Genomic DNA, 57671 nt, shown 5'->3' with positions numbered 1-57671 from the left:
AGGTCATTGGCCAAGTAGCGCACAGCACTTTCCAAGGCCGCCTTGGCCACGCCCATCACGTTGTAAAATGGCGTCACGCGGTTTGACCCTTGATAGGTCAGCGTCAACAATGTGCCACCCTCAGGCATCAATTCCGATGCGCGGCGGGCGACATCAATGAACGAGTAGCAAGAGATTTCCAAGGAATTAGAGAAATTCGCACGGCTTGTGTCGGAAAACCGCCCCGTCAATTCGGACTTATCCGAAAAAGCGATGGCATGAACCACGAAATCAAGTGTGCCCCATTTCTCTTTGAGTGACGCAAATGCCGCCTCCATCGAGGCATCATCGGTCACATCAACATCAATCAAAATGTCCGACCCAACGGATGCGGCAAGCGGTTCGACCCGCTTGCCAAAGGCTTCGCCCTGATAGCTAAAGGCAAGCTCTGCACCCTCATCTGCCATGGCCTTGGCAATGCCCCATGCGATAGAGCGATCATTCGCGACCCCCATAATCAGGCCCCGCTTACCCTTCATCAAATCCGCCATAATCCCCTACCCCCGATAGCGCGACAACAGCATCGAGCCATTGGTGCCGCCAAAGCCAAATGAATTGGTCATCACCGTATCCAGATTTGCCGCCTCAACAAGTGTGGTGGCAATCTCACTGGGGTGCAAATTGGGATCAAGGGTTTCCACATTGATCGAAGGCGCAATGAAATCTTGGTCCAACATCAGCAAGCAATAGATCGCTTCCTGCGCACCGGTGGCCCCTTGGCTGTGGCCCGTCATGGATTTAGTCGAGGAAATTGGCGGGGTCTGACCTTCGCCAAAGACGCGGCGCACCGCCTGAACCTCGCCCACATCCCCCACGGGTGTGGATGTGCCATGCGCATTGATATAGCTGACCTTGCGCCCCTCAGGCAGGGATTGCAGCGCAAGACGCATCGCGCGCTCTCCCCCCTCGCCCGATGGGGCAACCATGTCATGCCCATCCGATGTTGCGGCAAATCCCGTGACCTCGGCATAGATTTTGGCCCCGCGCGCCAGCGCGTGATCGAGGCTTTCCAACACAACGATGCCGCCGCCCCCTGCAATCACGAAACCATCACGGTCTGCATCAAAGGCGCGGCTCGCTTTTGTGGGTGTGTCATTATATTTTGAGGACATCGCCCCCATGGCGTCAAAGAGACAAGACAAGGTCCAATCCAATTCTTCCGCGCCACCTGCAAACATCACATCTTGCTTGCCCATCATGATTTGTTCAGCCGCGACCCCGATGCAATGCAAACTGGTCGAACAGGCCGAGGTGATCGAATAGTTGATCCCCTTGATCTGATAAGCGGTCGAAAGATTTGCCGAGATGGTAGAGGACATACATTTGGGCACGGCAAACGGCCCAATGCGCTTGGTTGCGCCCGAATTCAGCACTGTTTGATGCGCAGCCAACATGGCACTGGTGGATGGCCCGCCTGAGCCTGCGATCAGACCTGTGCGTTCATTCACAACTTCGGCCTCAGACAGGCCTGCATCAGCAATGGCTTGCGCCATCGCGATATGCGCATAAGCGGCGCCCGGCCCCATAAAGCGCAAAGCGCGTTTATCGACATGTTCGGTCACATCAATTTTCAACGTGCCCGAGACATGGCTGCGAAACCCGCGCTCGGCCATGTCAGGGTTGAATTCAACCCCAGACTGCCCCGCTGTCAAAGCTGCGGAAACCTCTTGGGCATTATTCCCGATGGGTGAGACAATGCCCAATCCCGTAACGACAACGCGGCGCATTCAAAGCTCCTTCTTGCGTATTCGAACCGCTTCCAATCAGCTTTCTGAAAGGGCGACTTTCATATCTTTGACTTGGTAAATCACCTCACCATCGGCCTCAACCCGACCATCGGCGACACCCATTGTCAGACGCCGCGTTTGCACGGCTTTGGTGAAATCTACATGATAGGTCAGCATTTTGCGATCAGGGCGCACCATACCCGTCAGTTTTACCTCACCCACGCCAAGCGCATATCCGCGCCCCTGCCATCCGCGCCAACCAAGGTTGAAGCCCGTCAATTGCCACAGGCCATCAAGACCAAGGCAGCCCGGCATGATTGGGTTATTGGGAAAATGGCAGTCGAAAAACCAAAGATCTGGCTTGATGTCGAATTCCGCAACCACATGGCCCTTGCCATGTGCGCCGCCATCTTCGGAAATATCGGTGATGCGATCCATCATCAGCATCGGCGGCTCGGGCAATTGCGCGTTGCCAGGCCCAAACAATTCGCCGCGCGCGCATTTCAATAAATCATCTCTGTCAAAGCGTGTCGGATATTGCGACATATGCTCTGCCTCCCCTGCTTATTTTTGCCGAGCACCCACGAGGGGCGGCCTGTCCGATCGTGTTTATTCGACTTACCATTGCGTTTGCACCCCATGCAAGGGCAGCGCGCAGCAAAGGTAACGATTTTGCGACAGCTTGCCTAAGGTTTTTTCCTGCCACTTGACGCCCAACTGCGTCAATTTCGACAAACGAATTGAAAAACCTACACCTTAGGGCATATATTACAACCAGAACTGGCAGGACATTGACCAATGATGACACCCGAAGCCCTAGAGCGCAGCACAAACTGGCTTTCACAGGCGGCGCTCCGCCCGACCCGTCAGCGCCTTTCGCTTGCGACTTTGCTGGTGGGGGATGGTCATCATCGCCATGTGACGGCTGAAGGCTTGCACGCAGCAACGCAAGCTGCGGGTGATCCAGTTTCCCTTGCGACCGTCTACAACACCTTGCGTGCGTTTTGCGATGCAGGGCTGATGCGCGAGGTTATCGTGGATGGCGCGCGCAGTTATTTCGACACCCGCATGGATGACCATCCGCATTTCTTCATGGAAGAAACAGGTCAGCTTGAAGATGCGCCTGCGGGCCAGTTAAAGTTCACGGCCCTGCCCGATTTGCCCGAGGGTTATGAGATATCCAAATTGGATGTCGTGATCCGTCTGCGCAAAACCCCAGCACAAGCGGCGGAGTAATCCCCCGCCGCCCTGAGGCACGCTGTCATGCTTTGCCCGAGAGTTTGACCCACGCATCATATTGCGACAGGAACAATTCGCCTGACAATTCATCCAGAAAATGGCTGCGCTTGAGGCGGTCGGTGACAGGCCCCTTCACTTCGGACATATGCAGCCGCACGCCCATGTCACTGAGGCGCGTATTTAACGCCTCAAGGGTTTCTAGCGCGGACATATCAATCTCGTTCACCGCAGAACACATCAGCACCACATCCTTGATCGGGCAATCCTCGACCACGCGATCCAGCACCAAATCCTCAAGGAAGCGGGCATTGGCGAAATACAGCGACTCGTCAATCCGAATGGTCAAAAGGCTATCCGCCGTCTCAACCTTGTGGCGGTTGATATTGCGAAAATGCTGCGTTCCCGGAACAAGGCCCACCTCGGCAACATGGGGGCGCGAGGTTTTGTAAAGGTGCAACAAGATTGACAAAATCACCCCTGCCGAAACCCCCGTCTCAACGCCAAAGCCCAAGGTCAACACAATGGTTGCAGCCACCGCCGCAAAATCGGCAAAGGAATAGCCCCATGTTTTTTTCAAAATTGACAAATCGACAAGGCTCAGCACCGCGACAATGATCGTGGCCGCAAGCGTGGCTTTGGGGAGGAAAAACACCAATGGCGTCAATGCCACGGCGGCAATGGCCAACCCCACCGCCGTATAAGCCCCTGCCGCTGGTGTCTCAGCCCCTGCATCAAAATTGACCACTGAACGGGCAAAACCACCCGTCACAGGATAGCCCCCCGTAAAGGCCGCGCCCAAATTGGCCGCACCAAGGCCGATCAATTCTTGGTCGGGATTGATGCGCTGCCGCTTTTTGGCGGCAAGGGTCTGTGCGACCGAAATCGATTCAACAAACCCAATAATCGAGATCAACAGCGCGGGCACAAACAATTGCCCCAACAGTGTTGGCGACAGATCAGGCAGGGTCAAGGGCGGCAGGCTTTGGGGCACATCCCCCACAATCGCAACGCCGTGATCCGCCAAACCAAAGGCCCAAGTGGCAAGCGTTGTCACAACGACGGCCGCAACAGGCCCCGCTTTTTGCGCAATATCAGCCATGCGCGGCGCCATTCCCATGGCCAAAAGCCGCGGCTTTAGGCCCTTGCGCACCCAAAACAGAAATGCGGTTGCCGACACACCAATCACCAAAGTGATCGGATTGATCTGGCCAAGATGCTCGACCAAGGAAATGACCATCTCAACCAATGTATGGCCACTGGCCTGCACCCCGATGATATGTTTGAACTGGCTTGCCGCAATCAAGATACCAGAGGCGGTGATAAACCCTGCAATCACGGGATGGCTGAGGAAATTGGCCAAGAAGCCAAGGCGGAAAATGCCCAAAAACAGCAGCATTGCGCCCGATAACATCGCAAGGCTTAAGGCCGCCATGGCATAGCCCATTGTGCCCGCCTCGGCGACCTGTCCAACGGCAGCAGCGGTCATCAAGGACACAACCGCCACAGGCCCCACCGCCAAAGCGCGGCTTGTGCCGAAAATAGCATAAAGAATGATGGGCGCGATCGAGGCATAAATCCCCGCCTCAGGCGGCAAGCCCGCCAAAAGCGCATAAGCCAGCGATTGCGGGATCAGCATGATCGTTACAATCACTGCTGCAATCATATCATTGGAAAAGGCGTGGGAATTATATGTCCGTCCCCAATCAAGGACGGGGAGGTAACCGGAGAGCTTCTTCATGGGACAATTGCCTGTCGTCTAGCGGTAGGGTTTTGGCACGCGGCACGCTAGGTGTCGTGGCAGTTTAGCGGTCAGAGCCAGACGCGGCCCTGACCAATTTCAGCCTCAGCTTGCGCTGATCTTTTCAGGTTTCACCATCCATTCGCGGCCCTTTAGCATACCTTTCCAATAGAAAGGCGGCAGGAAGCTTTCCTTCAGCCACCATGCAAGGCGCGAGGGTTTTGTGCCGTCAATCAACAGTTTCGGGAAGGAGGGCAGCAGCGCCCCACCATACCCAAATTCGGCCAAAACGATTTTGCCACGCTCAACCGTCAAGGGGCAGGAGCCATAGCCATTATATTGGGCGGTGGCGCTGCGGCCATTGATGTCATCGACCACGTTTTGCGCGACCACAGGGGCCTGCATCCGCGCCGCCGCGGCGGTTTTTGCATTTGGCGCGTTCATCACATCGCCCAATGACCAGATATTGTCATAGGTTTTATGACGCAGCGTGGCTTGATCCACATCGACCCATCCCGCCGCGTCAGCCAAAGGCGAGACGCGAATGAAATCGGGTGCGATCTGCGGCGGAACGACATGGATCATGTCGAATTCCACCTCAACCTCAGTGGGCGTGGTGTCGGGCTTGGCCACAGTGAACCACGCCTTTTTCGCCTCCCCATCAATCGCCTTGAGATTGCGAAAGAAGTTCAGATTGACGCCGTATTTTTGCACATAGCCCTCAAGCGCGGGGACGTAATCCTTGACCCCGAACAAAACCCCACCTGCATTCATGAAATCAATCGAGATGTCCTTGAGCACGCCCGCGCGCGTCCAATGATCCCCAGAGAGATACATCGCTTTTTGTGGCGCGCCTGCGCATTTGATGGGCATGGGGGGCTGCGTAAAGATTGCGCGCCCCTCCTTCATGTTCTTGACGAGGTTCCATGTGTAAGGCGCTAAATCATAACGATAATTTGAGGTCACGCCATTCTTACCAAGCGTGGCTTCCAAGCCCTCAACCCGATCCCATACCAGTTTCAAACCAGGTGCCACGATCAGGCGCTTGTATTTAACCACCCGACAGCCATCAAGGATCACGGCATCATCTTTTGGTTCAAAGGCCGCAACGGCGGATTTGATCCATGTGACCCCGCGTGGGATCAAGCTGCCCATGGTTTTGGCAGTGTCAGAGGCCTCAAAGATGCCCCCGCCCACCATTGTCCAACCGGGTTGATAGTAATGGATATCTGCGGGATCAATCACAGCAATATCAAGCGATGACTTGCGCGATTTGAGAGAGGCCGCAACAGCAAGCCCTGCCGCCCCCCCGCCTACGATGACGATGTCATAACTTGCATCCGCGCGATCTGTTGGAGCTTTGCCGCCGTTGGCAATGCGGCGCACAACGCCCCCCATATCATAGCCCGCCGCCTTGGTGGCCGCCAAAATATCGGCAACGGACATTTGATTGGCTTGCGATAGTGACCACAAAGTGGCCGAGCGCGTGCCCGTGCGGCAATAGGCCAAAATGGGACGCGGCAATTCCTGCATTGCCGCGCCAAAATCTGCTGCATCTTGGTCAGACACTTTGCCCGACACAATCGGCAGATTGCGGATTTCAAGACCTGCCTTTTTCGCGGCCGCCTCGATTTCCAAAAAATTCGGCTGATCCGCCTCCTCGCCATCAGGGCGGTTGCAGATCAAAGCGCGGAAGCCCTGATCTGCCAATTTCTGGACCTCATCTGGCGTGATTTGCGGTGCAACTGAAATCTCAGCATTTATGGTCTTGATTTCCATTGTCGTACTTCCTGGCAATAAACGGAGACTGATAATTTACGATAGCAAGAGACTCAAAGTAAGTTCAAAGGCACCTTGAGCATTGGACGACCATCCTTGTCTGTCGGGATGTCACCTGCACGCATATTCACCTGCAATGAGGGAATAATCAATTTCGGCATATCAAGCTGCGCGTCACGCTCGGTGCGGAACTTGATAAATTCCTCGCGTGTCTTGCCCTCGCCTACGTGGATGTTGTGCTTTTTCTCATCACCCACTGTGGTTTCCCACTCGATATTGCGGCCATTGGGGCCATAATCATGGCACATAAAGAGACGCATCTCATCGGGCAGAGCCAAAACTTTCTGAATGCTGTCATAGAGCGTGCCTGCGTCCCCGCCTGGGAAATCAGCCCGCGCAGAGCCGCCATCAGGCATGAACAGCGTGTCGCCCACAAAGGCCGCATTCCCAACCACATGGGTCATACAAGCGGGTGTGTGGCCAGGGGTGTAGATTGCAAAGGCACGCAGCCCCCCGATCTCGTAGACATCGCCATCCTTAAAGAGCGCGTCAAACTGGCTGCCATCGCGTTGGAATTCAGTGCCTTCGTTGAACACTTTGCCGAAGGTTTCCTGAACGGTGATGATATTTTCACCAATACCGATTTTCCCACCAAGCTTTTCTTGGATATAAGGTGCTGCCGACAGGTGATCAGCATGAACATGGGTCTCAATCAGCCATTCAACTTTGAGGCCCTTTTCCTTGACATAAGAGATAATCGCATCGGCGTTTTCATAGGAAATCTTGCCCGCCGCATAGTCGATATCCATAACGCTATCGACAATCGCGCAGGAATTGGAATTCGGATCTTTGACCACATAGGAAATTGTATTGGTCGCAGGATCAAAGAACGGCTCGACCTCGGGCTGAACATTCATATTTACGGGGAAGGTGGTCATTTTCTTGCTCCTTAAAGACGATCGTTTCAGTCAGGCGCGTTTCACATTTGAATTCAGTTCGGCATTTTGACGCGCCGCTATGATGGCGCGGGCCACGAAAATACCGACAAGCATTGCGGCGACAAAGGCCAAGACATCGAGGCGGCCAGTGCCGATTGCGGGCAAGGCCCCGCCAGGGCAAAAGCCTGCAATACCCCAACCCACCCCAAACAAGGCTGAGCCACCCAAGAGGCGCGCGTCTAATTTGGTCGCGGTTGGTAGGGCAAATTTACCCTCAAAAATAGGGCCAGAAGGGCGCGGCAGAACCAAGCGATACCCGATAAAGGTGACAAGCAAAGCACCGCCCATCACAAAGGCAAGGCTTGGATCCCAGCTGCCCGCAATGTCAAAGAAATTGATCACTTTTGCAGGGTTAGACATGCCTGACAGAGAGATGCCGAGGCCGAAAATCAGGCCGATGATATATGTTGAAATATAGCGCATCAGATCAGCCTCCGATCACGTGGCGGATCACGAAAACAGTGATCGCGGTGGTTGCCATGAATGTCAAAGTTGCGGAGATTGACCGCTTGGACAGGCGCGCCATGCCGCAAACGCCGTGGCCCGATGTGCAGCCAGAGCCAAAGGTGACGCCAAGCCCCACGATAAAGCCACCGATAAAGAGCATCGGCATCGAGGCGGGCACGCTGATTTCGGGCATCTCGCCGCGCAAAAAGAAATGTGCCGCAGGGCCGGTGATCATGCCCAACATCAAGGCCGCGCGCCAAGAAAAGTCGCTGCGGCTGGCAGGTGCCAAAACGCCCGTCAAAATGCCGGTGGCCCCCATTACGCGACCCAAGGTCAGCATCAACAGAACGGCCGAGAGGCCGATCAAAATACCGCCGGTGGCGGAAAGAAGTGGTGTAAATTCGGTTTCCATCTTACGTCCATATGTCTGCGCGTAAAATCAAGGCCTGAGAGATTCGCCCTTATTTTATGCGTGATTAAACTGGTTACGTTGTTCGCTGGAAATCTATCTACAAAATACCACCCGCGGTGACAGTGATGTAGTCACATAAGCCAAAATTTTTTTGGGTTACGAATAGCAACCCGCGCCTAATGCTCGGAACGCGCCAGTTTTTCGATGTCGCCACGCGCCTCAATTTTGATCTGCCCCCGTGACAGGCTGATCCAACCGCGGCGCTGAAATTCGGCCAGTTGACGGGAAATGACCTCGCGCGCGGTGCCAAGTTCGGCTGCCATTTGCTGATGGGTGGCTTGGATCAGGTCATCCTTGGCCAAATCCAAAATTCGCTGTGCAAGGCGGATGTCCACGCGGCGAAATGCAATTTCTTCGATCACATGGAACAAATCGGTCATGCGCCGCGAATAGGCGGAAAACACGAAAGTGCGGAAACTTTCGGATTGGCTGATTAGATCATCAAAAACGCTGCGCGGGATCGCAACCGCCTCAACCGCCGTTTCGGCGATACCTTCGGCCGAGTAATCCTCATAGGCCAAAAGACAGGCCGAGGTCATCACACAGCTTTCCCCCGCATTGACCCTATAGAGAACCACCTCGCGCCCTGTCTCGGATGTTTGCTGCACGCGCACTGTGCCCTCAAGCAATAAAAGCAAGTTTTCAGGCCGCTTTCCTGGCCCGAAAATGACCGTGCCTTCGCGAATGGAAATCGTGGTCGCGCGCGCGGTCAGCACATCGCGCACCCGCGGCTCTAAACGCGAAAGACCTGTAAAGCGGTTAATCCAAGAGGCGCCTGCTGGCATCACATTCATCGCGCATCGTCCTTTTGTTTGCGCCTACCATAAGTGGAACCACCTGCGGATCAAAGCGAAATCGCGGATTACAAACATCGGCTAACAGACACTGGTCATAGGCGCAAAAATCAGCACATACTGCGCGTCATGGTGACAGCATCCACGCAAAAAACCCGCCCTCTGGGCAACAACGCCAAGCGCCCTCGGCGCAATTTGACGGCTTTGGCCTTGGTGGTTATGGTTTCGCTTGCCCTCAGCGTGGCCGCCCTGCCCCAGATTGAAAAGCGTTTGATGGGCGGTCGCCTGCGTCAGGATGAGGCCACAATGCGCCTTGTGACCGAGGTCATCCGTGGCGCGCTGTCGCGCACCGAAGCGCTGCCCGCATTGATCGCAGAGCGCCCCATTTTGCGCGACATTTTGCGCGACCCTGACAATACGGGGCTTTTGCCCTTCGCCAATGAGCAGCTGCGCCAAACCGCGCTGTCGCTCGATATTTCAGATATCTATGTGATGGATACGTTCGGCACGACCATTGCCGCATCAAATTATCGGTTGGATCGCTCATTCATTGGGCAAAATTTCCGCTTTCGCCCCTATTTCACCGATGCCCTTGATAATGGGATTGGACGCTATCACGCGCTCGGCACAACATCGGGGCAGCGCGGCTATTACTTTGCCGCGCCAATTTTTGACGGCACGCGGATCTTGGGTGTTGTGGCGGTGAAGATCACGCTTGACCGCTTTGAGGCGGCGTGGCGCGACAGTGACTCGCGCATCTTCGTGACGGATCAACATGGGGTGATTTTCATGGCGGATCGGTCGGATTGGCTGTTCCGCACGCTTGGCCCCTTGAGCGAAGCCGCGCTTGAGGAAATCCAAAGCACCCGCCAATATCCGATCACCTTGCTTACCCCCCTCAGCCTGCGGCGCGAGGCCGTGAGCCTGTCTGATTTTCGCAGCAACGCTCTGACCCGCATGGTCATTACAACATCGGAGCAAGGGCCAGAGCAGCGCCAAGCCTTTTTGGCGCAGCAATCCTTGATTGCCTCGGCTGGATGGCGGGTGAATATCCTGACGCCCTCAGGTTCGGCCCGCGCCGAGGCCTTGGGGCTTTTGGCGATTTTATGGCTGGTGATCCTGATTGCGGGACTATCTGCGGCCATTCTGTTACAGCGCCGCGCACAGTTGCTCGAACGCATCGCAGCCCAGCGCGAATTGGCCGAAACCCTTGAGGCGCGGGTGCAGGAGCGCACCCGTGACTTAAACAGTGCCAACACCCAATTGCGCCAAGAGGTTGAGGAACGCACCCGCACAGAAGACCGCCTTCGCCAAACCCAAGCCGAATTGGTGCAGGCGGGCAAATTGGCGGCTTTGGGGCAAATGTCGGCGGCCCTTAGCCATGAATTCAACCAACCCCTTGCTGCGGTGAAATCCTATGCGGAAAATGCCGCGACCTTTTTGGACCGGGGCCGCGGGGATGAGGCGCGCGAGAACATCACCCGTATCTCGCATATGGCGGATCGGATGGCGTCTATCTCGAAACATCTGCGCAATTTCGCACGCCGCCCGCAAGATCAGCTGCGCGATATTCCATTGCGCGCGGTGATCCGTGACGCGCTTGATTTGCTCGATCCAAGGCTGCGGCGTGCAAAGGTAGATTTGATCCTAGACTTGCCGCTCGAGGACGATGAGATCATGGTTGTGGGTGGGCGCGTGCGGCTGCAACAGGTCTTGGTGAATCTGCTGTCAAATGCGCTGGATGCCATGGCAGATGTCAGCGCCCCGATTTTGCACCTTTCTGTGACCGATGAGGCAGACGATATGATTGCCCTGCGGCTGCGCGATCAGGGGCATGGCCTGTCGCAAGATGCGCAAGCGCAATTGTTTGACCCATTTTTTACCACCAAAGAGGTCGGACAGGGTCTTGGGCTTGGCCTATCAATTTCCTACAATATCATCCGTGACTTCGGCGGCCGCATTGAGGCGCGAAACCACCCAGAGGGGGGCGCGGAGTTCAGTTTGCATCTGCGCAAAGCCGCGCCAGAAACGCCATCGGTGCCAAGGGAAATGAAAAAAGCATGACCGAAACGCAGACCATCAAGAACGGCATGATCTACTTTGTGGATGACGAGGAAGACCTGCGGGTTGCTGCAAAGCAAACGCTGCACTTGGCGGATCTTGATGTGATCTGCTTTGAAAAGGGTGAAGAGGCGCTTGCCCATATCGCACGCGATGGCGATGCGATCCTGATTACCGATATTCGTATGGCAGGCATGGACGGTATCACCCTGATGAACCGCGCCTTAGAGATTGACCCAGAATTTCCTGTGATCCTTGTGACGGGGCATGGCGATATCGAATTGGCGGTCAAATCCATGCAGCAAGGCGCCTATGATTTTCACGAAAAACCCTATGACCCAAAGCGTCTGGTCGATAGCGCGCGGCGCGCCTTGGAAAAGCGGCGTTTGACGATTGAGAACCGCGCTTTGCGCCGCGAGGTGGGGCAGCGCGACCCTGTCGAGGCGCGCCTGACAGGGCGGGCCAAGAATATGGTGCAGTTGCGCGCGGCGCTGCGGGCCATCGCCGCGACCGAAGCCGATGTTCTGATCGAAGGTGAAACAGGCACGGGCAAGGAGGTGGCGGCCCGCGCCATCCATCGCATGTCCCCCCGCCAAAGCGGGCCCTTCGTTCATATCAACTGCGCCGCACTGCCCGCAGCCCTCATTGAAAGCGAATTGTTCGGCCATGAGGCGGGTGCCTTTGCGGGTGCCATGCGACCCCGCTACGGAAAGTTTGAGCATGGGCGCGGCGGCACGGTCTTTTTGGATGAGATCGACAGCCTTCCCCTTGAACTGCAAGCCAAGCTTTTGACCGCGATCCAGAACCGCGTCATCACGCGCCTTGGGTCAAATGAACCGATTGATTTGGATCTGCGGTTCATTGCGGCCTCTAAGGTTGATCTGGCACAGGCGGCCGAGATTGGCACGTTTCGCGCAGATCTTCTCTATCGGTTGAATGTCACAAGCCTGCGGATGCCCCCCCTTTCAGATCGGCGCGAGGATATTCCGCGCCTCTTTATGGATCTCGTAGGGCAAGCAGCAGCACGCTATAAAATCAAACCCCCGCAGGTTCCTGGCGCGGTTTTAGACGCACTTGTTGCGCGGGATTGGCCTGGCAATGTGCGCGAATTGCGCAATATGGCGGATCGTTTTGTTTTGGGGTTGGATTTGGGTTTGGCGACACCCGATGCCGCCGCGCCCGAACAGGGGCTCGCTGTGCAAATGGCGCAATATGAGCGCAGTCTTATTGCGGCGGCCTTGGTGCGCTATGGCGGCAGCCTCAAGGCCACCTATGAGGGATTGGGGCTAAGCCGCAAAGCCCTGTATGAAAAGATGCAGAAACACGGGCTTGATAAAGGGGATTTCACCGAATAGCCCCGCGCGCTTGCCCTGCACTCTCTTGTGTCGATTTCGACACATGGATTTTGCGGCAATGGGTCAGCTTTGACCAATTGGCCGAGATTCCTTTGCAATCGCATAATTTGTTAGCGCCAACTTAGTTGCTTTGATGGGATTTAGACTAGTTTGTGGACGTGACGGGCTGACCCCGTTGCAGACCAAGGAGGGAGCCTTGGCTGCAAAACCTGCATCCAGATCAAGCCCAATAGAGGGGCGCATGCTGGCGCAGGATGACCCTAGGGAGAGATTTGAACATGAAACTCACCAAAATGACCGCATTCGCGATGACCACTGCACTTTGCGCAACTGCCGCGTTTGCAGATGGCCATATGGATCGCACTGGCTGGCCTGAAAGCTTTACTGTTGGCACCGCATCCCAAGGCGGCACCTATTTCGCTTATGGTTCTGGCTGGGCAAACCTTGTAGCAGAAGAATTGGGCATGACAGGCGGCGGCGAAGTCACCGGCGGCCCAATGCAGAACATGGCGCTTGTGCACACAGGCGAAGTCGCCTTCGGCATGACCACAATGGGCCCTGCGGCGGAATCGTTGGCAGGCACCAATCCAATCGCACCTGGTCTGCAAATGACCAATGCCTGTGCGATGTTCCCAATGTATCAGACGCCATTCTCGGTGACGGCGTTGTCCTCCTCGGGCATCACAAGCATTGATGAAATCCCAGATGGCGCGCGCATCGGCTTTGGCCCTGCGGGTTCGACCTCTGACACCTACTTCCCTCGCATGATGGAAGAGTTGGGCGTCAACTTTGAGCGCCGTAACGGCGGTTGGTCGGATCTCGGTGGCCAGTTGCAGGATGGTCTGCTGGACGTGATCGCCTTTGCCGCAGGTGTTCCTGTGCCCGCGGTCAGCCAGCTTGAAGTGCAGACGGACATCAACATCATCGAATTCACCGAAGAAGAGCAGGCCCAAATCATGGCGGCCTTCCCTGTGTCTGAATTCAACATCTCTGCAGATGCCTATACCACACTTGAAGCACCTGCGCGTTCCGTTTCCATGTGGAACTTCTCCATTGCTAACTGTGATCTGCCAGAGAGCTTTGTGTATGCGGTTGTGGATGTAGTAATGTCCGACAATCAGCGCATGGTAGATATTCACAAAGCAGCACGTTCTACCCTGCCTGAAAACTGGGACAAGAACGGCGTTCTGATGTGGCACCCAGGCGCGGCACGTTGGTTTAACGAAAACGCGGGCGCGACCATCGCGGCTGATCAGATTTTCGGCGGCTAATGCTGTAATCTATCAGGCGCGCGGGGGCCTCAAACCCTTCGCGCGCCTTTTCTTTTGCCCTTATCGGCAGAGCGGAAGCAAAAATCATGACCAACACCTCACAGACCAAAGCCAGCGATCTTGACGCGATCGCGGAGACAGGCCCCGTCATCGCCGAAGGCGTAGATCAGGAACCTGTTGAGAATAACCGCCGCCTGTTTACAGGCCCTCGTATGATTGCCGTGGCTATCCTTGCAACGCTCTATGCAGGGTTTCACATGGCCGCATTGAACGGGATTTCTATCTCGGCTTGGACAGGCATAGATTTGCCGCTTTTGCCGCAATTCCCGCTTGAGACTTGGAATTTCCGAATTGTCCACATCGCAGGCGCGCTTGTTTTGGGCTTTGTGCTTTATGCGTCCTACACTTGGAAAGAAGACGCAGAAACCCCCAAAGACACGGCCCTCTTGTCTAAGGCGGGCTATGCTTTGTTCATTCCCGCCGCCTTAGCGTTATGGTCTGCGCTATCCTTTGGGCGGTTGATCGACTCCGGCACATTGCCAGAGATGGGGGGGCTTGTGTCATGGGCCGCCTTCCCCGGAACCGAGATTTATGAAACCGAGATTTGGAATTTTGGTGTGCCCCTCTTGGTGGCGACCTTTGGCGCCATCATCTTGGGATGGTTTGAACGCAAACCACGCGATAGCTTTGCGACCAGCGACTTGGTGCTTGCGCTTTGCGCAATTGTGGTCGCGGCCTATCTTGTGCCGATTTTCTCAACCGCGGCCCGCAATTCAGTTGGCACGCCCTTTGTGCCAATCGGTGTGGCTTTTGCCGCGACAGCAGGCACAGCGATGATCATGGAATTGACACGCCGCGTGGCAGGTCTGGCCTTGGTGATCATCACAGGCGTGTTCCTTGTTTACACCTTCACCGCGCATTTGCTGCCCGGCATCTTGGCCGTGCGCAACCCCTATACGTGGCAACGCTTCTTCGGCCATCTCTATTCGGATGCAGGCATCCTTGGGCCAACAACGGCGGTGTCCTCAACCTATATCATCCTCTTCATCATCTTTGCGGCTTTCCTTCAGGCCTCGAAAGTGGGTGATTATTTCGTGAATTTCGCCTTTGCTGCAGCAGGGCGCGCCCGTGGTGGCCCCGCCAAAGTGGCCATTTTCGCAAGCGGCCTGATGGGTATGATCAACGGCACCTCCGCGGGGAACGTTGTGGCGACAGGATCGCTGACCATCCCCTTGATGAAAAAGGTGGGCTATCACAAGAAAACCGCAGGCGCGGTCGAAGCGGCCGCCTCAACAGGCGGTCAGATCATGCCCCCCATCATGGGCGCAGGCGCTTTCATCATGGCCGAGATCACAGGGATCCCCTACCAGGATATCGCAATCGCCGCGATCATTCCCGCGATCCTCTACTTCGTCTCGGTTTATTTCATGGTCGATCTTGAGGCCGCGAAATTGGGTATGCGCGGCATGCGTGAGGATGAGTTGCCAAAATTGAAACTGCTTTTGAAGCAGGTCTATCTGTTCTTACCCATCCTGATCCTGATCTATGCCCTGTTCCAAGGCTATTCCGTCATCCGTGCGGGCACCTTGGCCACGCTCAGTGCCGCTGTCATTTCATGGATGCCCGTGTTGATGGTGCGCTTCTTCCCACAAAGCCTGCCTGCCGCCTCGGTCGCGGGTATGGGGCCACGGGAGATTCTCAAGGCGTTTGAATTGGCTGGCATCATGGCCATCCAGATCATCGCGGTTTGTGCCTGTGCGGGTGTTATCGTGGGTGTGATCAGCCTGACAGGTGTTGGTGCGCGCTTCTCGTCCCTCCTGTTGGATTTGGCGGGTGTGAGCCAAGTTCTGGCACTATTCTTTGCGATGTGTATCGCGATCCTTCTGGGGATGGGCATGCCCACCACAGCCGCCTATGCGGTTGCGGCCTCGGTGGTCGCACCGGGCTTGGTTGAGCTTGGCATTCCGCAGCTGACCGCGCATTTCTTCGTGTTCTATTTCGCGGTTGTCTCGGCCATTACACCGCCTGTGGCGCTGGCCTCTTATGCGGCCGCGGGGATATCGGGGGCGAATGCAATGGAGACATCGGTGGCCTCGTTCAAAATCGGGATTGCCGCCTTCATCGTGCCTTTCATGTTCTTCTACAATTCGGCCTTGCTGATGGATGGCACCACGCTTGAAATCCTGCGCGCAGGGGCAACCGCCATTTTCGGCGTGTTCCTGTTGTCCTCAGGGGTGCAAGGGTGGTTCATGGGTGCGCGCAACCCGTGGTTCTTACGCGCCATTCTTATTGCGGCCGCGCTGTTCATGATTGAAGGCGGGCTGCTGACCGATCTGATTGGCCTTGGTGGCGCAGTTGGGGTCTATCTGATCCAAAAACTGTTCCACCCAAAGGCGGATGCACAGATCGATGTCAAAGGCCTAGATTGATCCGACAAAGCGGCCCCCTTGTGGGGCCGCTTTTCATTTAGGTCTTTGTTAAATCTTCGCGCGCGACATTGATCCGGGTCTTTTGCCCCATCAGGTCAATCAAAACCCAAACGCGCTGATCTTCATCCAAGCTTTCGACTGTCGCAACAAATTGCGAGAACGGGCCCTTTTGCAAGATCACCTGATCTTGCGAGGCCAAATCACTGGCTGCTGTTAAAACCCCCGCATCATCGCACCGCGCCTGCAATCCCGCAACCAAATCATGGGGCACGCGGCTTGGCTGCCCTGCGAACGAAACAATGCGCGCCACCCCATAGGTGGAGTTGATCTTGCGCCACGCCCCTTGCCCCGTATCTAGCGCCACAAAGAGATAGCCTGGGAAAAGCGGGCGGGACTTGGACATAAACCGCGCACCAACGCGGGATGTGACACTCAGCATCGGTAGGAAAGTTTCAAACCCTTGGCGGTTCAAATTGCGCAAGGCAATGCTGTGCGAATTGGGTTTGAATTGCACCAAATACCATTCATTAGCTTTATCTGGCATGAGGCTCTTCCAATTTCTTAAGCGAATCCAATCAACTTTAGCCACAGACGCGATAGTCTGCGGCCGCGTCAATTACACCTTCGGATTTGAGTTCCACTCCCACGCCCAAATGCTCCAAGTTCAAAATTCAGAGAAAATTCTGTTATTGGATCGAGATTTGTTACGCGGTTATCAACACGTGTCACTTGAGCACGCATCAATACACACTCGGTTTGGTAATCAAGTGACAGTCCGTAGCGCCGTACAGTGTCGTCCTCTCTCGCGTAGAGGGCAGAGATGTCGCCTCCCCAATCGAGGGAGTGCCCCACCATAAAGCGCAGGTCGTCATATTTGTTGCTGTCGCGGTCATAAACCCAGCTCAGGGAAGAGTTCCAATCGATATCATTGTCAAAGCGAATAGAACCCTCCGTGTAAGACCGCTCGCTCTCGTATCTGTCGCTGGTCAAGCCAAGACTTGCATCGATCTGTGGTGTGATTTCGGCAGTCAGTCCTATTCCCCACCGACGCACTTCGTCGGGGCTGCCGATGGCCTCATCGCTATCAACCCTGTGGTAATTTCCATTTAGGGTCAGAAAGTCAAAATTCTGCGATGCTGTGACGCGGTCAGATATTCTTTCAAACTCTGGGTTGAACTGGCTGATGACCGAGAACTGAAAATCGCCGCCATTTTTGCCAAAGCGTGTCGCGTATAACTCACCCTCTCTCAGGGCTGAATTATCCGTCGACAGTATAAAATCTCTCTCCGCTGAGCCACCAATGTAGTAACCAGACGCCGTCTCGAAGCGATACGTCAGGTCAATATCGCTCGCAGTCACGTCATGTTGCGCTGATTGGCTTCGGTTTACGCGGCGAAACCGACCCAGAGAAGAGTAGTTAAAGGGATCTATCTCATCAATAGAACCGTCAATTGACGGCATTGTCACATCACCTGCAGCAAAAGATACGAAGCCAATTGATGGTGTGATTGAGTGCCTTGAACCAGAAGCCGTATCAAATTGGAACGGCCAACTCAGCCGCGTAGACACGACGCCACTTGAGGATGACTGACTGTCAGGATTTGTAGCGTCGTCATGAATGCCATACTCATCAAGGAATATGGACGCGTCACTGTCTACACGCAGCACTTCGCCAGCCTGCCAAGTATCGTTCCACCGCAGATTGGCGGTCAGTCGATTTATATCTCTTTGGCGTGAATTCGTGGGGCCAAATTCATTATAATTCGCCTGTGCCCCAAAATTTAACGTAAAATTCCCGGGCACTCCGTCAAAGCTTTCAAACAAAGTCCATTGAGAGTTAAGGACCCTGTTTGGCGCACCATATGCGTAATTAGGATCGCGCAATGCGGAGAAGCCAGTGTAGTCAAACGCGATTAACTCATCGCTATCCCGACGAGAAAACCTCAAGAAGTTGTTAAGTCGATCTTCGTCGAAGACAACGTCGTCATTGCCGAATGTGGTAATACGGTCGGCGAAGAAGTCATATGTCCCAATATATGCGCGGTCGCTCGACGACTGGCTCTGGAACAACACATTAAAGCCATTGTCCAATTCAAAGCGTCCATTTGAAAACAAAAAAGCCCGAAGGTTATCGCTGGTGAGGTTGTCCTGGCTCAGGGCACCGTGCATTTCGATGTAGCCGTTACTGAATGCCTGACGATAACGCCCACGCAGCGTTCGCAGGAGATAGTTGCCGGCATCGCGCCCTCCGTCCACCGTAACAGTCGGCGTGACGGTGATGTCCGCACTGTCGCCCAGCATATAAAAATATGGCAATCCAATTCTGGCACCTAGCCGTGAGTTCACGGAATAAGTTGGCGCCAATAAACCGTTCGCTCGTTCCACAGTTGGGTCGGGTGTCCGTAGCCACGGAGTATAAAGCACTGGATAGCCGGCAATACGCAATTGTGCGTCGTCGTACGTTATCGTACGAGCCTCTTGGTCATGGACGGCGCGCCTTGCCCGCAACTCCCAAAGTGGCGTAGCATTTTCTGAACAGACCTCACACGCCGACGCGCGCACGTATTCCAGCACTGTATTGCGCCCATCACGGCGCACCAATTGGTCAGACGCAATCTGCATATTTTGGTCGATCAACTGACGAGCTGAAGTGATGACACCGTCTCGTAAATCAGCAGACATGTCCGCGAAATCACCGTAAATTGTCTGCTGGCCGGCGTTATCGATTAGTAGCAGCGGGCCGTCAACAACTACGCGATTGGATACCACGTCGTATGCGACGCTCGGCGCGCGGAGTTCCAAACCATCGAAGAAAATTTGAACATTACCAGTGGCATGGTAAAACTGACGATCTTGATCGAAGTAAAGATCGTCTGCAATCATCGAAGAAACTAAGGCAGGCTCGTCTTTCGTGACCTGTGCAGCACCATAAGAAGCGCTGACAAGCAACGCCCCAACCAAACCCATGGATGCGCTAAAATCTTTAAAAGTTTTTTTGAGGCGCCCTGCCGACAAATTACAATGCCCCGTCTGGAAATAATGTTGATTCTGCATGCTTACAGGGCCAAGCAATGAAGTGAAAGATCGATATTCTTAAAATTCATTACACTATATGTTTGCTCCACGTCTGACTTGAGAGTGCCTTCGTTCTTAGAGACTGCGATTGATATCTGATGTCGTTTTGTATACCCACAAGCACTACACAAATCGATTACAACCCTCTGCGCACCGCCTAAACAAAATCAGTCCATTAACATTAAGATGCGCGATTTAGAGATCTTTTCGAGAACGAAAAATGATAGTTACAGCATCGTACGAGGTGTAATCATAACTTCAGTTATTTGAAGAAAATCACATGCCCAGTGATCTAAAATAGTCGACTGTCGCAATGAGACCATCCTCTAGCTCAACTTCAGGCGACCACTTTAGATGCTCTCTAGCAATGCTAATGTCAGGTTTTCTCTTAATCGGATCATCTACGGGCAGAGGCATGGTCTTCAAACGCGACTTTGATCGCGTCAAGTCAATTATTTGTTCTGCGAGATCATGAACCGACAACTCTGCAGGATTACCGATATTTACAGGCCCAGAGAAGTCACGGCTGATTTCCATCGTTTTGACTAAACCATCGACCAAATCACTTACGTAGCAAAACGAGCGTGTTTGCGTCCCATCACCATAAATAGTAATGTCTTCTCCCTTGAGTGCTTGCACAATAAAGTTTGAAACAACTCGTCCGTCATCTACCGCCATTCGCGGTCCGTATGTATTAAAAATACGCACCACTTTTGCATCCACATTGTGTTGACGACGGTAGTCAAAGAAAAGAGTTTCAGCCGCTCTTTTTCCCTCATCATAGCAAGCTCTTGGACCGATCGGGTTTACGTTACCCCAATATGTCTCATCCTGCGGATGGCGCTCTGGGGACCCGTAGACTTCACTCGTCGACGCCTGCACAACAGGACACTTGAGGCGCTTTGCAAGTCCTAGGATGTTTATAGCACCCAAAACTGATGTCTTGATCGTTTGTACTGGATCTTTTTGATAACTAACCGGCGATGCGGGGCAGGCCAAGTTAAACACGGCGTCAACTTCAACATACAAAGGAAAAGTCACATCATGGCGCATCATTTCAAATTTCGGGTTTGAAAGATGATGGGCAATGTTTGCTCGACTACCGGTAACCATGTTGTCAACACACAAAACAGAGTGACCCTCGTCCAACAATCTATCAATAAGATGAGAACCCACAAACCCTGCGCCGCCAGTTACGAGATAAGTTGTCATGTCATCATACCTTTTGTAAACGCAGTGATAAGCTACAATTCGAGGCACAAATGTCAGCAAACAGCGCAGATTACAACTACACAGTCATTACAACCTGCAAGGGGCGACTACATCACCTAAAAATCACCTTGCCTTATCTAACTTCGGACCCAAAAGCAGAGGTCATAGTTGTGGACTATGACTGCCCACAAAAGACGCACGAATGGGTGAAACAGACTTTTGGAACCAGAGTCAAAGTAGTCCATTTTGAGAACAGACCGAAATTCAATATATCAATCGCACGAAACGCAGGCGCAAAGATCGCCACTCAAGATATACTGATCTTCGTAGATGCCGACGTTATTCCAATTCGACAAGCTATCGATGAAATGGCTAAAAAAGTAAACAGGAAAACCTATGTCACAATAACCACAGCGACGAAAAACACTACACCAGCTAACAAACAAACTACAGGGACGGTGGCAATGCATCGATCAAGCTACCTACAAGTCAATGGATACGACGATGTGTTTGACAGTTGGGGAGGAGAAGATTCTGATATCTACAACAAGCTAAATGAGATTGGGATTTCGAACGCCACAGTAGAAGGCAAAAACTTTTCGACAATAAATCACGATGATAGTGATCGTTTGAAATTTCACACAGAAAAAAAACTATCTGAAATAGCTAAAAAAACACGCATACTAGTAAAAATACTTGCAACAGCACGACAGGAAAAAATAAATTTAAAAAAATATCAAAAGATTGAAATATATTCAAGATTAAAATATAATAAAAACATTTTTAATAACATCCAAATTAAGTTAAATGATGGTTCCGTTAAAATATCTTGTAGACGCCGTTATATCATGATCGGCCCAATGCATGTGAAAGTAACAGAATGCTAAAAGTTTCCCTAATAAATGTGTCAAAAGGTTATACTGAAAACTTAATATTTCAAGCATTAAAACTACTGATTGATGTGGAAATAACAGATCCAAAAAATGCAGAGTTAATAATAAAAGGTCCATACAGAGAAAAGAACAAGTTTAAAAGATTAAAAAACAAACTAATTTCTAAGAAAGCAATTGTTCTATTTGACAGCGCAGAGAACACCCGGCACCTCGACACCCGCGCGGACTTTTATATAACACACGACCTAGGCGTAACCAGTGAACAACATATTCGTGTGCCCCATTGGTACAACGTCATTGACTGGCGAAATCAAGGCTTACCAATACTTGGCGAAACAAAACGGTTTGGACGCCCAATTTCAATCGATGAACTCACAAATCCGAGAAGCTATGACCAGTTTCAAAGCAGAGAGAATAGGGCAATAATTTTCGCAAGCCACCTAAGAGAACCAAGAAAAACCCTACTGGACGAAGTAGGAAAATATTTACCAATTGATGGTTATGGAATAGCTTTTGACACCACGATTAGAGACCATAATGAAAGTGGTTTTTTCAAAAATAACATTCTAAAAAAATATCGGTACAATGTTTGCCCTGAAAATTCGCTTGGACCGGGTTACTACACTGAAAAAGTGGTTGAAGCTTACGCAGCCGGGTGCATTCCAATTTATTGGTGCGATCAAAATTGCAGTATTGATTTTAACAAAAATTCATTCATCAATTCATATGACTATGTCAATATCCGCGGATATGATTTAAGTATCCTCAACAAAAAACAAAGACTGAAAAGTATGTATATACAACCGCTCATTATAGATACACCTAAGCTAGATTCAATCTTTAAATTCCTAGAGAAGCTAATAATGGCATGTAAAAATCAACACCGCACTAAATTTTCCGATCCGAAGGCATAATTCTATCCTTTGCCATTACAAATAATCTTTTATATTTTTTTCTCAAAAATTCAGCATATAATGCCTGCATTATATATCTGAATATCTTAAATCTTGATGAGCTATTGTCCTCAACAAAATATTTAAAAAACAATTTCATAGAAGTTCTGCAGCGCCCTTTAAAATGATAAAGAACAACACCTGATGGCACAGAAAATAAGTTTGGGTGATCTCTATTTGGTGAGAAATTATATTTTTTAGCATCAAATACTTTGATTATTAAATCATTTACTTTATAAAGACCACCACCTATATATTCAGACTTGCTGTCAAGAAGATCAGAAATAACAAGTTGATCGCAAAACCAACTAGCATGGTCCATGTGTTTTTCATTTATTAAATCCTCTTGCAATTGGTAAAATATTTTACCTGCATTGATCCTGGAATTATCTACAAAGAAAATCCCACTATTGTACGGCATTCTTTTATCCGGTCTAAGGGTAACGCCAATATCAAAACTTCCATCGAAAACTGCCTCAACACCGGGAGATATTAATAAAAAATCCGGGTCACAAACGACGAAATGCGGGTCCTCAAATTCATATTTACTAAAGAAAAAATTAAATTTCCTTATTACTTCTAATGTTAATTTATTTACATCGGGATCGGGAACATTAATATTCCTGAGAAAAGGACTATCAGAATGTTCATTTGAAATAAAAAAAGCCGTACCCAAGCTGGAAAAATTTTGGAATGAACGAGCAAGCAAGTCTGCCTGCTGCGGACCAGAGATAATTTGATTGATGTCAGAATTTGACGAAGAGTTTGATGGCTTAAAAAAGCATGTAACAAGGTTAATTTTTCTATGATATGCTTCCATTTTTACCTCATTTAATAATTAGTTTTTGCGCCCTTACTTCACTTATTACAAAAGAGGCAAAAAATAATATTGTGATATAAAATAAAAATAAAATAACTTGCCTAAAATATAATTTTTACTATGGTAAGCCTAAGCCCGCAAACATGATCTCTGGACACCTTAACATTGTCAATCCATGCAAATAGGTAATTTTCTTATGAAGAAAATAATTTTTTTTCACACAAAACAAATAACGTATCGAGGGGTTGATGTGGCAATTTTTGATTACGCGCACTATAATGAAGAAATATTGAATAATAAATCATACATAATAGCCCCTTCGCGCGATGATCATGATCTAAGGGTTGTGAGAAAGTATTTGTCAAGATTTAAATTATTTTTCTACGACGACGAAATCAGTTTCCAAAAAATACTCCGTGACAATAGGGCGGACTATTTCTACGCCATTAAAAGCGGCCACGATGATGGGCTCAGGGCCGCACAGGCGCAAAATTTAGTGCATGCAGTATTTCCGGGTTTTGAGGCGCACGGGGATAAATTCGCATGCATTTCAAACTGGCTTGCCAACACTTCTCCTGATATTCAATTTCCGGCAGTGCCTCACATTATAAATACACCCAAAGCATCTGGGGACTTTCGTAAATTTTTCCAAATTCCGGACACCGCAACAGTATACGGCTCCATGGGTGGGGAAGCGTCGTTCGACGTACCGTTTGCCGCCAAAGAAATCATCAGAATAGCCGAAAGCAGTTCTGATAAATTCTTCCTTTTTCTTGGAACAAAAATAAAGTTTCTTAATCCCATTTGGAAATTGCGCCTCTTTATTCAAGTATTGCGCGGAAGACTTATTTTCATTAGTCCACGAATTAATAAAAGCTTCAAAGTTAGATTTATAAACACTTGCAACGCAATGATCAGCGCACGTCGTCTAGGCGAATCTTTTGGCCTCGCGATAGGTGAATTTAGCGCATTAGGAAAGCCAATAATATTATTTTCTCATTCATCAGTGCGTGACCGAGCTCATATTGAACAACTGGGAGCCGACGGTAACTACTATACGGATTCTGCGAGTTTGCGCCAGTTGCTGCAAACGTGCGTGCTAGACCTGAAAACAAGTACCAAATATAAAAGAAAGTATAGTCCAGAACGAGTTATGGCGATGTTTGATTCTGTGTTTTTAAAAAATGATAATTAATACCGCAGAAATTACAAAAATTCAAAAAAAACCTTGCGATTGATCAATTTTTTTTGCATCCTCCGTTGACGGTTTTCGTTTTCCTGTGCAAGATTAATAATGCGTACATTACTTTGGTTTAAATCTTACTTTTTAGGCATCCCAAGGCAGTTTAAAAGGTTCATACAAATTGCATTAGACACAATTTGCATTTACTTTTCCTTTTGGCTTTTGATGGCGCTTAGGCTTGATGGCATTTCAACGAAACTAACTGCCGGATTGTTAATCATAGCAACTGTCGTGTGGGTTTTGACCCTGGCTACGCAAGCAATTTTAGGTCTGTACAAGAATGTTGTACGGTACATAGCTGATAAAGCGTTTTACTCAATATTTGTATCTTCGCTCATTAGTTTAATTACGGCTTTATTACTTAATCACATTTACGATCTATTTGTTCCAAGATCTGTGATCGTGGTCGGGTGCATATTGTTCGCAGGATTTGAGATCCTGTATCGCGTGATGTTTCGCGCAATATTCCTATCACTGAGCGGTCAAAAAAAAGTGCGTGTGCTTGTTTATGGAAATAAAGGAATCCCTGAGGTTGTTAGCGCACTTAGGCAAAGTAAAACTTACACGCCATCAGTGGTAATCTGTGACGAAAAAGGCTTTGAAAGCGGATTGATCTACGGTGTACCAGTAAGATCGCCCAGTGACCTATCAAACGCGGTAAAAGATCATTCAATCGAAATCGCTGTTTTTACTGCTGATGACATCAATGCTAACCAAAGTCGGAAGATTCTATCTGAACTTGTGTCATTGGGTATCACTGTCAGGACACCTCCAAGCCTTGATGAAATGATTATAAAAAATGATATTGTTGCTGATTGGAAGAGGCTGTCGATTGAAGATCTAGTCCAACGCGAGCAACTAGTTACCATACCAGAACTCCTAGATGGAAGTATTAAGGGTAGAAGAATACTAGTGACGGGAGCAGGCGGAACGATTGGAAGCGAATTATGTAAAGTAATTCTAGAGCACAACCCCACGACTTTGGTGCTACTCGATCACAGTGAGTTTGCTCTGTACAGAGTTTCTGAAACAATTCTCAGCGCTATGCCTAACATTAAAAACTATACTGACGTGGTCTTCAAACTCGGGTCAGTTACCAATAGGCCGCTTGTGTCTAAGTGTATTAGCGAAAACCGAATAGACACTATCATTCACGCAGCAGCATATAAACACGTTCCTATCGTTGAGGCCAATCCGTTGATAGGAGCATGCACTAACATTGTCGGAACCTCTATTTTAGCGTCTGAGGCGGCAAAACTTGGCGTGTCAAATTTTACGCTTATTTCAACAGACAAGGCCGTGAATCCAACTAATGTAATGGGAGCTACAAAACGATTTGCCGAGCTGATAACGCAATTTTATTCTGAAAAGTACCCCACAACTAAATTTTGTTCGGTGAGATTCGGCAATGTAATGGGCTCTTCTGGATCCGTAATTCCTAAATTTGAAGAACAGTTGAAATATGGTGGCCCCCTTACAGTGACCCACCCAGATATAACGCGATACTTCATGACTAAAGAAGAGGCAGCAGCCCTCGTTTTACAGGCCAACGCGCTTCCCGAAACAGGACACATTTATGTTCTCAAAATGGGTGATCCAGTGAAAATCGCTAGCGTTGCCAGATCATTAGCGCTGGTGAACGGATATTCCACTTACACAAGCGATGGTGGTTTCAAACACCAAAATTTAGTCAAAATTAAGTTTACCGGCTTGCGACCTGGTGAAAAGCTCCATGAAGAGCTTTTCTTAGACCCTGCTCCTGCAGATACCCAGCATCCAATGATAAAACGAGAAACGTTCCAGCTTCCAAATCTGGCGGGATTCTCAAAATGGGAACAGGACGCAATCGATGCTATCGAACAGGATAATACTGACAGTCTTTTAGATATTTTGAAGAACGCACCACTCAATTTTGTAAAATCAGAAAGTTAGCACTCTTCAGCTACAAACATCGTTTAGAACACTACACGTTAAATCTATGTTAGCTTTTGTTAGAGTTGGATGGCATAAAAACATCAGGCTAGTTTCACCTAATTTTTTTGAAATTGGCAGACGAGTTTGTAAAGCTTTATTTGACCTTGTGAAAGCCTGTTCAAGGTATATTTCTGGGCACGATCCTGTTGAACAAGGTACACCTCTCGCTCTGATTTCATGCAAAAACCTATCCCTAGTGCTAGCGCCTGCCCTGACAAACACATAACATTTATACGCGGCGTTTCTGCATGAAGCCGACGCATCACAAAACTCTACATTGCACCCATCGCAGCTCAATTTTGGAACACGCAAAGTTGAGCACGACGCTGCTGCTGACCATATTGCGGAACAGTTTTGATTTCGAATTTTATTCCAACGCTCTAATTTATTTAATTGCATGCGACCAATCACGGCCTGCATCTCAGTCATGCGGCCGTTAGTCCCAAAGGTATCATGTAGCCAACGAAATTCAGAACCATTGTGAATTTCATTAACTTTCTCATAAGATTTTCCATGATCTTTCAGGGACCACATCTTAGTCCAAAGATCTGTCGAGTTAGTAGTAATCATACCTCCCTCACCGCCTGTAGACATTATCTTATCCTGACAAAACGACCAACACCCTACGTCGCCAATACCGCCGACGGGCCGCCCCTTATACATTGCTCCATGGGCTTGAGCGCAATCTTCAACAACGTAGATATTTTTGTTTTTGACAAGAGATAATATTGGATCTAGGTCGCACGGAAAACCAGCCAGATGAACACACAAAACTGCTCGTGTCCTAGAAGTAATCAATGGGGCAATCGTTTCTGCCGTTATATTTTGAGTATCAGGATCTACGTCAGCAAAAATTGGCACTGCACCTGAATTTACAATTGCAGAGGCAGATGCAAAAAAACTACGTGCGGTTACAATGATTTCATCGCCTGGAGAAATTCCTATACTTGATATTGCTAATTCGAGGGCCACGGTTCCATTTGATACGGCTATTGCGTATTTTGATTTACAATAGGAAGCAAATTCTACTTCAAAATTTTTACATTCTAGCCCAGTCCAATAATTTGTTTTTCCCGATTTAAGCACATTTTGAACGGCAAGCAGTTCATCATTTGAATGAGCCGGCCAACTCGCAAAATTGTTTCGATCTAGCTTCATTTTAGGCCCCTTACACGTCCAGGAACACCATAAACTTTCGAACCAGCTGGGATATTTGACACTACTACTGATCCTGCTCCAATTAAAACATCATCGCCGATTTCAATCTCCGGACGGACCACACACCCAGCGCCAATCAGCGTCCTATTGCCAACCTTAACACTTCCACAAATCGTAGATCCTGGCCCAATGTGAGAAAAGTTTCCTATTGAGCAATCATGCTCAATGATAGAGCCAGTGTTTAATATTGTTGCTTTTCCTATTGCGGCAAAAGAATTGACCACAACCCTTGGACCTATGAAAGAACCCAGACCCACCATCGACGAATTACTAACAACAGAAGAACCAGATCTTAACGATATAAGTTTCGCAGATCTATTCAAAGATAATACGATACGCTCACGGGTGTGGTTATCACCAATAGCAACGAAAAATGAATCCACTGTACCGTGAGAACTTTCAACCATTGATAGACTTCCAAGTATATCTTTCCCTAGATGTGAAGTTCTCAACGGAAAATCGTCATCCCAGTAAAAAATGCGTTCCCATCCACGCTCTATGGCGACTTCTGATACGACTTTTGAGTGTCCACCAGCGCCTAATATCCCTAATGTTTTCATCCCTCCCCTCCTTTGAATTCCTCGACAATCGTATTTTGGGGGCTATTCACTCCATAACGCTTCGCAACCGCTCCAATAGTTAAAAAAATAATTTTCAAGTCCAAACAGAAAGACCAATTTTTTACATACCATACGTCGTATCGAAACTTCTGGGACCAGGTAAGCGCGTTTCTACCTTTTATCTGAGCCAAGCCAGTGATTCCGGGGCGAACAGCAAGACGCATACATTGATAAGAGGAATAAAGCTGATTGTAGTGTGTATATAGCGGTCTTGGCCCCACTAAACTCATGTTTCCTATTAACACATTTGCTAAATTAGGTAGTTCATCAAGACTGCTGGACCTAAGAAGTGCGCCTAGTTTTGTAATCCTTTCGTTGTCTGACATCAAAATATTATTACAATCAACTTCATTACTCATGGTCCTGAATTTATATATTCTAAAAGGGTTCCCAAAATGGCCTGCACGAGTTTGGATAAAAAAAATAGGCCTACCCATAAAAAGATAAACCAACAAAACCAAAATCAAAATTAATGGAGAAAATACCATTAACAAGATGATAGCGACACTGAAGTCAAACAAACGTTTTAATAACATATAAAAATTTAAATCCTCATGATGAAACCGCGCTCTATGCCATAAGCTCGTGATAAACTTTCTTGCCCTCTCGAACCGCATAATTAGTGCCGCGATCTTCTGGAAAAATTTGTTCCATGGAAAGGACACCCCAGTCCTCAAACATATAGGGAAAGAAATACCGATATTTCGAACTGGAGATCACTGGTTGCGTTTCAATTGCTCGGTTTACAATACATTTTTCCAATGTGACTTGGTTTTGACTAATGTGAGGGAAATGGTTGGTGATAAACGAAACAGCGTTTTCTATTAAGTCACCATTTGATAGATTATAGAAATCACTATTGGGAGAAATATAGCGACTTAAATATACGATATGTCTACCATCATAATGTTCGCGGCTCACGAGATTAGTGTGTTCTATCACCGCAACCCAGTCAGAAGAACTAGAGCAATTGGAAAGCCAATAAAACTTTGAAATTGGGGCCTCAAGGGTTAGCGCAACACACACATTGGCCATAGACTTAAATTCTGAATACTTTTGTCTGACGTCATTGGGCAGCCAATCTTTCATAAGCGTCAACGCAGAACGACGTGAACTTACTAATATTTTGTTTGAAATAATCTCAGATCCATCTGAACACTTCAAATGAAAAAATTTATTTTCTTTTACAACATCTAATACATTAATTCCAAATTCAAAGTTACATCCTTTACTTCTTACAAAATCAACAACGTCATCGACGCATTTTTGAAATCCACCCGCATAATAATAGAGGCTTTCACCCTTGCCTGATGAATTTCTAGATCTTAAATTAATCTTTTTATAGATCCATGCTGCGCTTATTTCTTCAGCGTACTTTTCAAACTTAGAACGCAACAATGGAGCCCACAACACATCATATACTTTGCGTCCACATACAAAACTTATGAAGTTTTTTGCGGTGATACGATGCAGAAAATGCGGATTTAATGGCAACCAGCAAATTGCCAAGAACAATAAAAATCTAAATTTTGATATTATACCAAATAATGGAAACTTAAACAGAGCAGACGCACTATCTAGCTTAAAACAACCAGAATCTGTAAGCACCCCCGTTTCCACCTCACATTTAACAATATTCTTTTCTAGGTTTAGCTCTGAAAGAAAATCAAATATATGAGAGTCACTTTCAAACCAATGATGATAAAAGTTATCAACGCTCCAATCAGATCCAATTTCGGTGCCAGATGCTAGCCCTCCAGCCCTTAAACGCGCCTCAACAACACAAACTGCTTTACCATTTTTAAGGGCTTCATGCGCAGCTGCCAGACCCGCAAACCCTCCCCCAATCACAACCAAATCAAACGGAGTGTTCGCTACTGCCATCGATGATCTCTTTAACAATGTACACGGGCCGCCCTTTGCTCTGCTCAAAGATCATACCAACATACTGACCTAGAACTCCAAGCGCAGCCATTATTAGACCGGAAAACATGGTATTTACAATAAACATCAAGGTCCAACCCGGCACCCAAACGTCAGTAAATAGCCTTGAAAGCAATGCATAAATAACAAAACTCAGAGACAAAGACACCACACTTACGCCGAGAAAAAATAACGCATTTAGTGGGGCCAACGAAAATGACAGAAGACCGTTACGTGCTAGCATCAACATTTTGTTAATGGTAAACTTTGAGTTACCTGATAGCCGCTCGCGTCTATGGTATCCGTGTGGAAGTTGATTGAAACCCAACCAAGGCACCAGGCCGCGCGTAAACACGTGATAATCTTTCACGCGCACAAGAGCATTAACAACAGGCCTCTTCATCACCCTAAAGTCACCCTTCTGCACATTGAAGTTATGACCCGACAACTTCTTCATAAACTTGTAAAATACAGAAGCCGTAACCAATTTTGCATAGGTCTCACCTTCTCGCGAAAGCCGATCACCATAGACGACTTCAACTTCCCCATTAGCGCGCAGCTCATCAAACATTTCAAAGAGCACCAACAGCGGATCTTGCAAATCGATGTCAATCACACCCACAAATTCGCTCCGTGACCTCTCCAAACCACACCACAGTGCAGCCTGGTGACCAAAATTTCGTGATAATCTTACCTTTTCTATCACAACATGCGAATTTTCCTTAATATTTTTAATAATCTCCCAGCTACCATCAGTGCTACCATCATCTACAATTATAAGGTTGACAAAGAAGGGAACTTCTCGCGACGCATTGATGGCCACTAATTCGTTGAAGAAATCCAAAATTCCCTCACGCTCATTAAAACAGGGCGAGACTATATCCACCGCGACCAAATCTTTAGAACGAGTTCTTTTCATTAGAAACTACCAATTTTTACAATGCTTAATATTATAATTTATAAAAAACTGCAAGCTTGCAGCAACTGATACAGAAACGAAAAATGCCAACAACTGTGCCGATCCTAAAACCCTCAACATACTATAAAGCCAGGACGCTAAAACGGCGATAATGATATAGCCAATGATCAAGTAAAAAAAGAATTTAAATGGAAGACCCTTGCGACCCAAGACAACTCTTTGATTTAGATAAATTGAAATTATCATTGCTATTGCAGTAGATCCTAGGAAGCTAGGATAGTAAGTAAAAAAATTTTCTAAAATATTTAATAATAAGAAGTGCGTTATGGTAACAAAAATACCAACCGAGATCCAGCGCAGGAAAGTTGAAAACTTTGTGGGATTAAATTTCATTCCCCCCCCCAATAATATCAAATATTTTTTGTTCTTGCACAGATGCGTCGAAATTTGATTCTGCGATAACTCTACTATTAGCCCCCATTCTGACGCACTCACTTGGGTGCTCGATAAAGTAACAAATAGCATCAACAAGCGCGTTGATGTCGCCAATTCCAACTTTGAACCCGTTATACTGATCAATAACTGTTTCTCGACAGCCAGGAACGTTTGTAGTGATAACAGCCCGCCCCATCGCCATAGCTTCTTGAGTTGACCGAGGGTAACCCTCCCTGTGGGAGGGAAGAACGAACACAGACGATTCCTCTATATACGGACGAACATCTTGCACCTTACCATGTACTATAATTTCGCCGCGCGTTACCGCCTCAGTTATTAACCCATCGAGAAATTTGGAAGTTTTTGAAAAATCAACCCCACCGATAAATGTAAAAGAAACGCAAGGGTATCTTTTTTTGACAATTTTAATTGCCTGCAAATATTCATACAGCCCCTTATCCCAAATCAATCTTCCAACATACAGGAAATCAATTCTTTCGACCTGAGGAACAGTATATAAAAAGAAACGAAGATCTACGCCAATAGGACCTACTACGGAATGATTTTCTGTAAAGACTGAGGGAAATTTAAGATCTTTTATGTCATCAAAATTTAAAAACAAAACATGACTGGCTCTTAAATGCGCCAAAATTAGTAACGGTTTCAATATAATTCTTAATAGAAACCTTATTAAAATTAACCTCAAAATAAATTTCGGTGAGTAAGTAAAGGCAGATCCTAGTCCTTCCACTAAAAAAATTAATTTCAACCTGCTGTTAAAAAGAGATGCAACAGTAGATAGGATAATCGGCTTCAAGAAAAAAGCAAATAACACATCTGGTTCTATTTCTTTTATTTTTTTATAAATATTACATATGGTACGAAGATCTGATAAAAAACTGAATTGGGATCTTGATATCTTCAAACTATGAACGATTACTCCGAGTTCTAATAGCTTGTTAAGTTCATCTCTTGAATGGTTATTCACAAGCACATGGACTTCGACATTATTTAATACCAGTTTTTTGATCAATCCACTTCTAAAAAGTAGAAATGATTCAGCTATAGCTCCCACCATAAGTAACTTCATGTTTTCTTAAGACCTATACGACCATGTATTTTTAAATATATTAGTCTGACCAAAGAACAAACAACGCCTAAGCCCCAAATAAATCTAAAGTTTTCAAAAAATACTTTTACTTGCACCTGCAGCACACTGACATATGCGCGATAATTTTTTCTAAATCCCGAGACTCCTTGTTCTCCATAATTCACAAATTTTTCATTTGTTAACAAAAAATGCCCGCCCTGTTGTCCCAAAATGCGAACCCACAATTCGTAGTCTTCGGCACCAAACACTGATGAATAGTTTCCGGCAAGCAAGATGCTGCTTTTCCGCACAAGGACAGATGGATGGGTGATAATATTTCTCAAAGCAAGATTATTGAGTTGAACTATTTTTATGTTCTGTATTTGCCCCCTAGAGCTGGAAACAAGGTGAGCACTTTTATCAAACTCTAATAACTCGACTTGCTTCGCAATGCGATCATCCGGGCAGGTATCATCGGAATCAATTCGGGCGATGAATTCGCCTTGCGCCAAAATAACTCCATACGCTAAGTTTCCCCCCAACCCTTTGATCGGGGAGGAGATTATCTTCAATCTGTCGTCGGAACCAAAGTGTGTATCAACCTTCTCTCTGAGAAGATCACTTTTGCTACCATTGCATATAACAATAACCTCTTGGTCCACAAAAGTCTGGTCTAAACATGATTGAATCGCATCTATTCCACCGCTGTGATCGAGCGTATGAATACAAATTATCCAACTTACTCGAGGGTTGGCGATAGCCATAGTTTGTCTCGCTCAATATCAAAATCGCTAGGCATAATATAATTCGCCGGCGCAATTACAACGTGGTTGTCGTGGTTGAAGCGGCCAATTGCTGCACCCCACCAACTAAAGGTGCTATTGGCGATTATGCCACCAACACAGGCCGACATAAGTTTTAGTTCCGCCAATACATCATTGCACGAGTTTAACGCACTAACGTTGATACACTCAACAGAAATCAGAGGTGAGACATGTTTTTCAGACCACTCTACATCATCTGTAAAAATCAAAACTTTCCTTACATTTTTAATATAACGTAAAAGGAGCTCCATCGATTTCCGATAATAATCCACCCCTAAAACAGTGTGAAAACCCTCGGACTGAAGGTAATCACCACGACGAATATGCAAGAAAGCAACACCGCCACGCCTCACATCAAAGAAAATTTCCTCTAAAGTTCCATTAAGAGAATAACCCGCCAGAAAGTTAGTGATGTCTGTCAACGTCTCATCCGAAATATTAAGTTCGTGCCAATAGCCAAAATAAATCCTCGGAAGAACATAACCAGCATGAGACTTATTGATCATGACCAGTTCACTATCTCCGATAACAATACTGTTAAAACCTAGACACCGCGACAACCTCGATAGTATCCGAAAAAATCGAATTTTATTAAAACTCATACCATTAAATAATTCAAACTTAGAGATTATTTTATCAATCAAAAAGCTACGATGAGATGAAAAATCTTCTTTATAAAAGCTAAGATTAATAGCTGGCAACCCTTCATCAGTTTTCAAATAAGATCTTAAAAAATTATATTGAAAAAGCTGGTTTCCCAAACCACCATGAAACACGAATATAACCGATGAGAAATTTATATTATATTTTAAGTATCTCAACAGCCTCCGTATTTTGTAAGAAAAAAAACAGTACATCTTGAACAAAACCGGATGTAATTGAAATTTTCTTTTAAATATATAAGAAGTTGATAAATCTGATTTATGTGTGAGCTTATGTAGAGGAAAACAAGATATAAAAAGTGTTTGCGCCGTGCTCCTATAATTATAGCTCAAATAGCGCGCCGCCTGCAAACATGGCAGTGCAGAAAGCTTTGGCATATTTCGATAGAGATCTTTAAATTTTGGATCGACTATCACCAAAGCTTCATAGATATGGTGAAACCAATAATAACTAGGGAGTTCTGAATTATTCTGCCACCAAAAACTCAAAACTTTAGATAACATTTCTGCTTCATAAGAACCGACTGGTGATTTAATAAACCATGACGAAACTATGTGATTATCTGACCGAGAAAAAACGAAAAAGTTTTCCTTGGAGTTTGGAGCTAGTGTATCGATAGGGCTTGTGGCAAGGACTGTAGCATCCACCCAATATCCACCGTAAAGCCTAAGCAGCTCAACACGAAGAATATCGGAAAAATGAGCGATGTGATCATTCTTAACATTGAAAATTTTTGGAGGAAATTTCACAAACCTATTTATATTTTTATCATCGACGAAATTAATAACAAAGTTCTTATTATTGCTCTTTAAAGTATCAAAGCAATATTGCACAATTTTGGGTGCATTATCGTAACCATCAGACCAGTAAAACCATATTATTTTTGGCACTTCAGAGGACGGCAAACAATGCGATTTAGTGTCAACTTGATCTATACACTCCCGGACGCAACTTAATGCTTGCATCCTCGCATACCAATGCCGGCTACCAAAGCGTTGCATCTTTTCCAGTATCGGAAGATCAGAACTAATCAATGAATAATTTCCTTGAGTTATCAACAATGATCTTTCCATACATGCGTAACTGGTCCTTCCTCACCTTAGACATTAAATAGCCTATGCCAAACGCAAGCACACTCAAATGGATACCGAATCTCCCATTCCAGCCAACGTAATCCCGTAATACAACCAATGATATGCCATCATTGTGCGCCATATAGGTAGCTGAAGCAATAACAAGATAAAATATAAACCAAGTGTTCCAATAAATGATTAAAAACAAAACTGGTATCACTAAATACTGAAGCGCAACCGCTGAGCTAAAGATTAACGTAAGAGCAAGGTAGTTCAAAAAAATTTCAAGCGGTGAGTGCCTTCTCAAAAGAAATCCACATACAAACAATGAACCAAGAAACAAAATAAATTTAGGCACAAACACATATAAAGAATAAGGGACTACAAATGACCAAAACGGTGCATTATTAAATGATCTGTAGGCGAATACGTTCGTTATTACTCCGTTCGCACCCTCTGGCAAAAATGGAATAAATGAAATAAAAAACAACCCATATGGGACCAATAAAAAGCAGATTTTTTTGAAAAGGTTTCGTTCCGACATAAAAAACCAAATTGGAAGCATAAAAAGAATATGTTTAATGGATAGACTGAGTCCCAGAAATACAAGCCCAATAATAAACGAAGAATTGCTGCGTGAATTAGAATAAATAATAACAGAAAGCAGCCCAACCATTATAGCAAAATTATCAAACTGCCCATGATATCCAGAAACAAATATCGAAATTGGATTTAAAAAGAAAAAAGCCCCATAATATCTCCCGAATTTTTTACTCACAATGACGCAAATAATAGCATCAGCAATAGTAAGTAGCGAGGTTATGAGTATTCTGAAGTTATTTATATCCGTGATGTTCAATAATTTAGTAAAAAATGCTAGCGCATAACCCCAAATTGGTCCATAATTATATTTATCTGTAGCTGCGTATAAATTTTCACCAGAGATAATGTAATTCACAGTATTCCAAAAATTGACAATGTCGACGTTATACCCAAGCGCCGACAATGAAAACCTAAGAAAAACGCCGAGACTTAGGGCCATTAAAAGGATGAAAAATTCCCACGAATATATTTTATCATTCTTAGCCACTTTAACCCCCAACCTTTAAATTTTAAAATTGGATACAAACAAGTGAGCTCTCTTTTTGAGGGCCATATAAATATATCTTAAAATACCAATTCTTACCAAACACGGCTTATTTTCTTTAACTTCCATAATATACTGATTTCCCTTTGAAAGAGGGGTTTTCCAGTCATCACCATATAGCCAAGCCACAACATTTTTGCTTTGTTTAGGAATTTTAACATTCAAGCCATTTGAAAACACAAAATCACTTAATGGAAAAACAAGATTTTTCGGGATGTGGATGTCAAAATTCTCATTATGAACTTCAGAGAAGCCTCTAAAATTCCACTTCTCTACAATGTAATCACACTCTTGATCATCAACATAAAAATAAAAATCAAGTTGTGACTTATATCCAGAAATATTGTTTTTACAATTGAGAAAGTAACCAGTCTTGTTTATTTCTTTGGAAAAGTCGACATCAAAAGGACATTTATCACTCTTCAATATCGCAACAACTTCATCATAAAATTTTATATCGACAAGCAGGTCGACATCATCATCATACAAAAGTAGATTTTTCTCGCGAACAACACCAAGAAGACTTCCAAAAAATAAAAAAAACGGTATCTCGGGCATTAATTCTGATATTATTCTTAAGTTCTCAAGGTTGATGGAACGTGTTTCAAACATCGGCTTGCTTTCGTGAAAAAATAATTCTATGGCATACAGGGTTATCGTCGCCATGAATTGCAAAATTTCGACCGCTCTTAAGTTCAATAATATTGAACATTCGCTTAATCTTATTTTCTAAATAATCCCTAGAATATAACATCCTAAAATGCTTTTCACCTATAGAGCTTTGAAAATTCGTGGCAGATTTATCTTGGTCGGTCACGCCTTCGGTGCCCCTTGTCTCACCATATATGACTGCCGTGGGTGCGGAGTAGTATAACTGCTCTAGAAATTCGTCAAAGGCCTGCTCTGTCATAGCATGAAAAACAAACCTGCAATAAATATTGTCAAAACCTTTAAAGTCAAATTTTTCAGCCGATGCTTTATAGAACTGAAATATTGGGTTTTGAACTTGAATATTCCGATCTATTGCGGTGACATTAAGTTCGTTTTGAGCAAAGTATGTAGAGTCTCGTCCGTTACCGCAGCCCACATCTAAGAGACTGCAGCCTTTCCAATTTGGGATTCTTTCACGTATGTCACGCAAAACATACTGCGAAAATGCACTTGGGCCCGTCGGAATATATGAATTTTTCTTATAAAAATCCTGCCAATATTTATCAGATTCGTTAATCATTTTCACCTTCCAAAATGCCTTAATATGCGGCGAACTAGTTCCTTAAATTGAGGATTAAAACAACTCATAACTGAACGCCAAATAGCCCTACGAAAACAGATCCACAGCACAACGAATTGTTGCCACAAAGGCATGATCCCCACCAGCCGTGGGCTATAGGACATGTTCGCTGCATTCAACATTACCTCATGGTCGTGAGAACTAAAAGCGTCTTGGATTAACCGACATAAGTCGCTCAATTGATGAGCACGTGCTTCGAACGACCAAAAAGTAGCCCCAGAGGAAGTTTTCAAACCAGTCGGACGGTTAAAACCAATTCTATCAAGGACTATCGGAATAAAGATGCAGTTTTTTTCATCCGCCAACATATACAGCATCAGCGCTGTTTGGGGGTAGAATGAACAAAATGAGCAACCGGAATCGATCCGTTGAGAGACCTTATCAAGGTATTTTCTAGCCGTACTAACTTTAAAAATTAAGCCAGGTGCGCGCGATGAAGCCTGCATAAACTCATAATTTTTAATTTCACGGCACTGCTTAACACCTCTGTATCTATTCCCCGAAATGTATGAGAGTGGAGATGCAAAATCTGCATTCACCCGCTCCAGGTATTTTATAGCTCGTTTCACATTATGAACAACCAGCTCGTCATCATCAGCCATCAATACAACATAATCTGCAGATGTCTTCCTTAGAGCGTAAAGTATATTCTTAGAAAAACCTAAGTTAGTTAAGTTTCTGCGCAACACAACATTAAGGTATTTGAAATTAAAAGAAGCAATTTTATTATATTGTGACTGACTACAATCATCAAAAATTTCTACTTTTATTCCTACAGAATCGCAAACATCAATTTTAGTCAATTGATTGAGAAGATCTTCTTCACGATTATAAGTTGGAATAACTACAGAAATGTTCATTGGTTAATTACCATCAAATAAATTGACAACCGACCAAACGTCTACTTTCTTAACACCCTTTGCTGCCAGCATTGCTAGCCTATGAGCGCCATCAAAGACCACAAAATACGATTCATCAACTTTATTCATGGTCGAAATTATAAATAAATCACATGGCGCGCATTCCGATAACTCTCTCATCATGATTGACTTTTTATACCTATAATCATCAAGATCTTTTATTACAAAATTATTTAATATATAGTCAAAGTATTGTTTTTCTCCATTGCTTGATATGGTTCCATTGATTACTGACAGCGCCCACTGGTAATGAGGGGTTTCAAAAGTACTTAATAGTTTAGCACCACCATCATCCAGTATTCTTACTAGCACGTTATCAATATCCACAGTTCCACGATAAAAACAAATTTTTTGCTTTTTATCATCAATTTTTATATTTTTAAAAATTATTTTTCCTGTTGTAAGAAATTCACAAGAAATATACTTGATAAAAACGGAGCACATACGGTAAATTTTCTTACAAAGGACAGCCCTATCTTTTATTGCACTGAGCCACCAATAAAAAGGTAACGTATTTCGAACCTTTGCCCACATCGGAATTTTTTTTGATTTACTTAAGCTTGAAAATTTTTGTAGGGCGGAAAAATTTTCATTTTGAAATCCACCCCTTATACACCTATTGCTAAGTTGGTTTTTATGAATACGGCTTCCATATAGCACCTTGTTAATTAAAAACAAATTTTTGCCCTGTGACATCCTCATCCACATCTCAAAATCAAATGAACATTTGAATTTTTCATTAAAATAAGTGCCAGTATTTTTAAATGAAACAGCCTGAGGGCCACCAATCCAATTTCCTTGTTTGAAAAATTTTTCGTGGGCCTTTTCTGGGTCAATTATTCCATCAAATCCAAAATAATCATATCCACGATAAATTTCTGAGTACCCGAAAGCCCGTTCAAAAGATGAAACTAATGACACGTTAGGATAGCGAAGCCACACTTTATGGTGCTCTTCAAGGCATAAAGGAAACAAGTAATCGTCGTGCCCGAGGGGCTTAATATATTTGCCCCGCGCTGACTGAATAAGGAAATTAAAATTCGACACTGCCCCTTTGCGAGGCCCATGCAAAATTCTGACTCGCGGATCACTCAGGTTTTCAAGATAAGATAGCGTGGTATCATCTGAACCATCGTCGCTTACAATTAGTTCCCAGTCAGAGTAAGTTTGCCGAATAACAGAAGCTACTGTTTCCTCAATAAATTCCCCCGATTTAAAGGTTGGCACAATTACTGAGAATACTGGAGGCTTTTCACTCATTTTTGAAAGTTCCTGAGGAGCTGGTGCATCGTTGCGAACCTTAATAATAAAGGTCTTTTGGTAGTAATTTTTGTACACTACCATCTTTCACAGACCACAAATGATCAGCACCCTTCAGCGCCTCGTGGCGATGAGCTATTACTATTATCATCATATCATTCTTTAATTCGGACATTAAATCTGTAATGGTTTTTTGTGAATGTTGATCCAAGGCACTAGTTGCCTCATCAAGTATGAGCAGTCTTGGTGATTTGTATAACTCACGCGCGATTAAAAGCCGCTGCCGCTGACCAGCCGACAACGATGCTCCCTTCTCAGATAAATTAGTATCTATTCCTAATGGCAATGATTTAACATAGTTCAACAATCCTACGCTGCCCAAACAAGATTCAACCTTACACTGTATATCTGCGCCAAACTCACGATCTGAAAAATCAAAATGAATATTTTGCGCAATTGTACCCGAAAAAAGCACTCCTTCTGGTGATACGTAACCCAAACGATCGCGCCAAGATTCCCAGTCCAGTTGCGAGATGTCTCTGCCGTTAAACTTAACAGACCCACTCGACGGTTCAAGCAAACCGCAAATTACTTGTACCAATTTACTTTTACCCGAACCTGAGGGACCTACGATTGCATTAATGGATTTATCTGATAGCTCTAATGATATATTTCTTAAAATAGGTTTATTAGAAATTATAAGAGTAATATTTTCAACTACTATTGAAAGATCGGCGGCGTTTCGATAAATTTTAAGAGAATTTTCTCTAATATTTGATTTATTGCTTTGACTCGAATTTTTGAAAAATTCTAAAAGCTTTTCAAAACTTGAGAAGTATTCAATCGTATTTTGTCGACTTATCTGAAACCCCATTACGCATGCAAAGGCTCGGTAAAACAACGCAGACGAAGTCAATAAATTAGCAAAACTATAGTCATGAACATAATATGACACCACTACCGCAATAGTCAAAACCATTATTCCTAATGGCTCCTTAATAGCCAAAGTGAAGCCCGCCAAAATACCAACTTTGAGGTGCGCGATTGCAAGGGTATCAATCGCATCTAAAATTTTTGTTTGGACATTTTTTATTCGTCCTGTGACTTTTAAATATTGAAAATTATTTGTGATCTCATTGAAATCCTCTGATAACTGGATGGAATATTTCGTATTAATATTTGATAAGTATCGAACGCGCCTGTTCAAATTCAATAGCACAACGGCAATTAAAACGGAAATGACAATTGCAGTGAGACCAAAAACTGGAGCTACTAAGATTCCGAGGCCACCATATATAACCAGCTGTATAATTTGGGAATTCATATGCGAAAATTGAATAAACGACTGCAAGGCACGGGCAACTTGCTCATTTAACAAAGATTGATACTCGCCAGATTTGCCTTCGATAAAATCTAAATAAGGCTTCTCAATAACTGTCGTAAACACCTTATTTTTTAAATTTTTGAGAAGAATTGATCTTGTCTTTGCATTATATCTTAAGGCCAGAAAGGTCAAAAACGACTTAGAAAAGAATAATAATATTATTATTGCAAATAATACATAAATATTAACATTGAAATCTCCGATTAATATATCTTGCTGGAAATTTGGCCCGCTTAAAATTTTGCCTAAAAAAGGCAAAACAAGCATTATCCCAAAGCTCTCTGACATTGCTGCAGATGCAGACAGGAAAAGGGTAATGTAAAGTCGATACCCCACGATTGAAAAATATCCATCGTACATATCTCTCATGGCGGACCCAACATTTTTTCTATCTTAATCCCTAGCGAAAGAATTTCGCCTGTCCAAATATGCACCCGCAATCGACACAATAGCCATTCCGGCATGACCATGCTCGTTCATCATAGTTGTGTTCCCGAAGCCGGCCACAATAAAACCAACTACTACTAGAACTGCCGAGATCGCGACTGCACGGTCAAGTTTGGGTAGATCATAATTATTCTTTGCGATCGGAACGAAAAACCGCAAGTAACGATACAAGAGTAGAAACAAAATCGCCACGCCAAACAAACCCCTTTCAATGAGGATTGTCAAAAATAAATTATGCCCGTGCGGGACATGGAGATATCGAGCCGGATCGTAAATTTCTCCAAGCAGTTCCAGTTCTGCTTGGACAGCAACTTCTGAAGTAACCGGACCAAAGCTAAACCACCCCGTACCGATTAAAGGATGATTGCCCCAAACAAGCAGAGCGGCACGGAAAATCTTATCGCGTCCGGAGAATATATCACCAGTTTGGATTAAATTGATCAACTCATCTTGGATTCCGACGGACCAAGGAGCAAGAAACACAATTAATAAAAAAGCTACAACTGATATAAATATAGTATATTTAATATGTGCATTACTTCTATTGAAATTCAAATAAACTGAAATCAAAAGTATCAAGGCAATGGATATCGCACCCACAATACTTTTTGATGCAGGCGCAAAAAGCAATGAGGCTGCGACCGAAATTGTACCAATGACGATCAACATGCGGCATCTTGAGAAAAGCGCTCCCAAACCCACTGCAAGAACAACCAAAGTGTACATCGATGAGTGGTTAACGTGACCCACAGATCGCATCTCAGGAAAAGGTGCACCAGTGACGTACATAATGTATAAACTTTGATAAATTGCCCATACCCCGCCAAACATTAATGCTGAGAACAAGTAATTCACATGCGCAGAAGTGTAAGAAAGGCGTCCCGCCGCAAGAACAAACAACGCAAGAAGAGACCACCGACCCCCAGATGACCATTCTACCTCAAAAAACTCTGAACTATACAGTGGACTAATCCACAATATAAATGCCAGGAAAAATATCGGCCAAAAAAATGGCGACGACACTCCAATTGATTTAGTAATATAAGCCCTGTAAAGCCATACTACTAAAAACAATATAGATATTATGTTTTTAGGGGCTTCATAACTTGGCAATACAAAAAGTGTGATAGCAATTAAATTCAACTCCAGGCCACTGGCCAAACGAGGCGAGCAAATTTTTAGAATTTTATTTCTGATGGCAATATGAGTAGACAACAATTAAAATCCGTTTATTTGAGAATACAAGAAACTTTATCTTTGGATTTTCATCTCAATCACTGCTTGTTTGCTTCACATAATTATTCACCTTTAAAAATAAATTTCGAGATATGTATTCCAAATATCCCTCAAAAAAGAAATATAAATTTAAAGGAAATTTAAATAATCTATATATTTTTGATCTCCCGGTTCTGTTCCTGAAAGCCAAAAAGGGCATTGCTTTTAAGCGCCTTGGATCACAGTCCCACGTTTCGCGATCATTTAAAACGTAGAAGTCATCTTCGTTTATGCAGATCGTTAGGCAACTCTGGTCGTGCCGATGAGATCGGTATGAACTTGGCTGCTGTGTAACCGGATCCTTCAAGAGATCGCCATCATTATTTGCACAAACACGCAACCAATTGTCTATCAACGATAAAGTCTCATCACATTTACGCATCAAAAATACAGTGGCTGAAATTTGATACATAGAATTGCGCATATCTTTTGGACACAAAATATCAGAATCTTTACTCCACTCTGATTGAAGATAGGGTAATTTAAAAAAAATCGCAGGCTTATCTCGTAATAAATTGAGATAATCAGAAAATTTCTTGGAGCCGAATCTATTCAACTCGCAACCAGCATCAATATATATTAATATATCGCCTGTATTTATATCATTTAATTTTTTATTCACCAAGTATGGCTTCCAGGAATATAAACCGTATCCTGTTGGATATCTTTCTGGAAAATTATGGAATAGTTTAAAATACTCAATATCAAGATCTTTAGCCGTTAGATGTTCTGATAGATCAATTTCTTTGATTCTCCGAGCCTGGCTTATCACCCGTCTTCCTGCATCACGATAACGCTCACTCCCTTCTGAAAACGTAATTAAATGCACTCTCATTTTTGAAAACCTTGCCCACTAGATAGCTTGTAAAAAAGTTACTCATCTAACTTCTTAATATTTAATTGTATTGCCTGCGCCCTATTTATGTGTGAGTAAGGAAAAATTTTATGAGGCCAATTCAAGTTAATCACTTAATTCAAAAAGCATCGCTAATAAAAAATAATCAAGACTGTTCTTCCAAATTACGATTGTAGACGTCTTCATACCGAATAATGTCATCCTCGCCAAGGTAAATTCCAGTTTGAACCTCAATTATTCTTAAAGGCTGAGTGTAAGGATTTTCCATGCGGTGTACCGCGCCAAGAGGTACATACACTGACTCATTCTCCGTTACTATTTTCACATCATCACCAATGGTTACCCGCGCCGTACCTGCAACCACTATCCAATGCTCAGCTCGATATTTATGTGACTGCAGAGACAATTTACCGCCCGGTTTGACTACAATGCTCTTCACCTGAAATCGTTTCCCTACGGCAAGGCTCTCAAACGACCCCCACGGCCGATAATCCCTCTTAAATTCTGTTGCTTGCTTTACGCCATCTGCCTTCATCAAGTCCACAATGCCTCTTACTTTTTGGCTCTTGTCTTTTGAAGCAATCAAAACCGCGTCACCTGTGGCAACGGCAACAATATCTTTCAGGCCAATCCCTACCAACTTCACATTTTTGTCGTCACTCTTAAGATAACTTCCTTCGCTCTCTATAATGTACGAATTTTCCGAAACAATATTACCACGATCATCAGCACGATCGCGCGATTGCTCGGCGACAGCAGACCAAGAGCCAAGGTCTGACCATTCGCCATCATATGGCATGACCGAAAGATTATCGGCCTTCTCCATAATCGAATAGTCAATTGATGTAGAAGTTAGTTCAGACCACTCTTTTTCACCTAAGCGGATAAAATCTAAGTCAGATTTGCTCGCATCTAGTGCATTGCGTGCGGCATCAAGAATGTCCGGCGCATATGCTTCAAAAGCCTTTAACATCACATCTGCCCTAAACAGAAATATGCCAGCATTCCAAAGGTAATCACCACCGGCAATCATATCCCGCGCCGCAGCTTCATTTGGCTTTTCAACAAATCGCGTGAGGTCTCGACACCCCCCCTGACCTTCTGTTCCGATTTGCAAGTAACCATAACCAGTTTCTGGCCTGGTCGGGCGAATTCCAAATGTAACTATCTTTCCCGACTTGGCGGTGAAACTCGCCGCATTTACCGCGGACCTGAAATGCCTATCGTCCGGAATGACGTGATCAGATGGTGTCAGAAGCAAAAGGCCATCGGGTTGAGATTGAGCCACCAAAAGTGATGCTATTGCAACTGCAGGTGCAGTATTCCGACCAAAAGGCTCTAACATAATCGAAGCGGGCTCAACACCAATTGCCTGCAATTGATCTGCAACTGTGAAGCGGAATTGAGAACCAGTTATAATTATTGGAGCATTGAAGCCCTCCGCTGATGTGCGGACTGCCGACTGCTGAAATAGACTGCCTTCACCATACAGTTGAACAAACTGCTTCGGAAAAGTACTCCTACTCACCGGCCATAGGCGCGTACCAGAGCCTCCGCAGAGGATAACCGGATATATCACTTTTCAAATACCCCAACACCACAGAAGCAAACATAACATGCAATCTTTTAGATCAAACACCCCGACAAGCCAATGGCATTAAACCAGTTTGCTCTGTTTTGTTGCAAGGCAGATCAACAGGCTTTATTGCCATTCTGAAGATAAGCAGTGGAGGTAAAGGTGAAGAAAGCATTAATAACTGGGATAACCGGACAGGACGGCTCCTACCTCGCAGAATTCTTGCTAAGCAAAGGTTATGAAGTGCATGGTATCAAACGCCGTGCCTCTCTTTTCAATACCCAGCGCGTTGATCATATTTACGAAGACCCCCATATGGACAACTCACGCTTCAAGTTACATTACGGGGATCTGACTGACAGCTCCAATCTCACACGTATTCTCCGCGATATTGAGCCTGACGAAGTATACAATCTAGGCGCTCAATCCCATGTCGCAGTGAGTTTTGAGGCACCCGAATATACTGCTGACGTGGACGCAATAGGCACTTTGCGTCTATTAGAAGCCATACGCTTTCTTGGCTTAGAAAGCAAAACGCGATTTTATCAGGCATCAACGTCTGAGTTGTATGGCATGGTGCAAGAAACACCTCAGAGTGAGACGACGCCATTTTATCCGCGCAGCCCATACGCTGTAGCAAAGTTATACGCCTACTGGATTTGCGTAAACTATCGCGAAGCATACGGGATATACGCATGCAACGGCATATTATTCAATCACGAAAGTCCGCGGCGCGGTGAGACTTTCGTCACAAGAAAAATCACTCGCGGCATGGCAAACATAGCAATGGGTTTAGAAAAATGCCTCTATATGGGCAACATTGATAGCCTTCGCGATTGGGGCCACGCGAAAGACTACGTCAAAATGCAGTGGATGATGTTGCAGCAAGATCAGCCAGAGGACTTTGTGATCGCGACTGGTCAACAATACAGCGTGCGCGAATTCATAAATTGGACTGCCAATGAGTTGGGGATTTCACTAGAATTCTCGGGAGATGGAATTGAAGAGATCGCAACCGTCACTGCAGTCAACAGCGACAAGGCACCATCTCTTAAGGTTGGCGACGTCGTGATGCGAATTGATGAGCGCTACTTCAGGCCGTCAGAAGTAGATACGCTGCTAGGCGACCCCTCGAAAGCAAAAGAAAAACTGGGATGGGTTCCAGAAATTACTGCGCAGCAAATGTGTGCAGAAATGGTGGAGGCAGATTTGGTAGCAGCTCGCCGTTCAAAGCTATTGTCCGATCATGGCTTAAATCTGCCTGTAAGCGTGGAGACTTAAATGGCCTACGACCTCAATGGCAAGCGTGTCTACGTTGCAGGCCACCGAGGCATGGTTGGGGCAGCAGTTTGCCGCAGGCTGGAACAAGATAACGTTGAGATTATCACTGCATCTCGATCTGACCTCGACTTGAGGGACAACCAATCCGTCGAAAAATGGATGAAGGATGCCCGACCAGACGCCATCATCGTCGCTGCTGCAAAAGTGGGTGGCATTCACGCAAACAACACATACCCCGTCGATTTCTTGCTTGAGAACTTGATGATCCAGAATTCGGTTATTTCTGCTGCACATCATGCGGATGTCGAGCGCCTACTCTTTTTGGGATCTTCATGTATCTACCCTAAAATGGCTAAGCAGCCAATCAGTGAGGATGCACTACTGACAGGAGCCCTCGAGGCCACCAACGAGCCTTACGCGATTGCCAAAATAGCTGGCATAAAACTTGTTGAGGCCTACAGGCGGCAGCACGGACGAGATTGGATTTCCGCAATGCCAACCAATTTATATGGACCTGGGGACAATTATCACCCGGAGAATTCCCACGTCTTACCGGCACTGCTGCGTCGATTTCACGAAGCCAAAAGCCGTGGCGACGACACTGTGACGCTTTGGGGTACTGGCACACCGTTGCGAGAGTTCATGCATGTAGATGATTTGGCAGACGCACTGATATTCTGTCTGAAACACTATTCGGATAGCCAGCATATAAACGTTGGGTCAGGCCATGAAGTCAGCATTCGTGAACTGGCGCTGATCATCGCAGAAGCGGTAGGCGGCAACTTTAATCTGGAATTTGACACTACTAAGCCTGACGGAACTCCGCGCAAATTAATGGACAGTGAAAAACTTAGAAAACTTGGTTGGGCACCTAAAATACCATTAAATTCCGGCATAAAGAGTACATACTCTGAAATAAAAAATACTGATTGGGCCTAGCCTGCGCGCGTATGCACAGCGCTCAATTTAAAGGGCCATTTAACAAGACTATGTTACCCTCAGAAAATTTCCAAGAAGGCTCGCCGACAAGCTCTCTAACGGGGAGTTGCGAAAGATACCAAAGCTCAGTACACAACTTTGGCAGAGATAAAAATTACGGTTTGGAGGCAGTTCCGCGATGCCAGATATTGAAAACAACGCAGACGAAATTGACCTCCTAGAACTCATCCAACGCCTTTGGGATGGGAAGTGGTTGATTGGCGGGATATCAGCAGCTGCACTCACAATCGGCGGAGCATACGTTGCACTGACACCGAATAAATTTGATGCATCAATTGTTATTCGGCCACTCGACGCGGCGGCATTTGAGCGCTTTCGACCAATTAATGACGCAATCCTCGTCGCGCGAGACACAGCCGGGCCAACGACACCTTACTTGTCATCGCCCAGCCTTCTCGCCGAATTCACTGAGGTTCTACTCCAGCGTAAGACGATTGCCCAGGCGGCCGGTGACAGTGAAGGTATGATTGGGGGCGATTTCCAAGGCGGGAGTTCTCTCGATGCTGCGCTCATAGAATTTGCATTTGGAGTAGACGTCAAGCCAATAGAAATTCCCTTCCCATCCATCAGCGGGACCTCTAACACTGCCACTGCTTGGCGGTTAACGTGGCAGGCGAGTGACGAGGACGTCAGTGACGCATTCATTTCTGACGCACTGCGCATGACAAATGATGCGGCTCGGGAGCGCTTGCTGCAGCGGATCTCCGGCGAAGCAGAACAAATTCAACGCACTAATGCGCGAAGCGCAGCGCAGCTGGAACAAGAAATCGAAAACGCTATCGAGGACTATCGCGTGCAAGTGAGCGACAGCCTAGCATATCTCTCCGAGCAGGCATCTCTTGCGAGGGTCTTGGGTATTGAGTACGGCAAAGGAACTGGAACTGGAACTGGAACTGGAACTACAAACTTTAACACAAACTCTCGATCAAGCGCATTGAACGTATCAAGTGGCATGACTTACCTCACGGGCTACAGGGCGCTCGAGGAGCAGATATCAGTCCTCTCATCTCGCGAGCAATTTGAGGCATTTGTGCCAGGGCTGCGGGACCTGCAGTCCGAACTGAGGTCTGTCGAGCAGGACACTGGCGCCGACGAACTCCTGGCTGCGGTTGAGGCAACGCCACTCTCAAGCGCGTCTGAATTTCAGGCCGCGCAGTATGACCTCGCGTCAATCGAGGTCACGCAACAAAAGAATATCAGCCTCATCCTAGCCCTCTCGCTAGTCCTAGGCGGATTTTTGGGGGCAGTCACAGTATTGCTTAGAGCCGCTGTGAAGGCGCGGAAGTCGTCTTCTGATTAAAACAAGACTTCTGCAAAATATCAAAAACGCGTCTTGTGATAGATCTTCATGCCATGAGAGTGCCATCATTTCATAGCTTAACACAGTGGCAATGAATGCGGAGCTGGACCACCACACTGTAAGCATGAACTCTGGACCTGAATAAGAAGCTAACAGATCAGATGACAGCCATATGTCTTGGGCAGAGCCACAAGCAGGCCACTGCAATCAAAGACTGACTACCGCCCCGCGACCGCTATTATGGCATCAAGATAGCCCTGAACACTGCCGCAATCAAAACGGCGGGCTCGAAGTGTCACAGCCTCCACAGCGCCATTTGCTGCCTGAGCATTAATCGCGTCAGCGAGCTGGATCTCCCCACCTGCGCCGGGCTTCTGTGCGCGCAATATGTCAAAAATATCTGGAGTGAGGACATATCGGCCGATACTCGCCAAGTTCGACGGCGCATCTTCAGCGTTCGGCTTCTCGACAAGGCCGGCTACGGATCCAGAAGCCGGCCCAGGAACCACGACGCCATACTTTGAGATGTCCGAGCCGTTCACTTCCATCACGCTCAGCTGAGTGCGCCCAGATGCTTCAAAAGCGCGCGCAAGCTCCGCCGTCGCGCCCTCCCCCTCCCCCGTTAAAAAATCATCCGCTAGGAGTACGGCGAATGGCTCACTGCCGACCACTCTCTCAGCGCACAGAACCGCGTGGCCGAGGCCCAGCTGCTCTGCCTGCCGCACGAAAATGCACTCAATTCCCTCCGGCAGGATATTTTTGACCATGTCAGCCTGCTCGTGCTTTCCTTTGGCGCGCAGTGCCATCTCGAGCTCCTGGTTATTGTCGAAGTGATCCTCGATTGCACGCTTATTGCGCCCAGTCACAAAGATGAGAGTGTCAATGCCAGCGGCTATAGCTTCCTCCGCCGCGTACTGTATCAGCGGCTTGTCTACAATTGGCAGCAGTTCTTTGGGCATTGCCTTAGTTGCAGGCAGAAACCGCGTTCCAAAGCCCGCAACCGGAAACACTGCCTTCCTCAACTTACGCATAATAGGACCGATCAATTATCCGACATTTCACCCAACACCCTCTTAATACACTCTCCACACGATGCAAGGCGCGGATGTAATTTTGTCATAAAGTGGGCAGCGTTAATGCGTGTAAACTAAAGTAAACTTTTCAAATACTGCCCGTAATCCGTCTTGGATAGAAGTTCAATGTTTCGGGACATCTGCTTCTCGGAAATCCAGCCCGACTGAAACGCTATCTCGTCTGGACTGCAGACCCTGACGCCCTGGCTTTTTTGGATAGTGCGGACGTAATTGGAGGCGTCGTTTAGGCTGTCATGCGTCCCAGTGTCAAGCCAAGTGTGACCCCGGCCAAGTTTTGTCATGAGAAGTGAACCCTCAGATATGTAGGACGTCAAAACCTCAACAATTTCTAACTCGCCACGCTTGGAAGGCCGAACGGCTTTAGCGCGTTCACTTGCCGTGCCATCGAGAAAATACAGGCCGGTCACGGCGTAGGAAGACGGCGGCTTATCAGGTTTCTCAACGATCGACGTGAGAGTGCCGTCATCGCTAAAACTTGCCACGCCATAGCGACGCGGGTCTGCGACGTGATACCCAAAAACTGATCCACCAGACATCTGGCGCGCGGCGTTACGAAGCATTTCGGTGAGCCCGTAGCCGTGAAAGATATTGTCCCCAAGAATTAGGGCCGATGGAGCACCCGCGAGGAAATCTTCTGCGATGAGATAGGCCTCGGCGAGGCCATTTGGATGCTCCTGAACCGCATACTGGATCTTGAGCCCCCAAGCCTCTCCATCCCCCAAGAGCCGCTTGAATTGGTCCTGATCGTCTGGGGTCGTGATAACAAGAATTTCTCGAATACCGGCCAGCATCAAGATGCTCAGGGGATAGTATATCATTGGCTTGTCGTAGACAGGCATGAGCTGCTTCGACACAGCGAGCGTCAGAGGGTAGAGCCGTGTTCCGGAGCCACCCGCGAGAATAATGCCCTTGCGATCAAACATTTGCGTCACCTATTTCCTTTATTACTCTCACGAGGTCGCCCCTCCAATCAGGTTGCGTCACTCCGAACGTCTCTCGCGTTGACTGACAGTCTAACACTGAATACAGAGGCCGCTGCGCCTTTGTCGGGTATGAGTCAGTGGCAATAGGCGTCAAATCCACCTCTGAGCCAGATATTTCAAAGATCTCTCGAGCGAACTCGAACCAGCTCACCTGCGGCGCTCCGGAGAAATGAAAAGTTCCGCAAATGCTTCTGTCCGCGATCATGTTCTTCGCGATTTCAACACAGCAATTGGCAATAGACGCCGCAGACGTGGGACAGCCAATTTGGTCACTCACAACTGAGAGCTGTCCACGCTCCCCGCCGAGCCTCAGCATAGTCTTCACAAAGTTAGAGCCATAGCGCGAAAAAACCCACGACGTGCGGAGGATGGCGTGCCGGCAGCCAGATGCCAAAATAGCCTCCTCCCCCGCACGCTTACTCGCTCCGTATACACCCAGTGGATTGCACGCATCTTCCGGGAGATATGGGCGTGTGCCTCGGCCATCGAAAACGTAATCCGTCGATATGTGGACGATTGGAATATCAAGGGCCCTGCACACGCGGGCCACCTCACCCGAGGCTAATGCATTAATTCGATGGGCGACGTCGGCTTCGTCCTCCGCGGCGTCGACTGCGGTGTAGGCAGCAGCGTTTATGACAGCCAGCGGGCTGGCACGCTCTATCACCTCGGATATCGACGCGAGATCACAAAAATCGACATCGGGCCTGCCGACAGCGAAAACGCCCGGCAGTCGCTTCAGCTCAGATGCGACCTGGCCAGTGGATCCCAAGACGAGGATCATTTGCGCGCCATTCCCAAACGATTTCCAACACCGTCTCGATCCAAGAGGGGCCGCCACCAGTCCTCATTGTCGATGTACCAGCTCACAGTCATCTCAAGCCCGCGCTCTAAAGTCACTGACGGCTCCCACCCTAGATCCTGTCGGATCTTTTTGGCGTCTATTGCATACCTGCGGTCGTGCCCGGGTCGGTCGGCGACGAATTCAATTAAGTCTGCGTAAGTGCCTCTGTCTCGAGTGAGACGGTTGTCCAATATCTCACAAATCATGCGAACAATATCGATATTAGAGGCCTCACTGTCGCCACCGATATTGTAACTCTCTCCGACCTTGCCCTCTCGTAGCACCGCCATGAGTGCGCGGGCGTGATCCTCGACGAATAACCAGTCTCGTATGTTTTGTCCGTCGCCATAGACCGGTATCCGTCGGCCATGCAGCGCGTTAATGATGACCACCGGAATGAGCTTTTCAGGGAAATGATAGGGCCCATAGTTATTCGAACAATTGGTCATCACAACTGGCAAACCGTAAGTGTGGTACCACGCCCTCACCAAGTGGTCAGACCCAGCCTTAGACGCCGAGTAGGGGCTGCGAGGATCATACGGTGTGCATTCAGTGAATTTCACGCTTGGATCGCTCGGCAGAGAGCCGAATACTTCGTCAGTACTCACGTGGTGGAACCGGAAGTGGCGATGTTGTCCAACTGCGTCCCAATAGCTCCGCGCCGCCTCCAATAGATTAAAGGTACCCAAGAGATTGGTCGACACAAAGTCAGCTGGGCCATCAATCGAGCGATCCACGTGGCTCTCAGCCGCGAGATGCATGACGGCGTCGGGACAGTGCCGCGAGAAAACCCCATCGAGCGCCGCACGATCTCGAATGTCGACGTGTTCAAAGTGATACAGATCAGACCCGCTAATCGACTTAACGCTGTCGATATTTGCCGCGTAAGTGAGAGCGTCAACGTTGACGACAGACACACCAGCGCCTATGGCATGCCGGACGACCGCAGAGCCAATGAAGCCGGCGCCACCTGTCACAAGGAGCTTCATGTCCATGCCTCAAAATTAAACGGTGACGTCACATCGCCCAACAGAGGCGCAATCGCATCCCTTTCGGAAATTGTGGTGCTACGGTCAATAATTGGCCAATCAATCCCTATATCTGGGTCGTCAAACCGAACCGCCCCCTCGCACTCCGGCGCGTAGAAATCGGAGCACTTGTAGACAATTTCGGTGTCATCCTCGAGTGTCACAAATCCATGGGCAAAACCCGACGGTATGTAGAGCTGACGCCCGTTTTCGGACGACAGCACCTCGCCATGCCACTGACCATAAGTGGGCGACCCAACTCTGATATCCACCGCCACATCAAATAGACTACCCCGCCCACATCTCACGAGTTTGGCTTGGGCGTGAGGAGGGGATTGGTAATGGAGCCCCCTCACAGTCCCAGCAAATTCCGAAACTGAGTGATTATCCTGCACGAACACGGTCTCTATACCAGCCTGAGCATAAGCCCTGTGACTGTACGTTTCAGCAAAAAATCCACGCCCGTCGCCGTGGCGGGACACGGAAATCGACAAAAGACCAGGAATTTTAGTCGGGCTAGCTATCAAATTCGACCCCTAACTTTGCAATAGAGCAAACTCTTTAAGCACACCTAACCGATAGAGGTAACTCGAGGGAAGAGCGTGGAGGCAATTATTACGATTTGACGGCCGACCGGCACCTAATTGGTGTATAAACCACTTTTCGTTAAGGCGAAGTTCACTCACGCGCATCGGCAGAGCGATACACAGTCCCGCGCTCTCGCTTTCCGAAGGCAATTACCCTCACTGTGATGGTATTGTCATCAACGCTGTAAACGAGGCGATATCCAGAGGAGCGCAACTTTATTTTATTGCGATTTCTTCCGCCAGACAGACGGTCTGCCGGCACGTGAGGGGCAACAAGACGCTCACTGAGCTTTGCCTTAAACTGCGCCCTGCTTGTCGCCCCGAGCTTCTTCCACTCACGCAGCGCGGCCACGTGAAACTCGAGACTATAAGTCACTCAGATCAACACTCACAAATGGCCCCTCGCCTCGCGTGTCTGCGAGCGCGTTAAGCTCAGCGTCTTCCAGTGCCTCTAGCATTTGGCCGTACACGTCCGCCGGCACGCAGTAGAATGCCGGCGCGTTCCGGTTTAAGACTGCCACTGGCGCCCCGCCTCCAGACGCGACAGTCCCCATCGGATTTTTTTTCAATTCCGTGACACTTGCTGTGAATTCTGTGAGAACTTGACTGACCATAAATTCGCCTCCTATTGAGTGCCTTTTTTAGCACCAAATAGAGTGCCTTTCAAGCACGCCACCACAGTGCTCACCACTTATGAAATCACTCACCGGCAGTCTTTTTTAAAAATCCCCCCGCGTCGCATAATCGGCGTTTCGTGACATTTGAAGGATCGGCCGAGGCATCTGCGGGCTCTCAGCCCACGTCACATACTATTCGACTTTGACTTCTGTGAGCGCCACCTAACATCGTCCCTGCAGGCATCCTCGAAGCTTCGAAGCGGGCGCCAATTGAGGCGGGACACGATCTTCTCGTTAGCCGCGACGCTCGAAGCTGCGTCGCCCTCTCTTCGTGCTCCCATTCGCTCCGGCAGTGGCCGGCCCAGAGCGCTGGAGTAGGCATCGATCGCCTCGCGGACCGTCACCCCCCTGCCCGTCCCGACGTTGAATACCTCGAATTTATCTTCAGGGTCACATGCCAAGGCCGCCACGTGCGCATCAGCAAGGTCCGAGACGTGTATGTAGTCGCGCTCGCACGTACCATCTCGCGTCGCGTAGTCTCCACCAAATATCTCAACCTCTTTTCGGATGCCGGCGGCAGTGTCGCCCAGGATTGGCATCAAATTATTGGGAATACCGCTGGGATCCTCACCTATGACACCAGATGCATCGGCTCCAACCGGATTGAAATACCTCAGGATGACAGCCGATGACAGCTCGCCTGCCGCAACCCAGTCCCGGATGATCTCCTCCTGAAAATACTTCGTCCGGCCATACGGATTTATGGGCGAAACGCAGTGCGCCTCGTCAATCGGCACATATTCAGGCTCACCGTAGACGGTGGCTGATGACGAGAAGACGATCCGGTCACAGGAATACCGCTCCATCGCAGAGAGGATGTTGAGTGTGATACCCAAATTGACGGAGTAGTAATCGGTGGGATTGGCCACCGACTGCCCGACAGACTTGAGGCCCGCCAATTGTATCACGGCCGACGGCTTAACCTCCTGAAAGGTGCGGGAGACTGCTGCCTCGTCGGCCAATTCGACCTCGTGGCACTCGATCTGTACTCCCGCAAGTGAGTTCAATCGGCCTATCACTGACGGGTCGCTGTTTGCAAAATTGTCGACAATGACGGGCGTTTGGCCCTTTCGCAGGAGGCTCAATGTCACGTGGCTGCCGATATATCCAGCGCCTCCACAGACTAAAATCTTATTCATCAGAGCACCCACCTATACTAACATCCACCTAACAATAACTGAGCTGCATGGCGATGCAATTTAGTCGAATGCGAGTGAATTATTCCTCGCCGCGCCCGCGCCCGCGCCCGCGCCCGCGCCCGCGCCCGCGCTGAGACCAGCGCATCCCGGCGATGTATGTCAAGAAGAAGCAGGAAAATGCCACGATCGAGAGCCAGACCGTGGCGGTCACGTCGTCGTAGAACAGTACGCCTGCGAACATCGGAGCCAATGCCATTGGCACGACCATTGCAGCGGCGAGCGGATTGGCGATATGTCGGCGTCCTCGCCCAATTATAGATATCTCGAGGCCGCGCATTACCAGCTGGTGGAAGTGCAGCCGGTCGGGGCGTGTCATATCCGCACCCCGGACTGTTCTGCGCCAGATTGCCAAAAGGGTGTCGGCAATCGGCCAGAAGAATATCAAGAGGATCGCGAAGGCAGACACCTGCTGAGAGTTCCAGACAATCGACACTGAGGTCCACACTAGTATGTGCCCGATGACATATGCGCCGCCATCTCCCAAGAACACGCGCCCAAATGGAAAGTTCACCACAAAAAAGCCCGACAGGGCCGCCAAAAGGAGCCCCAGGGCTTGAAAGTGAGCAGACAAACCGACCTGTGCGCAGATCACCATGAGCGAGAAGCATATGCCCATCGAGACAAAAGAAGACAATCCGTTTAGTCCGTCGATGAGATTGAAGGCGTGCGCCACGCCAGCGCAGGCGAGCACCGTAAAGGGGATCGCAATGATTGGCATTGCCATGCCTAGGTCAACAATCGGAATATCAAGCCGCGGGAGCCACTGCCCAAACGCCGCGACGAAAGCGGCTCCTGAGACAACGGCCGCCAAAAGGCGCAGCCGCACCCCAATTGGGTAGCCCAAGTCCTCTGCCACGCCCGCCACAAATAGCGGCGCCGACACCAAGAGGAAGAGCTGATAGCTTGACGACACAGAGGGACTAGAGAACCAGAACCACGTACCAGCAAACACTGCCAAAAATACTGCGACCCCGCCAAGGCGAGACGTAGGCCGAGTGTGTGACGCCTGCACGGCAATCAAGTCTGATGCTCCGCGTCCGAGCCGAGCAAAGATGAGCAACACACTCAGTGCGAGCGACGCGCCAAATACGTAGACGGAATTTGTAAGGAAACCAGAAGCCAAAAACATGCTACAATCACTACACTATTGACAGTGGTCTTCAACATAAAACACCCTGAATATCAGAACGCGAACTACTGTCTATTATTTTAGGAGGGCGTCTCGTCGCAACGCACCAATGGGCTATGCGATTGAGACCAGGTATCAGGCATCAATCCGGTTTGTACGGCAAAAGCCCCCTGCCCCTTAGATATCCATAAGCCACACTAATGAACGCCATCCCAGCGTGGCCGTGTTCGTTCATCATGGTCGTGTTGCCCAATCCCGCAACTGCAAATCCTAAAGCAACTAAGACAACCGATAATGCACTCCCAACATCGGTACGGTCGATCTCGCCTAATCTCCACGCGATTGGTAGGAATGTTTTAAAATATAGTAACAATAAAGTCGCCACCATTACCACGCCCACTAAGCCACGCTCAATGAGAATGTTTACAAAAAGATTATGTCCATGGGGCGCATGCTGATATCGACCCGCCGAGTATGCAATACCACTATCATTTAGCGCATGCTGCACAACTTCTCTCGAAGTCGCGACACCAAAACTGTTCCACCCGGTGCCAATAAAAGGGTGCTTATCCCAGACAGCTAGAGCAGAGTTTAAGATACCTAAACGACCTGAAAAAATGTCACCACTCAAGATATCGCTTCGGATTTCATCACGCAAATCCGCGAATTGTGGGAGTAAGAACAAAAAACTAACACTGAATAAAAACAAGAAAACAAAATTAATTTTATATATCCAAGAGCGCCCCCTTAGAAATATAATGATAAAAGAAAAAGTTACAATGAATAACACTGAGACAAGGCCAACAATACTTCGAGATGCCGGCAAAAAAACAATTGTCGAGAAAATAGAAAGTAAGCCCAAACACTTAAACCAATAATCCCTCATCTTCAACGCACCGAGTCCCGCTGCAAGTGGAATTAACGAATACATGGAAGAGTGGTTGACATGGCCCACCGAGCGAAACTCGGGATAATTTTTATAATCGGGGTCCCATTGATAAAAACTATCTATGACAGCATAGATACCACCCATCATCAATGCGCCCCAAATTACCATCAACTGCCGCTCAGTGTAATTCAAGCGTGATGATGATAAAACAAACAATGCCA

51 protein-coding genes (2 of these 51 cut by a window edge) are annotated in these 57671 nt (G+C 47.1%); 12 read left to right on the top strand and 39 right to left on the bottom strand.

Annotation, left to right across the window (positions count from 1 at the left end):
• The 3 genes in view from AAC636_RS05895 to fabA are tightly spaced (at most 36 nt apart) and all read right to left on the bottom strand, a layout consistent with a single transcriptional unit that may run on beyond the window.
• Positions 1-530 carry the 5' portion of an enoyl-ACP reductase FabI gene (locus tag AAC636_RS05895; RefSeq protein ID WP_317654330.1) on the bottom strand. 259 nt of this gene lie to the left of the window's left edge, so 530 of the gene's 789 nt are visible here — the first part of the coding sequence; the start codon lies at positions 528-530; its stop codon lies off the left edge, out of view.
• A gap of 6 nt (positions 531-536) precedes the next feature.
• Positions 537-1766: a beta-ketoacyl-ACP synthase I gene (fabB, locus tag AAC636_RS05890; protein ID WP_340300743.1), complete on the bottom strand. Its 1230-nt coding sequence runs from the start codon at positions 1764-1766 to the stop codon at positions 537-539.
• A 36-nt stretch (positions 1767-1802) separates the two neighbouring features.
• Positions 1803-2312 (bottom strand): bifunctional 3-hydroxydecanoyl-ACP dehydratase/trans-2-decenoyl-ACP isomerase, encoded by a 510-nt coding sequence (gene fabA / locus AAC636_RS05885; RefSeq protein ID WP_340297054.1) that lies wholly within the window; start codon positions 2310-2312, stop codon positions 1803-1805.
• Positions 2313-2567: 255 nt separating this feature from the next.
• Here fabA and irrA point away from each other — a divergent pair, with 255 nt between their 5' ends.
• Entirely contained in the window at positions 2568-3002 is a 435-nt protein-coding gene (gene irrA, locus AAC636_RS05880) for an iron response transcriptional regulator IrrA (protein WP_340301099.1), read from the top strand.
• Positions 3003-3027: 25 nt separating this feature from the next.
• Here irrA and AAC636_RS05875 read toward each other — a convergent pair whose 3' ends face one another.
• From AAC636_RS05875 to AAC636_RS05850, 6 genes are all read right to left on the bottom strand, one after another.
• Entirely contained in the window at positions 3028-4743 is a 1716-nt protein-coding gene (locus AAC636_RS05875) for a SulP family inorganic anion transporter (RefSeq protein ID WP_340300742.1), read from the bottom strand.
• A 105-nt stretch (positions 4744-4848) separates the two neighbouring features.
• Positions 4849-6522 carry a TIGR01244 family sulfur transferase gene (locus AAC636_RS05870; RefSeq protein ID WP_340300741.1) on the bottom strand — a complete coding sequence of 558 codons (1674 nt, stop codon included), beginning with the start codon at positions 6520-6522 and terminating at the stop codon, positions 4849-4851.
• A gap of 53 nt (positions 6523-6575) precedes the next feature.
• The gene (locus AAC636_RS05865; RefSeq protein WP_340300740.1) at positions 6576-7460 is read right to left on the bottom strand and encodes an MBL fold metallo-hydrolase; all 885 of its coding nucleotides are present in this window, start codon (positions 7458-7460) and stop codon (positions 6576-6578) included.
• A gap of 30 nt (positions 7461-7490) precedes the next feature.
• Entirely contained in the window at positions 7491-7943 is a 453-nt protein-coding gene (locus AAC636_RS05860) for a YeeE/YedE family protein (RefSeq protein ID WP_340300739.1), read from the bottom strand.
• 4 nt (positions 7944-7947) lie between these two features.
• Positions 7948-8379, bottom strand: coding sequence for a YeeE/YedE family protein (locus AAC636_RS05855; protein WP_340300738.1), 432 nt, complete (start codon positions 8377-8379; stop codon positions 7948-7950).
• A gap of 176 nt (positions 8380-8555) precedes the next feature.
• A complete protein-coding gene (locus tag AAC636_RS05850; protein ID WP_340300737.1) occupies positions 8556-9233 on the bottom strand; it encodes a Crp/Fnr family transcriptional regulator in 678 nt (225 codons plus the stop codon).
• 129 nt (positions 9234-9362) lie between these two features.
• Between AAC636_RS05850 and AAC636_RS05845 the strand changes: the two genes are divergently transcribed.
• The 4 genes from AAC636_RS05845 to AAC636_RS05830 all read left to right on the top strand — a co-directional run bounded on the left by AAC636_RS05845 (position 9363) and on the right by AAC636_RS05830 (position 16349).
• Positions 9363-11297, top strand: a complete 1935-nt coding sequence (locus tag AAC636_RS05845) for a sensor histidine kinase (protein WP_340300736.1) — start codon at positions 9363-9365, stop codon at positions 11295-11297.
• Positions 11294-12649 (top strand): sigma-54-dependent transcriptional regulator, encoded by a 1356-nt coding sequence (locus AAC636_RS05840; protein ID WP_340300735.1) that lies wholly within the window; start codon positions 11294-11296, stop codon positions 12647-12649. Before AAC636_RS05845 ends, AAC636_RS05840 begins: the two co-directional genes overlap by 4 nt.
• Before the next feature lie 278 nt (positions 12650-12927).
• Positions 12928-13920: a TAXI family TRAP transporter solute-binding subunit gene (locus AAC636_RS05835; RefSeq protein ID WP_340300734.1), complete on the top strand. Its 993-nt coding sequence runs from the start codon at positions 12928-12930 to the stop codon at positions 13918-13920.
• 86 nt (positions 13921-14006) lie between these two features.
• A complete protein-coding gene (locus AAC636_RS05830; protein ID WP_340300733.1) occupies positions 14007-16349 on the top strand; it encodes a TRAP transporter permease in 2343 nt (780 codons plus the stop codon).
• A gap of 37 nt (positions 16350-16386) precedes the next feature.
• Here AAC636_RS05830 and AAC636_RS05825 read toward each other — a convergent pair whose 3' ends face one another.
• The 3 genes from AAC636_RS05825 to AAC636_RS05815 all read right to left on the bottom strand — a co-directional run bounded on the left by AAC636_RS05825 (position 16387) and on the right by AAC636_RS05815 (position 20636).
• The gene (locus AAC636_RS05825) at positions 16387-16893 is read right to left on the bottom strand and encodes a transcriptional activator RfaH (RefSeq protein WP_340300732.1); all 507 of its coding nucleotides are present in this window, start codon (positions 16891-16893) and stop codon (positions 16387-16389) included.
• Positions 16894-16961: 68 nt separating this feature from the next.
• On the bottom strand, positions 16962-19403 hold the full coding sequence (locus AAC636_RS05820) for an LPS-assembly protein LptD (protein WP_340300731.1): 2442 nt from the start codon (positions 19401-19403) through the stop codon (positions 16962-16964).
• Between the two features lie 297 nt (positions 19404-19700).
• Complete coding sequence (locus AAC636_RS05815) at positions 19701-20636, bottom strand: UDP-glucuronic acid decarboxylase family protein (RefSeq protein WP_340300730.1); 936 nt, start codon at positions 20634-20636, stop codon at positions 19701-19703.
• 50 nt (positions 20637-20686) lie between these two features.
• Here AAC636_RS05815 and AAC636_RS05810 point away from each other — a divergent pair, with 50 nt between their 5' ends.
• Both AAC636_RS05810 and AAC636_RS05805 read left to right on the top strand, forming a co-directional pair.
• A complete protein-coding gene (locus AAC636_RS05810; protein ID WP_340300729.1) occupies positions 20687-21523 on the top strand; it encodes a glycosyltransferase family 2 protein in 837 nt (278 codons plus the stop codon).
• On the top strand, positions 21517-22443 hold the full coding sequence (locus AAC636_RS05805) for a glycosyltransferase family 10 domain-containing protein (RefSeq protein WP_340300728.1): 927 nt from the start codon (positions 21517-21519) through the stop codon (positions 22441-22443). Before AAC636_RS05810 ends, AAC636_RS05805 begins: the two co-directional genes overlap by 7 nt.
• Here the strand turns inward: AAC636_RS05805 and AAC636_RS05800 are convergent.
• The gene (locus tag AAC636_RS05800; RefSeq protein ID WP_340300727.1) at positions 22418-23302 is read right to left on the bottom strand and encodes a hypothetical protein; all 885 of its coding nucleotides are present in this window, start codon (positions 23300-23302) and stop codon (positions 22418-22420) included. The two genes, AAC636_RS05805 and AAC636_RS05800, sit on opposite strands and share 26 nt — an antisense overlap.
• A gap of 250 nt (positions 23303-23552) precedes the next feature.
• On the opposite strand from AAC636_RS05800, the gene AAC636_RS05795 reads away from it, so the two are divergent.
• Both AAC636_RS05795 and AAC636_RS05790 read left to right on the top strand, forming a co-directional pair.
• Positions 23553-24497, top strand: a complete 945-nt coding sequence (locus tag AAC636_RS05795; RefSeq protein ID WP_340300726.1) for a hypothetical protein — start codon at positions 23553-23555, stop codon at positions 24495-24497.
• A 99-nt stretch (positions 24498-24596) separates the two neighbouring features.
• Positions 24597-26477, top strand: a complete 1881-nt coding sequence (locus AAC636_RS05790) for a nucleoside-diphosphate sugar epimerase/dehydratase (RefSeq protein WP_340300725.1) — start codon at positions 24597-24599, stop codon at positions 26475-26477.
• Between the two features lie 6 nt (positions 26478-26483).
• Here AAC636_RS05790 and AAC636_RS05785 read toward each other — a convergent pair whose 3' ends face one another.
• The 17 genes from AAC636_RS05785 to AAC636_RS05705 all read right to left on the bottom strand — a co-directional run bounded on the left by AAC636_RS05785 (position 26484) and on the right by AAC636_RS05705 (position 45443).
• On the bottom strand, positions 26484-27677 hold the full coding sequence (locus AAC636_RS05785) for a DegT/DnrJ/EryC1/StrS family aminotransferase (RefSeq protein ID WP_340300724.1): 1194 nt from the start codon (positions 27675-27677) through the stop codon (positions 26484-26486).
• Positions 27674-28297, bottom strand: coding sequence for a NeuD/PglB/VioB family sugar acetyltransferase (locus AAC636_RS05780; RefSeq protein ID WP_340300723.1), 624 nt, complete (start codon positions 28295-28297; stop codon positions 27674-27676). Before AAC636_RS05780 ends, AAC636_RS05785 begins: the two co-directional genes overlap by 4 nt.
• Positions 28294-28893 carry a sugar transferase gene (locus AAC636_RS05775; RefSeq protein WP_340300722.1) on the bottom strand — a complete coding sequence of 200 codons (600 nt, stop codon included), beginning with the start codon at positions 28891-28893 and terminating at the stop codon, positions 28294-28296. The genes AAC636_RS05780 and AAC636_RS05775 overlap by 4 nt, the downstream gene beginning before the upstream one ends.
• Before the next feature lie 34 nt (positions 28894-28927).
• Positions 28928-30241: an FAD-dependent oxidoreductase gene (locus AAC636_RS05770; RefSeq protein WP_340300721.1), complete on the bottom strand. Its 1314-nt coding sequence runs from the start codon at positions 30239-30241 to the stop codon at positions 28928-28930.
• Positions 30216-31199 (bottom strand): glycosyltransferase family 2 protein, encoded by a 984-nt coding sequence (locus AAC636_RS05765; RefSeq protein WP_340300720.1) that lies wholly within the window; start codon positions 31197-31199, stop codon positions 30216-30218. The genes AAC636_RS05770 and AAC636_RS05765 overlap by 26 nt, the downstream gene beginning before the upstream one ends.
• A 382-nt stretch (positions 31200-31581) precedes the next feature.
• Entirely contained in the window at positions 31582-32724 is a 1143-nt protein-coding gene (locus AAC636_RS05760; protein WP_340300719.1) for a glycosyltransferase family 4 protein, read from the bottom strand.
• Positions 32721-33488, bottom strand: a complete 768-nt coding sequence (locus AAC636_RS05755; protein WP_340300718.1) for a glycosyltransferase — start codon at positions 33486-33488, stop codon at positions 32721-32723. The genes AAC636_RS05760 and AAC636_RS05755 overlap by 4 nt, the downstream gene beginning before the upstream one ends.
• Positions 33464-35245, bottom strand: a complete 1782-nt coding sequence (locus AAC636_RS05750) for a capsular polysaccharide synthesis protein (RefSeq protein ID WP_340300717.1) — start codon at positions 35243-35245, stop codon at positions 33464-33466. Before AAC636_RS05750 ends, AAC636_RS05755 begins: the two co-directional genes overlap by 25 nt.
• Positions 35238-36374 carry a hypothetical protein gene (locus tag AAC636_RS05745; protein WP_340300716.1) on the bottom strand — a complete coding sequence of 379 codons (1137 nt, stop codon included), beginning with the start codon at positions 36372-36374 and terminating at the stop codon, positions 35238-35240. The genes AAC636_RS05750 and AAC636_RS05745 overlap by 8 nt, the downstream gene beginning before the upstream one ends.
• 15 nt (positions 36375-36389) lie before the next feature.
• Positions 36390-37043 (bottom strand): LicD family protein, encoded by a 654-nt coding sequence (locus AAC636_RS05740; RefSeq protein WP_340300715.1) that lies wholly within the window; start codon positions 37041-37043, stop codon positions 36390-36392.
• Positions 37036-37662: a class I SAM-dependent methyltransferase gene (locus AAC636_RS05735; RefSeq protein WP_340300714.1), complete on the bottom strand. Its 627-nt coding sequence runs from the start codon at positions 37660-37662 to the stop codon at positions 37036-37038. Before AAC636_RS05735 ends, AAC636_RS05740 begins: the two co-directional genes overlap by 8 nt.
• 2 nt (positions 37663-37664) lie before the next feature.
• Positions 37665-38582 (bottom strand): glycosyltransferase family 2 protein, encoded by a 918-nt coding sequence (locus AAC636_RS05730; RefSeq protein WP_340300713.1) that lies wholly within the window; start codon positions 38580-38582, stop codon positions 37665-37667.
• A gap of 3 nt (positions 38583-38585) precedes the next feature.
• Positions 38586-39902 carry a glycosyltransferase family 2 protein gene (locus AAC636_RS05725; protein WP_340300712.1) on the bottom strand — a complete coding sequence of 439 codons (1317 nt, stop codon included), beginning with the start codon at positions 39900-39902 and terminating at the stop codon, positions 38586-38588.
• A 40-nt stretch (positions 39903-39942) separates the two neighbouring features.
• A complete protein-coding gene (locus tag AAC636_RS05720) occupies positions 39943-41655 on the bottom strand; it encodes an ABC transporter ATP-binding protein (protein ID WP_340300711.1) in 1713 nt (570 codons plus the stop codon).
• 24 nt (positions 41656-41679) lie between these two features.
• Entirely contained in the window at positions 41680-42948 is a 1269-nt protein-coding gene (locus AAC636_RS05715; protein WP_340300710.1) for an O-antigen ligase family protein, read from the bottom strand.
• Between the two features lie 55 nt (positions 42949-43003).
• Positions 43004-43843 (bottom strand): hypothetical protein, encoded by an 840-nt coding sequence (locus AAC636_RS05710; protein ID WP_340300709.1) that lies wholly within the window; start codon positions 43841-43843, stop codon positions 43004-43006.
• A gap of 166 nt (positions 43844-44009) precedes the next feature.
• Positions 44010-45443: a mannose-1-phosphate guanylyltransferase/mannose-6-phosphate isomerase gene (locus tag AAC636_RS05705; RefSeq protein WP_340300708.1), complete on the bottom strand. Its 1434-nt coding sequence runs from the start codon at positions 45441-45443 to the stop codon at positions 44010-44012.
• Between the two features lie 159 nt (positions 45444-45602).
• Between AAC636_RS05705 and gmd the strand changes: the two genes are divergently transcribed.
• The 3 genes from gmd to AAC636_RS05690 all read left to right on the top strand — a co-directional run bounded on the left by gmd (position 45603) and on the right by AAC636_RS05690 (position 49020).
• A complete protein-coding gene (gene gmd, locus AAC636_RS05700; protein ID WP_340300707.1) occupies positions 45603-46721 on the top strand; it encodes a GDP-mannose 4,6-dehydratase in 1119 nt (372 codons plus the stop codon).
• Positions 46722-47660 (top strand): GDP-L-fucose synthase, encoded by a 939-nt coding sequence (gene fcl / locus AAC636_RS05695; RefSeq protein WP_340300706.1) that lies wholly within the window; start codon positions 46722-46724, stop codon positions 47658-47660.
• A gap of 178 nt (positions 47661-47838) precedes the next feature.
• Positions 47839-49020, top strand: a complete 1182-nt coding sequence (locus AAC636_RS05690) for a Wzz/FepE/Etk N-terminal domain-containing protein (RefSeq protein ID WP_340300705.1) — start codon at positions 47839-47841, stop codon at positions 49018-49020.
• Positions 49021-49238: 218 nt separating this feature from the next.
• On the opposite strand, the gene galU is transcribed toward AAC636_RS05690, so the two are convergent.
• The 9 genes from galU to AAC636_RS05645 all read right to left on the bottom strand — a co-directional run.
• A complete protein-coding gene (gene galU, locus AAC636_RS05685; protein WP_340301098.1) occupies positions 49239-50051 on the bottom strand; it encodes a UTP--glucose-1-phosphate uridylyltransferase GalU in 813 nt (270 codons plus the stop codon).
• Between the two features lie 116 nt (positions 50052-50167).
• On the bottom strand, positions 50168-51037 hold the full coding sequence (gene rfbA / locus AAC636_RS05680; protein ID WP_340300704.1) for a glucose-1-phosphate thymidylyltransferase RfbA: 870 nt from the start codon (positions 51035-51037) through the stop codon (positions 50168-50170).
• Positions 51030-51881, bottom strand: a complete 852-nt coding sequence (rfbD, locus tag AAC636_RS05675) for a dTDP-4-dehydrorhamnose reductase (RefSeq protein WP_340300703.1) — start codon at positions 51879-51881, stop codon at positions 51030-51032. The genes rfbA and rfbD overlap by 8 nt, the downstream gene beginning before the upstream one ends.
• Positions 51878-52930 carry a dTDP-glucose 4,6-dehydratase gene (gene rfbB, locus AAC636_RS05670; protein ID WP_340300702.1) on the bottom strand — a complete coding sequence of 351 codons (1053 nt, stop codon included), beginning with the start codon at positions 52928-52930 and terminating at the stop codon, positions 51878-51880. The genes rfbD and rfbB overlap by 4 nt, the downstream gene beginning before the upstream one ends.
• Entirely contained in the window at positions 52927-53496 is a 570-nt protein-coding gene (gene rfbC, locus AAC636_RS05665) for a dTDP-4-dehydrorhamnose 3,5-epimerase (protein ID WP_340300701.1), read from the bottom strand. Before rfbC ends, rfbB begins: the two co-directional genes overlap by 4 nt.
• A 151-nt stretch (positions 53497-53647) precedes the next feature.
• Positions 53648-53908 (bottom strand): type II toxin-antitoxin system RelE family toxin, encoded by a 261-nt coding sequence (locus AAC636_RS05660; RefSeq protein WP_340301097.1) that lies wholly within the window; start codon positions 53906-53908, stop codon positions 53648-53650.
• Between the two features lie 450 nt (positions 53909-54358).
• Positions 54359-55372: a UDP-glucose 4-epimerase GalE gene (galE, locus tag AAC636_RS05655; protein ID WP_340300700.1), complete on the bottom strand. Its 1014-nt coding sequence runs from the start codon at positions 55370-55372 to the stop codon at positions 54359-54361.
• A gap of 79 nt (positions 55373-55451) precedes the next feature.
• Positions 55452-56561 carry an MraY family glycosyltransferase gene (locus AAC636_RS05650; RefSeq protein WP_340300699.1) on the bottom strand — a complete coding sequence of 370 codons (1110 nt, stop codon included), beginning with the start codon at positions 56559-56561 and terminating at the stop codon, positions 55452-55454.
• A gap of 142 nt (positions 56562-56703) precedes the next feature.
• Positions 56704-57671, bottom strand: the 3' portion of a protein-coding gene (locus tag AAC636_RS05645; RefSeq protein ID WP_340300698.1) for an O-antigen ligase family protein. Its footprint extends 304 nt past the window's final position; 968 of the gene's 1272 nt are visible here — the last part of the coding sequence; its start codon lies off the right edge, out of view; it ends in the stop codon at positions 56704-56706.

The sequence above is a fragment of the Roseobacter sp. HKCCD5988 genome, from assembly GCF_037830355.1.
Classification (GTDB): domain Bacteria; phylum Pseudomonadota; class Alphaproteobacteria; order Rhodobacterales; family Rhodobacteraceae; genus M30B80.
Note: the sequence above shows the minus strand (reverse complement) of the source record. Positions and strands in the feature narration are given on the sequence as shown.

Excerpts from the sequence above, each read along its gene's own strand:
- fabB (WP_340300743.1), bottom strand. The coding sequence starts at position 1,766 with ATGCGCCGCGTTGTCGTTACGGGATTGGGCATTGTCTCACCCATCGGG.
- fabA (WP_340297054.1), bottom strand. The coding sequence starts at position 2,312 with ATGTCGCAATATCCGACACGCTTTGACAGAGATGATTTATTGAAATGC.
- irrA (WP_340301099.1), top strand. The coding sequence starts at position 2,568 with ATGACACCCGAAGCCCTAGAGCGCAGCACAAACTGGCTTTCACAGGCG.
- AAC636_RS05875 (WP_340300742.1), bottom strand. The coding sequence starts at position 4,743 with ATGAAGAAGCTCTCCGGTTACCTCCCCGTCCTTGATTGGGGACGGACA.
- AAC636_RS05870 (WP_340300741.1), bottom strand. The coding sequence starts at position 6,522 with ATGGAAATCAAGACCATAAATGCTGAGATTTCAGTTGCACCGCAAATC.
- AAC636_RS05865 (WP_340300740.1), bottom strand. The coding sequence starts at position 7,460 with ATGACCACCTTCCCCGTAAATATGAATGTTCAGCCCGAGGTCGAGCCG.
- AAC636_RS05860 (WP_340300739.1), bottom strand. The coding sequence starts at position 7,943 with ATGCGCTATATTTCAACATATATCATCGGCCTGATTTTCGGCCTCGGC.
- AAC636_RS05855 (WP_340300738.1), bottom strand. The coding sequence starts at position 8,379 with ATGGAAACCGAATTTACACCACTTCTTTCCGCCACCGGCGGTATTTTG.
- AAC636_RS05850 (WP_340300737.1), bottom strand. The coding sequence starts at position 9,233 with ATGAATGTGATGCCAGCAGGCGCCTCTTGGATTAACCGCTTTACAGGT.
- AAC636_RS05845 (WP_340300736.1), top strand. The coding sequence starts at position 9,363 with ATGGTGACAGCATCCACGCAAAAAACCCGCCCTCTGGGCAACAACGCC.
- AAC636_RS05840 (WP_340300735.1), top strand. The coding sequence starts at position 11,294 with ATGACCGAAACGCAGACCATCAAGAACGGCATGATCTACTTTGTGGAT.
- AAC636_RS05835 (WP_340300734.1), top strand. The coding sequence starts at position 12,928 with ATGAAACTCACCAAAATGACCGCATTCGCGATGACCACTGCACTTTGC.
- AAC636_RS05830 (WP_340300733.1), top strand. The coding sequence starts at position 14,007 with ATGACCAACACCTCACAGACCAAAGCCAGCGATCTTGACGCGATCGCG.
- AAC636_RS05825 (WP_340300732.1), bottom strand. The coding sequence starts at position 16,893 with ATGCCAGATAAAGCTAATGAATGGTATTTGGTGCAATTCAAACCCAAT.
- AAC636_RS05820 (WP_340300731.1), bottom strand. The coding sequence starts at position 19,403 with ATGCAGAATCAACATTATTTCCAGACGGGGCATTGTAATTTGTCGGCA.
- AAC636_RS05815 (WP_340300730.1), bottom strand. The coding sequence starts at position 20,636 with ATGACAACTTATCTCGTAACTGGCGGCGCAGGGTTTGTGGGTTCTCAT.
- AAC636_RS05810 (WP_340300729.1), top strand. The coding sequence starts at position 20,687 with ATGTCAGCAAACAGCGCAGATTACAACTACACAGTCATTACAACCTGC.
- AAC636_RS05805 (WP_340300728.1), top strand. The coding sequence starts at position 21,517 with ATGCTAAAAGTTTCCCTAATAAATGTGTCAAAAGGTTATACTGAAAAC.
- AAC636_RS05800 (WP_340300727.1), bottom strand. The coding sequence starts at position 23,302 with ATGGAAGCATATCATAGAAAAATTAACCTTGTTACATGCTTTTTTAAG.
- AAC636_RS05790 (WP_340300725.1), top strand. The coding sequence starts at position 24,597 with ATGCGTACATTACTTTGGTTTAAATCTTACTTTTTAGGCATCCCAAGG.
- AAC636_RS05785 (WP_340300724.1), bottom strand. The coding sequence starts at position 27,677 with ATGAAGCTAGATCGAAACAATTTTGCGAGTTGGCCGGCTCATTCAAAT.
- AAC636_RS05780 (WP_340300723.1), bottom strand. The coding sequence starts at position 28,297 with ATGAAAACATTAGGGATATTAGGCGCTGGTGGACACTCAAAAGTCGTA.
- AAC636_RS05775 (WP_340300722.1), bottom strand. The coding sequence starts at position 28,893 with ATGTTATTAAAACGTTTGTTTGACTTCAGTGTCGCTATCATCTTGTTA.
- AAC636_RS05770 (WP_340300721.1), bottom strand. The coding sequence starts at position 30,241 with ATGGCAGTAGCGAACACTCCGTTTGATTTGGTTGTGATTGGGGGAGGG.
- AAC636_RS05765 (WP_340300720.1), bottom strand. The coding sequence starts at position 31,199 with ATGAAAAGAACTCGTTCTAAAGATTTGGTCGCGGTGGATATAGTCTCG.
- AAC636_RS05760 (WP_340300719.1), bottom strand. The coding sequence starts at position 32,724 with ATGAAGTTACTTATGGTGGGAGCTATAGCTGAATCATTTCTACTTTTT.
- AAC636_RS05755 (WP_340300718.1), bottom strand. The coding sequence starts at position 33,488 with ATGGCTATCGCCAACCCTCGAGTAAGTTGGATAATTTGTATTCATACG.
- AAC636_RS05740 (WP_340300715.1), bottom strand. The coding sequence starts at position 37,043 with ATGTTTGAAACACGTTCCATCAACCTTGAGAACTTAAGAATAATATCA.
- AAC636_RS05735 (WP_340300714.1), bottom strand. The coding sequence starts at position 37,662 with ATGATTAACGAATCTGATAAATATTGGCAGGATTTTTATAAGAAAAAT.
- AAC636_RS05730 (WP_340300713.1), bottom strand. The coding sequence starts at position 38,582 with ATGAACATTTCTGTAGTTATTCCAACTTATAATCGTGAAGAAGATCTT.
- AAC636_RS05725 (WP_340300712.1), bottom strand. The coding sequence starts at position 39,902 with ATGAGTGAAAAGCCTCCAGTATTCTCAGTAATTGTGCCAACCTTTAAA.
- AAC636_RS05720 (WP_340300711.1), bottom strand. The coding sequence starts at position 41,655 with ATGAGAGATATGTACGATGGATATTTTTCAATCGTGGGGTATCGACTT.
- AAC636_RS05710 (WP_340300709.1), bottom strand. The coding sequence starts at position 43,843 with ATGAGAGTGCATTTAATTACGTTTTCAGAAGGGAGTGAGCGTTATCGT.
- fcl (WP_340300706.1), top strand. The coding sequence starts at position 46,722 with ATGGCCTACGACCTCAATGGCAAGCGTGTCTACGTTGCAGGCCACCGA.
- AAC636_RS05690 (WP_340300705.1), top strand. The coding sequence starts at position 47,839 with ATGCCAGATATTGAAAACAACGCAGACGAAATTGACCTCCTAGAACTC.
- galU (WP_340301098.1), bottom strand. The coding sequence starts at position 50,051 with ATGCGTAAGTTGAGGAAGGCAGTGTTTCCGGTTGCGGGCTTTGGAACG.
- rfbA (WP_340300704.1), bottom strand. The coding sequence starts at position 51,037 with ATGTTTGATCGCAAGGGCATTATTCTCGCGGGTGGCTCCGGAACACGG.
- rfbD (WP_340300703.1), bottom strand. The coding sequence starts at position 51,881 with ATGATCCTCGTCTTGGGATCCACTGGCCAGGTCGCATCTGAGCTGAAG.
- rfbB (WP_340300702.1), bottom strand. The coding sequence starts at position 52,930 with ATGAAGCTCCTTGTGACAGGTGGCGCCGGCTTCATTGGCTCTGCGGTC.
- galE (WP_340300700.1), bottom strand. The coding sequence starts at position 55,372 with ATGAATAAGATTTTAGTCTGTGGAGGCGCTGGATATATCGGCAGCCAC.
- AAC636_RS05650 (WP_340300699.1), bottom strand. The coding sequence starts at position 56,561 with ATGTTTTTGGCTTCTGGTTTCCTTACAAATTCCGTCTACGTATTTGGC.